Source organism: Actinomycetota bacterium (genome assembly GCA_035640355.1).
In the GTDB taxonomy this organism is placed as follows: domain Bacteria; phylum Actinomycetota; class UBA4738; order UBA4738; family HRBIN12; genus CALGFI01.
In genome coordinates this window covers 1-56,404 of the sequence record DASQWI010000016.1, presented here as the reverse complement: position 1 = coordinate 56,404, position 56,404 = coordinate 1, and the positions used below count along the sequence as shown (strand labels likewise).

Genomic DNA, 56,404 nt, shown 5'->3' with positions numbered 1-56,404 from the left:
GAGGTGGTGTGCCTGCTCGCCGACGGCGGGTGGAAGTACCTCTCGACCCACGCCTGGGCGCCGGAGCTCGAGCGCGCCGAGAAGGGCGTCGCGGAGTCGCTGTGGTGGTGAGCGGGTCGAGCGTCCGAGGCGAGACCGACCCTTCGCCGATCGGCGTGTTCGACTCGGGCGTCGGCGGACTCACCGTGGTTCGGGCGATCGTCGACCTGTTGCCGCGCGAGCCGATCCTGTACCTCGGCGACAACGGAAGGTTCCCGTACGGACCCCGTCCCGTCGAGGAGATTCGCGGCTTCGCGCTGGAGATCGCCGAGCACCTCGTCGCGCGCGGCGTCAAGATGCTCGTCGTCGCGTGCAACTCGATCGAGGTCGCGGCGATCGCCGATCTGGCCCACGCGCACGGCGTCCCCGTCGTTGGCGTGATCGAGCCGGGAACCCGTGCCGCCGCGCGAACGACGCGGAACCGCCGGGTCGGCCTCATCGGCACGGAGGCGACCGTTCGAAGCGGCGCGTATGAACGGGCGATGGACGGGCTCGCCCCCGACGTCGACCTGATCTCTCGGGCATGTCCGGCGTTCGTCGATCACGTCGAGCGGGGAGACACCTCGAGCGACGAGTTGCTCGGCCGCGCTCGGGAGTATCTTGAGCCGCTGCGCGAGGCCGGCGTGGACACGCTGATCCTCGGCTGCACGCACTACCCGATGCTTTCCGGGCTGATCCAGCTGGTGATGGGGGAGGACGTGGTGCTCGTCTCGTCGGCCGAGGAGACCGCGAAGGACGTCTACGCGGCGCTCGTCTCGTCCAACCTGCTCCATCGGGGCGCCGGAGCGCCGCGGCACGAGTTCCTCACGACGGGCGACCCCGAAATGTTCCGTCGCATCTCGCACCACTTTCTCGGTCCGGAGCTGGGCGGCGTGCGTTCGACGGCGATCGGCGTCGTCGAGGTCGTCACGTGAAGCTCATCGTCCTCGGGGCGAGTGGCACCTGGCCCAACCCCGGCTCCGCGACGAGCGGCTATCTCGTGCAGCACGACGGGTTCAACCTGTGGGTCGACGCCGGCACCGGAACGCTGGCGAATCTCCAGCGCCACATCGACCTGGCCGACATCCACGGCATCGTGATCAGCCACGAACATCCCGACCACTTCGTCGACCTCTATCCGTGTTTCTACGCGCGGCACTACGGTGAGATCGGCACACCCGATCTGCCCGTGTTCGTGCCGACGGACTTCACGCAGAAGCTGGCCGACGTGGTGTCGATCGATTCGCAGGTCGTGATGCGCCGCGCCTTCGCGTTCACCGAGGTCGCGCCGGGGGAGTCATTCGAGGTCGGTCCGTTCCGTGTGAAGACCGAACCCATGGCGCACCTGGGGATCCCCGCGCTCGGGTTCCGGATGAGCGCGGACGGCGCCGTTTTCGCGTACACCGGGGACACCGGCCCGACGCATCGGGTCGGGGAGATCGCGCGAGACGCGAATCTCTTCCTCACCGAGGCGACGTGGCAGGACCGCGACGACCTCCTGCCGTTCCACTTGTCGTCGAGGCAGGCCGCGATCCAGGCTCGCGAGGCGGGGGTCGGGCGTCTCGTGCTCACCCACATCTGGCCCACGCTCGACAAGGAGGTCTCGCGGGGACAGGCCGCCGAGGAGTACGGCGGGCCGATCGACCTCGCCACCGAGGGTGCGTCGTTCGAGGTCGCCGAGTGACACGCGTGGCGGCGAGCGTGCGCGCCGACGGCCGCGCACCCGGTGAGCTTCGCGTCATCGGCGTGGAGCTCGGGTTCCAGGACTGGGCGGAAGGCTCGGTACTGTTCTCGCAGGGACGGACGAAGGTGCTCGTCGCGGCCACCGTGGTCGACGAGTCGCCACGGTGGATGCGCGGAACCGGCAAGGGCTGGGTGACCGGCGAGTACGCGATGCTGCCGCGGGCGACGGAGGAGCGCACGCCGCGCGAGGTGTCGAAGGGCAGGCCCAGCGGACGGACGCAGGAGATCCAGCGCCTCATCGGGCGTTCACTCCGGGCGGTGACGGACCTTCGACGGCTGGGAGAGCGCACGATCGTCGTCGACTGCGACGTGCTCGTCGCGGACGCGGGCACTCGGTGCGCATCGATCACCGCCGGCTACATCGCTCTCGCGCTCGCGGTTCGTCGCCTCGAGCAGGAAGGCGTGGCGAAAGCCGGCGTGCTGGTCGACTCCGTCGCGGCCGTAAGCGTCGGAGTCATCGGCGGCTCGCCGGTTCTCGACCTCACCTACGAAGAGGACGCGCATGCCGAGGTCGACTGCAACGTCGTGATGACGGGCTCCGGCACGCTCGTCGAGGTCCAGGGGACCGCGGAGGGCGAACCGTTCTCGCGAGAAGAGCTGAACGCGCTCCTCGACCTCGCGGAGTCGGGGATCTCGCAGCTCACGAAGTTCCAGCGCGACATGGTCGGCTGAATTTCGGAGTGACCTTTCCCGAACGCATCGCCGTCGCATCGAAGAATGCGCACAAGCTCCGCGAGATCGCGCGGATCTGCGCGGACTGGCCGGTCTCGTGGAAGACCGTGGAGACGACGCATGAGCCGTGGCCAGACGTAGCCGAGCCGCACGAGACGTATCTGGATAACGCGCGTGCGAAGGCGCGGGAGATCGCCCGATCGTTCAGCGTGCCTGCGCTCGCCGACGATTCGGGGATCGAGGTCGACGCACTCGGGGGCGCGCCGGGCGTGCGGTCGGCCCGGTTCGCAGGTGAGAAGGCCACCGAGGAGGAGAACCTCGACAAGCTGCTCGAGGCCGTCACCGATGTTCCCGAGGCGGAGCGAACCGCCCGGTACCGGTGCGTCGCAGTCGCCTCCTGGCCGGACGGACGCGAGATGTCCGCGGAAGGCGTGTGTGAGGGGCGACTCCTCTTCGACCGCCGGGGCCGGCGTGGGTTCGGGTACGACCCGGTCTTCGTGCCGAACGGGCACGACAGGACGATGGCCGAGCTCGAGGATGACGAAAAGGACGCGATCAGCCACCGGGGACTCGCGCTCCGGGCTTTGCGAGAGCAGATCGCGACGAGCTATTGAGTCCGAGCGACTAAGCCGTTTCCCGCCCCGACGTCCCACATCGGCGTACGTCCGACGGCGCAAACCGAATCACCCCCCAAAACTGCGGTCTGCCCCGCTCGACGGATGTGCCGTACGCCTCGCACGGCGAGACTCTTGGCCGTCGGGGCCTGGGAAAAAGGGAGACGAGCGGGGATGTCGGACGCGACGGCGAGGGTCGGGCTGCCGGTCGGCCTGCCGGCTCCTCGTACCATCGCGATTCGATTCGCAGCCGCGGCCGTCGCGCTGATCCTCGCCGGAACACTCGCAGGTCCCGCCGCGGAGATCTTCGACGCTCCAACGTTTCCGGCCACCAAGGTCGATCCCGGCGTCGCCGACGCCGTCGCCCAGACTCCCCACGCGACCGTACGCGTCATCGTCAGGGAGACCGTTCCCGCTTCCGCCTCCGCGGAGGCGCTCGTTCGGAGCCTCGGCGGAAGGGTGACGACCCAGCTCCCGATCGTCCAGGGCTTCTCGGCGCGCCTTACCGCAGAAGACGTACCGGCCCTCGCCCGCTCATCCGCCGTCGAGCTCGTGTGGGGCGACGCGACGGTGGAGATGTCGTCCACCACGTCGTACAACACCGAAAGCCCGAACACCGCATGGCGTCACTCCATCCGGCTGACGCACGTCGAGGATTCATACACGGGCGCCGGCGTCACGGTGGCAGTCCTCGACACCGGCGTGAGCCAAGTCCCTGATTTCGGGGACCGCGTTCTGGCGAGGGTCGACCTCACGCCCGAGCAGGACGGTTTCGACCGGTACGGGCACGGAACTCACATGGCTGGCATCATCGGCGGCAACGGCGCGTCCTCAGCCGGCGAATGGAAGGGCGTGGCCCCGCGCGCGAACCTCGTCTCCGTCAAGGTCGCCGGCGCCGACGGGTCCACCGACGTCTCCGTCGTCATTGCCGGGCTGCAGTGGGTCCTGGCGAACAGGTCGACCTACGGCATCCGCGTGCTGAATCTCGCATTTGGAACGGACTCCCGACAGAGCTACCTCCTCGATCCGTTGAACTACGCCGTCGAACAGGTCTGGCTCGGCGGCATCCTGGTCATCACGTCGGCGGGCAACCGAGGCCCGAACGGCGGGACGATCAACAAGCCTGGTGACGACCCGTTCGTGGTCACCGTTGGCGCGGCCGACCTCAACGGAACGTCGGATCGCTTCGACGACGTCGTGGCGCCGTTCTCGAGCTGGGGCGCCACGCCGGATGGGTTCCTCAAGCCGGACCTCGTCGCGCCCGGTATCACGATCGTCGCGCCGCGTGCGGTCGGGAGTGTCGTCGACCAGACCCACCCCGAGGCCGTCGTCGACAATGCGTACATCAAGGGAACGGGGACGTCGCAAGCTGCGGCGATCGTGTCCGGTGTCGCCGCGCTGATGTTCCAGGCGGACCCATCGATGACGCCCGACATTGCCAAGGCGACGCTCCTCGGTTCCGCCACCAAGTCCTCGGCGTACCGCTCCGGCGGGGGCGCGGGCCTCGTCGACGCGGCCGGAGCCGTAATCGGCGCGCGGCAGGGCAAGTTCCGCTGGGTCCCCGAAAACGTCGGACTCGTTCCGTCCACCGGTCTTGGCTCGCTCGAAGCGAGTCGCGGTACGTTCCATGTCTACGCCGATCCGGATGGCGACGGCGTCGGGGACCTCATTCAGGGCGAGGTCGACGTGCTCGGGCAACCGTGGTCCGCGACGTCGTGGTCCGCAACGTCATGGTCCACGACCGCCTGGGCGGCGATCGTGGCGGTCACGCCAGGTTGGAACGCGACCTCTTGGAGCGCCACTTCGTGGAGCGGCACGAGTTGGAGCGCCACGTCGTGGAGCGGCACGAGTTGGAGTGGAACGAGTTGGAGCGGCACCAGTTGGAGTGGGACGAGCTGGAGCGGCACCAGTTGGAGTGGGACGAGTTGGAGCGCCTCGTCGTGGAGCGCCAACGTCTGGAGCTGACGAGGTGAGCGAGAAACCTTCCCTTCCGCTGTCGGCAAGGGTGCTGATCATCGCCACCGCCGGCTCGGCGGTCGGGATCCTCGTTGCGCAACTTCCGACGCTCGAGTCGTGGAGCCGGCAGGACTTCATCGCAGTCATCGCGTTGGCGCTGGCGATCGCGGCAGCCGAACAGTTCTCGATCCCGCTGCGTCACCGGACCGAGACGGTGAACTTCACGCTCACCGATGCCCTATGGGCCGCGGCTCTCCCGCTCGCACGGCCGAGCGTCCTGACCTACTCCGTGGCCGCCGGCGTCCTCATCGGCCACCTCGCGAGGCGTTGGGCGTGGCAGAAGGTCGCGTTCAATGTCGGACAGTTCGTCCTCGGCATCAGCGCGGGCGAGATCGTTTTCGCTTTGTTCGAGCCGGTGGGTCCGCCCTCAGAGCCGGCCACATGGCTGGCGATCGGCGTCTCGATGGCTGCGTACTTCCTTGTCAACGCCAACCTCGTGGTCCTGGTGATCGCGTTCGTTGAGCGCAAGTCGTTCGTGACGATCCTCGCTCCCCCCCTCGCCGTAAACGTCCTGCACTGGGCGGGGAACACCGCGCTGGGCATCCTGGCCGCGATGCTGTGGGTGGCGACCCCCGCCGGCCTGCCGCTCCTGGTGATCCCGATGGTCCTGTCGTACCTCGCGTACCGGCAGTGGATCCGATCGGTGCGCGAACGCAACCACATGCGCGACCTGTACGAGGCGGGTCGTGCGCTGTCGGGCCCGATCGAGACGACGGGCGATTTCCGTCCCTTCCTGCAGCTGCTCGAGCAGATGCTCGAGGCGAGGTCGGTCGAGCTCGTCGTGCTCGATGACGAGCGGATCACGGTGCACACCTCGAACGGCACGCGCTCGCTGAAGCCGGCGCCGTCGGCGAACGGCAGCGGCAACGCGCACCAACCGAAACTCGAAGCGTTCGTTCGGGTGCACATGGGGCTGTCGCCGCAGATCGCGATGATCGGCGGCCAGGACGACGCACGCGGCGTGGTCGCGATCTACCGCGACGAGCCCCTTCGCCCATCCGAGCGCGCGTTGCTAGATGCCCTCGCCACGCAGATCTCCGTCAGGCTCGAGAACCACAAGCTGTTCTTCCAGACGTTCGAGCAAGCGCAATTGGCGGAGATCGTGGCGCACACGTCCGACGGAATCTTCGTCGTTGCGCACGACCGTCGCATCGTGTCGTGGAACCCGGCCATGGAGCGCATCACCGGGTATTCGCGCGCCGAGACCGTCGGCCGGTCGTCCGAGGACGTGTTCGGTTTGCCGGCGCTGTCGGATGGGGCGCTGCGGACGTCGTTCGACCCGAACAGCACGCCGGCAGAGCAACATGACTCGCTCATCACGACCAAGGGCGGGGAGCGCCGGTGGATCCGTCACGCGGGGACGACCGTTCGCGATCGCGACGGCATGACGAGCTCGCGCGTCGTCGTCGTGCACGACGTCACGGCCGAGGTGCAGACCGAGCAGATGAAGAAGGACTTCGTCGCCATGGTCTCGCACGAGCTGCGGACACCGCTCACACCGTTGAAGGGATTCCTGGCGACGCTGCTCGACGGCACGGCCGACGACTCGCCCGAAGCACGCCGAGAGTACTACCGGATCATGATGCGGCAGACCGACCGGCTCGAGCGACTGATCATGGATCTGCTGAACGTCTCGCAGATCGAGTCGGGAACGCTCGTCATGGACATTCAGCCGCTCGACGTCACGCAGCTCGTCTCCGACCAGGTGGCCGAGTTCCGGGATCAGTTCTCTGCCCGAACGATCACGCTGCACAATGGAATGGGTCCGATTCTCATCAAGGGAGATCCGTTCCGCGTGCAGCAGGTGGTGTCGAACCTGTTGTCGAACGCGTTGAAGTACTCGCCCGCGGATCAGCCCGTCGAGGTCAGCGTGCTGGCGATCGGCGAGGAGGGCACGGTTTCGGTGCGGGACCATGGGCCGGGCGTCCTGTTGCCAGACCCGGAGCGTGTGTTCGACCGCTTCTACCGTGCTGAGAACGGCGTCGATCCGAACGCCGGCGGAACCGGCCTCGGCCTGTATATCGCTCGTCAGCTGATCGAGGCGATGGAGGGCCGCCTGTGGCTGGTCTCCCGGCCGACTGAAGGATCGACGTTCTCGTTCAGCCTTCCGCGCGCCGACATGGTGACGGTCATGCCTTCGCCTTCGGAACCCGGCGCGGCGCGGATCGCACGGCAGTAGCTCGCAGGATCGATCGGTCCGTTCGTCGCAAGGACTAGTGGAGCCTCCACCAGTCCACATTCAGTCACATTCTCCTAGTCGCATTCCGTGAAGTCGTTCGGTTCGTCTCCATGAAGTCGTTCGCAGCGATCGTTCGATTGAGTGTCAGTGGCTCGGTGTAGCGTCGCACGCATGTTCGCTCCCATCACACTCGCGCGATGAGCGAGTTGCGGTCCGCTCTCGACGGCTTGTTGGTCGTTGATGACGCCGCGCTGACCGACGATCAACTGGTCGCCGATCTTGACGAAGTCGAGCGCGCCACTCGACAACTCGAAATCATCCCGCGCGCGTCGGCTCGCCGAGCTGCAACGGCGCGAGGTGTGGAGCCGTGACGGCCATCTCTCGCTGGCATCATGGCTCGCCTCCAGACATCGCGTCGCGCCGTCGACGGCCGCTGGTCACGTTCGGATGGCCCGGGCGTTGGAGGCGATGCCGGTTGCTGCGGATGCACTGCCTCGGGCGACGTTTCATCGTCAGCGGTGTCATTGCTGGCGCACGCCCGTGACGCTTCGCCCGAAGCGTTCTCGCGCTCGGAAGCACAGCTCGTCGACGCGGCGAGAACGATGCCTGTCGAGGGACTCAAGGACACGGTGACGCGGTGGCGCCACGACCACGCCGACGAGGCCGAGGACGATCGCCAGGAGCTGTTCCTGACACCCACCCTCCCCGGCCGGGGCAGGCTCTCAGGCGACCTGAACGCCGAGACGACCCAGGTAATGATCACCGCGCTCCGAGCGGTGCAGGACGCGGAGGTTCGCTCCAACGACCGGACCGACACCCGCTCCCCCGCCCGTCGCCGGGCCGACGCCCTGGGCGAGATCTGCCGCCAGTGGCTCGACTCCTCGGGCCGGCCGACGGTGGCCGGGGAGCGTCCCCACGTCATCGTCACCATCGACGCGGGGAGCCTCGGTCGAAGGGAGAACAGTCCGGGCACCGCTCGGTCCGCCGGCGCGCGGCTTGCCGGGCGGCTCACCGACGTCGGCGCCATCTCCGCGGCGGACGCGCTGACGTGGGCGTGCGATGCCCAGGTGACGAGGGTGATCACCGACGCCGACTCGAGACCGCTCGACGTGGGACGGACCACCCGAATCACCCCGCCGTGGATCCGAAAGACGCTGATCGTCAGAGACGGCGGGTGTGCCTTCCCCGACTGCGGCAGACCACCTTCGTGGTGCGACCCGCACCACGTTGTCCACTGGACCAACGGTGGTCCAACCGCGCTGTCGAACCTCGTGCTGCTGTGTCGGCGACACCACGGGCTGATCCACCACAAGCGGTTCTCGGTGCAGATCGTGGACGACCTGCCGAGGTTCTCCCGTTCGGACGGCACGGTGCTCGAGGCCGCGGAACGCGCGCCGCCGTAGCGGTCGAGCTCCGCGTCCATCCAGCAGCCACTTATAGGTGCGCGCTCAGGCGCGGTAGTCGCCGCGCCCGTGAGTACCTCTTCGGTCTTTGCGGTCCTTTTGCGGGAGCCGTGGCTCGAGTGTTGATCGTGCGGGCGGAGGACTTGAATGATCGTGCGGGCGGAGGGACTCGAACCCCCACGCTCTCTCGAGCACCGGCACCTAAAGCCGGCGTGTCTACCGTTCCACCACGCCCGCGCACGACGATGGTACAAGTCCCGACTTGCCGCCACGTGTCATCATCCGCGCGGCGAACGAAGAGAGGGAGCGATGGGCGAAGCCGACCCGGTGGTGCACATCGACGAGACCGGTCGACGCGCCGGTGCGCCGACGTCGGGGATGCGTCGGGAGGAGGCGGTTGCCACCGACAGCACGTGGGGCGGGCTCGTGCACACGGACCCCGGCATGGTCTCTGGATGGCACCATCACGGCGACTACGAGTCCGTGATCTACGTGATGACCGGGCGGTTGCGGATGGAATCGGGACCGGGCGGAACGAACGTGAGTGAGGCCGGTCCCGGTGACTTCCTATTCGTGCCGAGTGGGTCGGTGCATCGGGAGTCCAATCCGTCCGACGTTGGGGGAACGGCCGTCGTCGTTCGTTCCGGACGTGGCGAGCCAGTAGTGAACGTGGAGGGTCCCGCGTAGCGGTGCAATGATGCTCGCGTGCGTGGCCGGTCATCCTCGCTCGTCCTGGCGCTCACGCTTCTATTCGTGGCGTGCTCGTCCGCAGCAACAACGCCGCAGATAGCCGGCTCGCCCGAGCCCGAGCCCGAACACGAAGCCCAAGCCGAGTCCCAGTCAACAGAATCGCCGCAACCGGCCGCCGACCCCGGGCAGAAACCCCAACGGATCCTGCCCGAGCAGGGCGATTTCGTCGCCGTGCCGCGATCGCGATACACGCCGATGTGGGAGATGCCCGGACAAAGTGGGGGCCCGGACTTCTCGTTCGACACACAGAACCCGATGGGTCAGCTCGCGCCGCTGCTGATCGACGGGGCCACCCGCCGCGACGGCGTGGAATGGCTCGAGGTGCTCCTCCCACTCCGGCCGAACGGCACGTCGGCGTGGGTGAAGTCCGACGAAGTGGAGATCCGCGAGCGAGAGCAGCGCATCGAGGTCGACCTCTCGCGTCGCGTGCTCCGTCACTACGAGGGCGACGAGCTCGCCAATTCGTTCCGCGTCGGCGTGGGAACCGAGCAGTACCCGACCGGCGTGGGACGGTTCTACGTCTGGGTGAAGGTCCCCTACGAGAACCCGAACAATCCGTACGGGATCATGGCGCTCGGACTCTCCGGATTCTCACCGGTTCTCTCGGATTGGCCCGGACAGGGCCGGATGGCGGTCCACGGCACGCCGTATGCGAGCAACCGCGGGCAGGCGGTTTCGCACGGGTGCGTACGCGTCTACAACGACGACATGCGTGCACTGCTCGACCTCCCGCTCGGCACGCCGGTCGAGATCAACCGGTAGCTTCGGCACTGAATTAGGAGAAGAGCGATGTCCGAACGGGTTCACGAGATGCGTGTCGTCGTCACGGCCGAGGACTACGACGAAGCGCTCGGCTTCTATCGCGACGTGCTCGGCCTGCGCGAGCACGCGGAGTTCGTGTCGGGCGGCGGCGGGCGGGTCACCATCCTCGACGCAGGCCGCGCGACGCTCGAGCTCGCCGATCCGCTCCAGGCCGACTACATCGACGAGGTCGAGGTCGGTCGTCGCGTCGCCGGACACGTGCGCATCGCGTTCAAGGTCGATGACAGCACAGCACTCACGGCTGAGCTCGCGGCGGCCGGCGCGAAGGTTCTCGCCGAGCCGACTCGAACGCCGTGGAGCTCGCTCAACGCCCGACTCGAGGCTCCGGCCGGGCTGCAGCTGACGCTCTTCAGCGACCTCACTGGCTGAGGCGCCGTCACACCGGAGCGGTTTGTTCCGTCATGAGGGCATGGTGACCAGGAACGACGACGGTTGGCTGACCGAACGGTTCGAGGAGAGCCGACGGCATCTCAGCGCTGTGGCGTACCGCATGCTCGGTTCGGCGAGCGAGGCGGAGGACGCCGTTCAGGAGGCGTGGCTGCGCCTCAGCCGGTCGGGCGCAGCCGAGATCGACAACCTCGGAGGATGGCTGACGACGGTGGTCGCCCGGGTGTGTCTCGACATGTTGCGGTCACGGCGATCGCGACTCGAGGTATCGCTCGACGAGCAGGTCGGGGAGCGTCATGACGTCGAGTCGTCGAACCCCGAGGATGACGTCCTGATGGCCGATTCGGTAGGACTCGCCATGCTCGTGGTTCTCGATACGCTCTCGCCGCCGGAGCGCGTCGCGTTCGTCCTGCACGACATGTTCGCGGTGCCGTTCGAGGAGATCGCAACGATCGTCGGTCGTTCACCGGACGCGGCACGACAGCTGGCGAGCCGCGCGCGTCGCCGCGTTCGTGCGGCCCCGGCGACCGGTGCGGCGTCGGAGATCGATGCCGCGCCGGCGATCGATGCGGCGACCCGCGTCCGTCAGCGGGAAGTGGTGACTGCATTCCTCGCTGCCGCTCGCGGCGGAGACTTCGACGCGCTGCTCGCGGTGCTCGATCCAGACGTCGTCCTTCGGGCGGACGAAGCTGCTGCGGCGATCGGCTCGCCCACCCTGGTCCGCGGCGCGCGCTCGGTGGCCGAGACGTTCGTCGGGCGAGCGCGAGCGGCGCGACCGATGCTCGTCGATGGCCTCGCCGGTCTGGTGTGGTCCTCCGAGGGGAGGCCGCGCGTGGTGTTCGAATGCACGGTGTCGGCCGGGGCGATCGTGGAGATCTCGATGATCGCCGATCCCGACCGACTCGCCGAGCTACAGCTCGCGCCCCTCGACTGAAGACGTCGATGCCTTTCGCGCTTCGAGGGCGCGGTCGAACCCGTCGTCGTCGCGGTGCACCCTGATCGCCTCGAACCCCGGTGCGCGCAGCCGCGCTGACACAGGATCCGCCTGGGTTCCGCCGAGCTCGAGCAGCACGCTCCCGCCCGGCCGGACCAATCGAGCGGCCGCTTCGGCCGCACGCCCGAGCATCGCCGTCCCGCCGTCTCCACCATCGAGGGCACGGCGAGGTTCGTGCGCCAGCACGTCGCGGGGCAGCAGGTGCAGTGCTTCCGTGGGCACGTACGGCACGACGGCGGTCATGACGTCGACGCGACCGTGCAGCGAGTGGGGGAGCGGTTCGTCGAGATCGCCGAGCCGTGCGTCGACGCCGTTCTCGCGAGCACATGCGACGGCGACAGGGTCGATGTCGGTACCCACGACGTTCCCGCCCGGATGCGCAGCCATCACCACCACGGCGACGGCACCGCTGCCCGTGCACAGGTCGACGCAGTTGCCGTCGTCCGGCAACAACGCCGACGCGCGGATCGCCAGGGTCTCGGTGTGCGGCCGCGGCACGAACACGCCGGGGCGCACGCGGATCCGCGCCCCGCAGAACCGGACCGATCCCGTGATCCACGCGAGCGGTTCCCCACCGAGTCGCCGCCTCACGAGCTCGTCGAGCGGGCCGACGCCTTCCCCCGCGGCCGCGATGAGCACGTCGGCCTCCGCATCCGGCGAGACGAAGCCTCCCCGCGAAAGCGAGTCGACGACGCGAGCCCGCGAAAGCTCGCGATCGGCCATCTTCCCGTCGGCGATCGTCACCGTGGCGCATTATCGGTCAACGCCACGCGGATGCTGGGGTCCGTCGCACGCACATCGCGTACCGTGGCGTTCCACACACATCACGTACCGTGGGGTCCATGAGCGACGGAATCCAATCCAGAACGCGCGGTTGAAAGGAACGACATGCCCACGGACCTGAACGCGAGCGCCTCCGTCGAGATCGAGGCGCCCGCTGTCGAGGTTTGGCAAGCGCTGACGACGCCGAGCATCATCAAGCAGTGGTTCTTCGGCGTCGACACGCAGAGCGATTGGACCGAGGGAAGCGACATCGTCCATACGGGCGAGTGGCAGGGCAAGCCTTACGTGGACAAGGGAACGATCGTCCGGATCGAACCGGATCGGCTCCTCGTCCACACGCACTGGAGCGATCTCTCGGGATTACCGGATCGGCCCGAGCACTATCAGGAGGTGACGTGGGCGCTGGCCGAACGTGACGGAAGGACCGAGCTCACCGTCTCCGAAACGAACCTCCCGTCCGAGGAGACGAAGGCCGTTTCCGAGACGAGCTGGACGACGGTCCTGGGGAGCCTCAAGAAGTTGCTCGAGGGCTGACCCGACGGGAAGGGGGACCGGGCATGGCGCTGGAGTCACATCCGGGCGGCGAAGGCATCAGCTTGCACCGATCCGCCACCACCTCCCCATAATCCGTGGGCCTCGTGCTGAACGGGCCTCGTGTCGTGCTCCGCCCGGGTCGGACCGACGACGTCGACGTGCTGCTGTCCATCCTTCGTGAGCCCGAGGTGGCGCGGCGATGGGGACGGGTCGAGCGCACGGAAATCGAAGACCAGTTCGTCGGCGACGCGAAGGTCTTCGTCATCGAGGTCGACGGCGACGCGGTCGGAGTGATCCAGTACGGCGAAGAGGACGATCCGATGTATCGCCACGCGAGCATCGACATCTTCCTGACGACGACTCGACATAACCAGGGCATCGGCTCCGAGGCGATCCGCGTTCTCGCCAAGCACCTGATCGCCAATCGGGGCCATCATCGGCTGACGATCGATCCGGCGGCGGATAACAACGCGGCGATCCGCGCGTACGAGAAGGTCGGGTTCAGCAAGGTCGGCGTCATGCGCTCGTACGAGCGTGGCCCCGACGGCACGTGGCACGACGGCATGCTCATGGAGATGCTCGCGGACGAGCTCGTCGAACGGTGACGCAAGAGCTCCCCGCGCGCGAATACTACGCTTCGACCGTGCAACCGGTGACCGACGCGTTCCTGCTGAACATGGCCGAGGTCTCGGCGACGCTCATCGGCTTGTTCTTCGTCGGCATCTTCTTCTACATCGAGTCGGGCCTTCGCCGGCTCGAACACGTACGTGCCATAGTTGAGCCGTACCTTCGAGCCGGGACGCGGATCACGCTGATCGTGTTCGCGATCCCGCTCGGCCTGTCACTCTCGCTTGTCGCTCTCGATCTCGTATGGAGCAGGATCCTGTTCGCGATCCTGTGCGTGACGCTGATCGCGGCGAACGTCGACTCGCTCGTCCGGGTCGGCGGAGTCAGCCGCGCGTCACGCTCTCCGGGATTCCTGGTGATGGAACTCGTCACGACCGCGCTGGCAGCGTTCCTCATCGTGGCGCCGTGGGCCGTCGGCGGTCTCCACCCGACACGCGAGGACCTCGCGTGGGCGATCCTTCTGTCGTTCGCCGCCGGGTTCCTTAGCATCTTCGAGACCGTGATGTCGGTCTTCGACATATCGCGAATCGAGGAAGCCGAACGGCGCGATTCCCTTGCCGACGCAGAACGTGATCGGCTATCACGCCGGCCCGGCGCGTAACGGGGATTGGACCGCCGAAGGACATCAGTTCAGTATCGACGCGGCACCGTCCGCAGAACGCACTCGAACGGAGGCTCACGAATGACCGAACAGGCCAAGCCCGGACCAGATCGGGAGCGTCCGAGGGCGCCCGCGCCACCGCCGCCGCCGGCGTGGCGGAACTGGCTGCTGGTGGCCGGACTCCTCGTGTCGATCCTCATCTTGTTCTTGCCCAGCATGGGTGAACCGACATCGACGGAGCTCAGCTACTCGAACTTCCTCTCGCGCGTTCGCAACGGCGACGTGAACACGGCGGTGATCGACGCGGACGGCGCGGTCAACGGCACGCTGTCGGGCGGCGGAAACTACGAGACCCAGATCCCCACCGCGATCCAGGACCAACGGCTCGCGGAGGAGCTGGAGGCCAACGACGTGGAGATCACCGCGGAGGCGACGCCCGGAACGACGCTCCTCGGCGTTATCTTCAGCTTTCTTCCGTTCCTGTTGCTGATCGGCGTGTACCTGTACATCGGCCGGCGCGCGCAGCGGCAGATCGCGGGCGGCGTCGGCGGCATCCTCGGCTCCCGAGCGAAGGTGTACGACGCCGAGGCGCCGTCGACGAGGTTCAGCGACGTCGCGGGCTACGAGGGCGCCAAGCAGGAGATCAGCGAGGTCGTCGACTTCCTGAAGCAGCCGGACCGGTACGCGAAAGCCGGCGCGATGGGTCCGCGCGGCGTCCTCATGGTCGGACCACCCGGCACGGGGAAAACGCTCCTCGCGCGCGCCGTTGCCGGCGAGGCGGGCGTGCCGTTCTTCGCCATCACCGGTTCGGGCTTCGTCGAGCTGTTCGTCGGCGTCGGCGCCTCCCGCGTGCGTGACCTGTTTGCCGACGCGAAGAAGCGTGCCCCGGCGATCATCTTCATCGACGAGATCGACGCAATCGGACAGCGACGCGGCGCCGGGTTCGCCACGAACGACGAGCGCGAGCAGACCCTCAATCAGCTCCTCGCGGAGATGGACGGCTTCGACCGCTCGACGGGCATCGTGGTGCTCGCGGCGACGAACCGGCCGGAGATCCTCGACCCCGCGCTGCTTCGTCCCGGCCGCTTCGATCGAAACGTCGAGATCCCGCTCCCCAACCAGAAGGAGCGAGCCGCGATCCTAGCGGTGCACTCTCGGGGGAAGCCCATCGGGAACGACGTCGACCTCGACGCCGTGGCCCGGGCCACGCCGGGCTTCTCGGGCGCGGACCTGGCGAATCTGGTGAACGAGGCGGCGATCTTCACCGTGCGAGGCGGACGCGATCGGATCTCGGAGAACGACTTCTCCGAGGCGCGCGATCGCATCCTGCTCGGGCGACGAGAGGCGTCGAACGCGCTGCTTCCCGAGGAGAAACGTTCGGTCGCCGTTCACGAGGCGGGACACGCGGTCGTCGCGGCGCTCTCGAAGAACGCCGATCCGGTGGCCAAGGTGACCATCCTTCCGGCGGGACGTGCCCTCGGCGTGACCGAACAGCTTCCGGAGAACGAGCGGCGGATCTACCCCGAAAGCTATCTGCACGATTCGCTGGCGATCAGGCTCGGCGGGCGGGCCGCCGAACAGCTCGCCCTCGGCGAGATCTCGAGCGGCGCCGCGAACGATCTGGCGGGCGCCACGCAGCTCGCGATACGGATGGTGCGTGAGTTCGGGATGAGCCCGCGTCTCGGACCGATCGGTTACTCGGACGACGGCCCGCAGTACCTGGGGCCGCAACAGATCTCCTCCCGCGGGTACGCCGAGGAGACGCAGCGGCTGATCGACGCGGAGGTCGAGCGCCTGTTGAAGGAGGCGGATGAGCGGGCGACAGAGCTGCTGCGGTCGCGCCGCACGGCGCTCGACGAAGTCGTCGGCCTGCTGCTCGAGCGGGAGACGATCGACGGCGAGGACATCATGGCCATCGTCGGGGGCACCGCGTCGCGCCCCAAGACCGTCGTCGTTCCGGAGGAGGCACCCAGCAGAACCTGACGGAATTCCCCCTCCGACGAGGCGGTTTTCCTGTTCGTGGAGAGGGGAGTTTCGTCCGCGACGCCTGACGTTCGGCCGTCCGTCACCCCGACGCGAGATGATGCCGGGGTGACGACATCCGCCGCGCCACCGATGTGCGCCGTCTGCGGGGACCCGCTCTCCGAGCGCGCCCGGTTCTGCGCCAATTGCGGCGCGCCGGTCGAGACATCGCTCGGGACGGACGAGCGGAAGATGGTCACGGTCGTGTTCGCCGACCTGGTGGACTCGACCGGTCTGGCCCAGCGCCTGGATCCCGAGCGCGCCCGCGAGGTGCTCGGACGCTTCTTCGACGTGGCCAGCGAGGAGCTGCTTGCGCTCCGGGGCAGGCCCGAGAAGTTCATCGGCGACGCCGTGATGGCAGTGTTCGGGCTCCCGACCGTGCACGAGGACGATGCTCTTCGCGCCGTTCGCGCCGGCCTGGCCATCCGGGGCCGGATGGGAAGGCTCTCCGAGTCGCTCGAGCTGCCCCAGCCGATCGACGTTCACATCGGGATCGCATCCGGCGAGGTGGCCATGGGGATCGGGCCCGCCGGGCAGCTCCTGGTGACCGGACCGGTCGTGAATGCCGCCGCGCGCCTGCAGGACGCCGCCGATCCGGGGGAGGTTCTGGTCGGCGAGACGACGTTCGCGCTTACCGATCCCGCGGTCAGCTACGGGCCTCGCCGGGAGATCGCGGCCCAGGGATTCGCCAGCGACCTGATCGGGTTCCCGGTCGAAGGGATCTCGATGAGGTCGCGACGCCGAACGATCCCCTTCGTTGGCAGAGGGAGCGAGCTCACGATCGTCCGCGAGACCCTGTCGCGCGTTACGAGCTCCGGCCGTCCGTCGCTGGTGACGGTGGTCGGCGAGCCCGGCATCGGCAAGACCCGCCTCGCCGACGAGATCCTCGCCGGTCTCGCCGACGACGTGACCGTCGCGCGCGGCCTGGACCGCGCGTTCTCCGACACGGCCACGTTCGCGCCTGCGGCGGCGATCATTGGTGATCTGGCCGGCATCGACGAGAGCGATTCGCCCGACGTGATCCGTGTGAAGCTGCGCGAGCTCGTCGGATCGTCACTCGAGGGAGCAGACGCGGACTCGACCGTCGAGAGACTGTCGTTGCTCTTCGGGACGGCCGAGCGTCAACAGGCGGCGTTTGGTCAGGCGGTGCAGGGGGGCACGATCGCGTTGCTTCATGCGCTCGCGCGGGACCGGACGTACGTGCTCGCTTTCGAGGACGCGCACACCTACAAGCCGGCGATGCTCGATCTGATCGAGCGACTGGCGACGACGCCCAACGACGGCAGGCGCCGCGTGATGATCCTTGCCCTCGCGCGACCGGAGCTGCTCGACAAGCGATCGACCTGGGGAGCGAGCCTCGTGAACGCCGTCACCATCCGGCTCGATCCGCTCACGATGGAGGAGTCGATCGACCTCGTTCAGCAGGCGGCGGGTGGTCGCATCGAGGACGACGAGGCGAGCCAGATCGCCGAGCGCGCCGACGGCAATCCGTTCTTCATCGTCGAGACGACGGGCATGCTGCTGCCCGATGCGACGGGGCTGCCGTCGCATCGAGGGGCCATCCCGCCGACGGTGCACGCGGCCGTCTCGGCGCGCCTCGACGCGCTGCCACCGAGGCTCCGCGATCTCGCGCGACGCGCGTCGGCGTTCTTCGTCTCGTTCGACCTGGAAGAGCTGCTCGTCGTGGATCCCGGCGCTACCCGGGAGGAGATCGCCGCGCTCGAGGAGGCGGAGATCCTCGTTCACGAGGAAGGCAAACGCGCCTCCGAGCGCTGGCGGGTTCGGCACACCACCGTGAAGGACGTGGCCTACGCGAGCCTTCCCAAACGGGAGCGTGTTCGTCTGCACGAGGCAATCGCCGACCGGTTGCTTTCGACCGGTCACCCGTCGTGGGCCGCCGACCATCTCGAGCTCGCCGCGGTCGCCTCGCTTGATCTGTATCCCGACGACCGGACCACGCCTGAGCGGGCGGCAGACGCGCTGGTCTCCGCCGGCGATCGCGCCAGGCGGCGGATGGAGAGCCGTTCGGCGCTCGACTACTACGGGCGCGCGCTCGGGCTGAGCGGACCGGAGGAACGATGGGGCGTGCGCGAGGCCCGTGCCCTGGCTGGGATGGGGGAGGCCCACTACTGGCTCGGCGAGTACCGCGCTTCCACCGACAAGTGCCGGCGTGCGGTCGAGCTCGGTACGGAGCTCGACGATCCGTTCACGCTCGCGCTCGCGCTGCGGTTCCTGGGCGACATCGCCATCAACGTCGAGGCGGATTTCGATCAGGCGGAGGAGCTCCTGGATCGCTCGCTCCAGGCTGCCGAGCGGATGGGAGAACCCTGGGCGATCGCCCGCACGTTGCTGTTCGCGGGCTGGGTCCCGTGGAACCGGAAGGATTTCGACGAGGCCGAGGCGATCTGGCTCCGGGCGCTCGACGTCGCGGATCCCGATGACGGGTGGTCGCGCGTTCGGGCGTTGAACTCGCTGTCGATCGGTCGTGATAGCCGAGGCGATCTCGACGAGGCTCTCAAGCTGAGCATGGACGCGATGACGCTCGCGGAGCAGATCGGCGACCAGTTCAGCATCGGGATCACGTGCGTTCAGCGCGGTCGGGTGCTGGAAGACCTGGGCAGGTTCCGGGACGCGCTCCCGTGCATCGAGCGCGGGATCACGATCTTCGAGGAGTTCGGTGCGCGGTGGGAGCTCGCGGACGCCATCGCCGAGCGCGGCGACGTCCGCCGCGAGCTCGGTGATCTCGATGGCGCCGAGGATGACCTCATGAAGGCCGTGCGGATCACCGAGGAGCTCGGAGACCGTCAGCTCGGCGGGTGGCTGTGGCGTTCGCTGGCCAAGGTGTCCGATCGCCGCGGCAACGAGCACGAGGCCGCCGAACGGCGGCGACGGTCACGCGAGGCGCAGACGTTTCTCGAGCGCTCGCTCGAGGGCGTCGCCACGTCGCAAACCTGATCGGTTAGCCGCCGAGGCGCTTCTCGAACCAGTGGTGCGCGTAGGCCTCCTCGTTGAACGGAGGTACCTCGACGTAGCCCGACGAGCGGTAGAGGGCGATGGCCTCGGTGAGCGACTCGTTCGTCTCGAGCCGGACGATGCGACTGGCGTGGCGTGCCGCTTCGCGCTCGAGCTCCCAGAGGAGCCGACGTCCGACGCCGAGTCCGCGGACGGACGGAGCGACCCACATGCGTTTGAGCTCGGTCGGCGCTCCGTCGTGGAATTTCAGAGCGCCGCATCCAATGGGTTCGGTTCGGAGGGTGGCGACGAGCAGCAGACCTCTCGGCGTTCGCAGCTCGTCGTCGTCCGCGGAGATGCTCGCCGCGGGGTCGAAGCCCACGTCGAACCGGCGGTCGAGCTCCGCGAAGTACTCGCGCATGCAGTACCGGGCTTCGGGATCGGCGGGGTCGGTGGGGCGGATGTCGATCATCGCCGCCGTCAGGAGGCGTTCGACGTCCCCCATCGCTGCCACGAGTCGTTCCCGCTGCACCGCGTTGAGCGGAGCGAGGAACGATTCCGCGAGCGCGTCGCTCCGTTCGTCGAGGACGGCTCGCTCGGCGAGGCCCGCTTCCGTGAGTCGAACGGTCCTTATGCGGCGGTCGTGCTCATTCGGTTCGCCGGTGGCGAGACCGGCCTGCTCGAGAGACCGAAGCAGGCGGCTCAGGTAGCCGGAGTCGAGGTCCAGACGCGACCGAAGGGCTCGCACGTCGCAGCCATCCGGCCCAATCTCCCAGAGCACCCGGGCCTCTCCGAGCGGACGGTCGCGCGAGAGAAAGTGGTCGTCGAGCGCTCCGACGCGTTCGGTCACCAGGCGGTTGAACCGCCGAACCTGTCCAACTGCCACGCCATCCATCCTCTGACCTTAGTCAGAGGATGGACATCGCGCAAGTCGGATCAGTTCCCCGTCGCCACCTTCCACAGGTAGCCGTCGGGGTCCGCGAAGTAGCCGAAGTACCCCCACTGCGTGGCGCCGGCCTCCTTGACTATGTCACCGCCGGCCGCGATGGCTTTCTTCATGACTTCGTCCACGGCGTCCTTCGAGTCGACGATGTAGTGGAACGAGACGCCGCGGAACCCGGAACCCTCCGGCGACACGCCGGCGTCTTGCGCCGCGGCTTCGCGCGGGTAGAGCGCGAGCGAGGACGATCCCGCGCCGAGGTTCAGCGCCACGAAGTGCGGATAGTCCTGCGCGATCTCGCAGCCGAGTCCTTCGGCGTAGAACTTCTTGGATCGGTCGAGGCTCTCGACCCCGATCATGACGGTAGTGAGCTGTACGGCCATAGCCCTCTCCTTTCACCCTTTTCAGCCGACGTCGCCTCTATGACGGATGGCGCCACAAGGACGTGACGATGACACGTTGTCCCGGTACATCTCAGGGGGACATCACGGGATCTCCTCGGCCTCGGAATACCAGACCAGCTAGGGCGGTCTCTTCGTACGTAACCACGACCTCACGTGACGAGGTGCGCCAGCGTTGATGCGGACAGAACTCAATGGCTGAGCGAACGGAGATGCGCCGGCGCGCGTTGATCGAGACCGCCGCCGGGACGCGACACGAGGCGTTCGGGCTGCAGGAGTGGGGTCTGCTCGCCGCCGCGGCGACGATCTGGGGCTCGTCGTTCCTGCTGATCGAGATCGGCCTCGATCATTTCGGTCCGGGAGTGATCGCGTGGGCTCGTGTGGCCGTGGGCGCCGTGGCGCTCGCCGTGCTGCCGAAGGCTCGGCGGCCCGTCGACCGCACCGACCTCCCGAGGATCGCCCTCCTCGGCGTGCTGTGGATGGGCGCTCCGCTGCTGCTGTTCCCGATCGGGCAGCAATGGATCGACTCGTCGCTCGCCGGGATGATCAACGGAGCGGTCCCGATCTTCGCCGCGATCACCGCGGCGTTCCTCCTTCGAAAGCCTCCGGGTCGTCGACAGCTCGCGGGCGTTGCGATCGGCTTTGCCGGCGTGCTGGCCGTGCTGTGGCCGACCGCGCGCGACGCCGAGGTCACCGCGCTCGGCGCGGCGCTCGTTCTCCTCGCGGTCATGTGCTACGGCGTGGCGCTGAACATCGCGGTGCCGCTGCAACAGCGGAACGGAGCGCTTCCCGTGTTGCTTCGCGCTCAGCTCGTCGCGCTCGTGGTGCTCGCCCCGGCCGCGCTCTACTCGTTGCCCGACTCGGAGTTCGCATGGTCGAGCGCGGTGGCGATCGGCGCGCTCGGCTTCTTCGGAACGGGATGGGCGTTCGTGGCGATGGCCACCCTCGTGGGTCGGGTGGGGGCGACGCGAGGATCCGTCGCCACATACCTCATCCCCGTCGTGGCGATCGCGCTGGGCGTCGTCTTCCTTGACGAGGTGATCGAACTCATCTCGCTCGTCGGAACGGCCCTGGTTCTCGCCGGCGCGTACCTCACGAGCCGAGCCGAAGCTGGTGCGCACGACCCCCGGGAGTGACGGGAGGCGAGGGCATGGCGAAGACCAAGCGACCGGGGAAGGCTCCGACCGCGGTGTCATCGCGGCGCCGTCGATGGCCGCGCCGTATCGGGGGCGTGGCGCTCGTCGTCGTGACCCTCGTGCTCGGTATGTGGGTCTGGGCCTGGGCATCTGTCGACAGGTCCACGATGGCGCGAGCGATGTGGTGGATGGAGGCGGACATCGACGATCAGTACCGGTTCCCCGCGCGGACGATCCCGGCCGGTGAGGATCCCAGCCCGTTGGCCGAAGGTCCCGAGGTCGATGGTCTCGAGCCGCCCGCTGACTCGACATCCCGCGACTTCGACGGTTTCCTTCGCCGAACCGGTACGCGCGCGTTCCTGATCCTGCACGAGGACCGATTGGTGTACGAACGCTACTTCGACGGCGCCGATCGACAGAGTCGGCACACCTCGTTCTCGGTGGCCAAGTCGTTCCTGTCCACGCTGGTCGGCATCGCCATCGACGAAGGGCTCATTGGTGACGTGACCGATCCCGTGACCGAGTACGTTCCCGAGCTCGCGGAACGAGATCGCAGGTTCGAGTCGATCAGGCTTCGAGATCTCCTGGCGATGTCGTCGGGACTTCGTTACGTGGAGCAGGATCTCCCGGTGCCGTGGGGCGACGACATCAACACGTATTACGGCGTCGACCTTCGAGCGCTCGCTCTGGAGGACACGGAGATCCTCGGTCCGCCCGGGGAGGAGTGGCTGTACAACAACTACAACACGTTGCTCCTGGGGATGGTGATCGAGCGCGCCACCGGCATGTCCGTTTCCGAGTACATGAGCACCAGGTTGTGGATCCCCCTGGGAGCGGAGTACGACGCGACGTGGAGCCTGGATTCGGACGCGTCGGGCTTCGAGAAGATGGAGAGTGGTCTCAACGCGACCGCGGTCGACTACGCGCGGTTCGGCCGGTTGTTCCTCCACGAGGGTGAGTCGAACGGCACTCGTGTCGTCTCGAAGGACTGGGTGCGCGAGGCGACGGCGGCCGACGTGACGACCGACCCGGCGGGGCACTACCAGTACTTCTGGTGGATCGACATGCAGCGGCTCGATAGGTTCTACGCGCTCGGCAACTTCGGTCAATACGTGTACGTCGCACCCGACGCCGATGCCGTCATCGTTCGCCTCGGACGCGACTGGGGAGTGGAGAACGACACGTGGATCGCCACGCTCCGAGACATCGCGGACCAGCTGGCGGCCGACGCGTCGTGATCAGTCGGGGAGCAGTGGCACCGACATTCCACTGTCTCTGCCGAGGAGCACAGCGCGGGTGATCGCTCCCGAACCGAACCGCTCGCGAACGCCGTCGAGCGCCGTATCGATCGGGTGGGCGAGCGCACGGTCGAACGGCAGCGCGAGCTGGATCGCGTCGTCACGGTCGAGGTTGCCGAGCGTCACGCCGATCAGGGTGATCCCCTGGTCTCTGATCATCGGCATGGCTCCGGCGAGGAGTTCTCTCGCGGTGACGAGGATCGCTCGAGTCTCGGCGGTCGCCTCCGGCAGCGTGTGCGATCGCGTCGCGCGAGAGAAGTCGTCGAACCGCAGCCGGAGAACGATCGTCCTGCACACCCGGTGCGCCGTTCGAAGCCTTCGTCCGAGTCGATCGACGATCGCGACGAGATCGGCATCAAGCAACTCCGGCGACCTTCGCCTGCGCCCGAGCGCGCGCTGCGACCCCATCGAGTGACGGCGACGTCCCACCTGCACGGGCCGAGGGTCGCGGTTGTGCGCCAGCGCGTGCAGGTGGCGTCCGGCCGCCCTCCCGAGCATCCGGACCAGTGACGCCTCGCCCAGTCGTGCTACCTGCTCCACGATCGTGATGCCCTTGTCGTTGAGCTTCGACGCGGTGACCGGCCCGACGCCCCACAGCGCGTCGACCGGGAGCGGGTGAAGGAACTCGAGCTCGGCTTTCGGCGGCACGACGAGGAGGCCGTCGGGCTTGGCGACGGCGCTGGCCACCTTGGCGAGGAACTTCGTCCTGGCCACGCCAACGGTGATCGGTAAGCCCACCTTCTCCCTGACATCCTCACGCAGGCGTATCGCGATCTCCGTGGGCGTGCCCGAAATCCACCGCAGGCCGCCGACGTCGAGGAAGGCCTCGTCGATGGAGATGCCCTCGACGAACGGCGTGGTGTCGTAGAACACCTCGAACAGGGCCTTGCTCGCGTCGCTGTAGGCGTCCATCCGGGGGCGAACGACCACCGCGTGGGGGCAGAGGTGGCGGGCGAGCGCTTCGCCCATCGGCGTGCGGATGCCGTAGGCCTTGGCCTCGTAGCTGGCTGCGAGCACCACGCCGCCGCCGACGATGACCGGCCGTCCGCGCAGACGCGGGTCGTCCCGCTGCTCCACCGATGCATAAAAGGAATCGACGTCAGCGTGCAGGATCGTCGCGTCGCCGGGCACGAACGTATGTTCGCATGCCGTGAAGACGTCATGGCTCACACGAGCGGCGGCAGATGACTCTCGGTCGAGCGGAGGTCACAGGTGGGCGAGCAGGCGCTCCAGCGGTCGCGGAACTCGGGGTAGATCCAGAGCCTCGACGAGCAATGGCGCGATGCGGATCTTCCGCCGCTGAACGTGCCGATGAATCGTCGAAGCTGATCCTCGATGGCGCGTCCTCGCCAGGCGGGCTGCCTCTGGAACGTGCAAAAACGATCCCCGCTCGCCCTATGAGTAGAGGATCCCTTCCACCAAGGCGGTCCCGAGGGAGCGGATCAGCTCGTCCTCGAGGTCTGCGACGCAGACGTAGAAGCCGAGTCGTTCCATGTCATGGCTCGTGAGATTGGAACCGAGACCAGCACGCTCGAGGCCCCCCGTCGGAACTGGTCTTCCTCCGTCGTGGCGCGCCGATCGCCCGTTCCTAAGGTTGCTCAGGGACGCGAGGAGGGCTCGTCTCGCGCTAGATCTCGGCTCTCGTGACCGTCACCGCCCGGGACCTGCCCGTTATCCGCGAGCGCTTTTCGTTCGCCTTCTCCGAGATACGCGGCGGCCTGCAGGGTGAAGAGCTCCGCGTAGAGCCCGTCGTGGCGCATCAGCTCCTCGTGCGTGCCGTTCTCGGCGACCCTGCCCGCCTCGAGGACGTAGATCCGGTCGGCCGGCCGAACCGACGAGAACCGATGCGAGATCAATAGAACGGTCCGGCCCGAGAGGAATGAACGGATCCGGCGGAAGAGCTCATGCTCGGCGCGAGGATCGAGCGCGGCAGTGGGCTCGTCGAGGATGACGAACGGGGCGTCGCGGAACAGCGCCCGGGCCAGTGCCACGCGCTGCCATTCGCCGACCGAGAGGTCGGTCCCACCGATGAACTCGGGACCGAGGATCGTTTCGTACCCCTTCGGAAGCGTTGCCAGCCGACCGTCTGCGCCGGCCTGCTCGGCGGCTTCGCGGATCGCCTCCAGGTCGTGCACCGCATCTGGCCGACCCAGGCCCACGTTCTCCCGTGCTGTCAGGTGGAATCGACCGAAGTCCTGGAAGATCACGGCGACCTGACGGCGGAGCTCGTCCGGATCGATCGTCGCCGTGTCGACGCCGTCCCATCTGATCGTGCCGTGCGAAGGGCGGTACAGACCGGCGATCAGCTTGGCCAGGGTGGTCTTTCCCGATCCGTTCTCGCCGACGAGCGCCACGACCTCCCCGGAGTCGATCGACAGGGAGACGTCCGTTAACGCCGGCGTGGAACCGCTGGGGTAGGTGAACGTGACGTCTTCGACGTCGATCCGCCGCAGCCCGTCCGGCCCTCGTCCCGTCGGTCGCGCCGCTTCGGCAGCGGGGATGAGCTCCAGGAAGGTCCGGTAGTCGTCGAGATACAGCGACGCCTCCGACAGCGTTCCCGCGGAGTACCCGGCCTCGGTCAGCCTCGCGCCGACGATCGCCACGCCCGCCAGAGCGATCCCCGCCTGCGACAGCGACACACCCCCGCTGAGGGTGAGCCAGGCGACGAGCAGCAGGGTGAGCACGACGATGGCACCGATGGCGAGATTCGCCAAGAACGAGAAGCGGAGGTGCCGCCGGGCCAACTGTCGCAGCTCGTGGATCCGCTCGTCGTAGAGGAGCTCGTATCTGGATCGCAGGTAGGGCGCGAGGCCGAACGCGCGGACCTCCTTCGCCGCGTCGCGTCCGGTGAGGATCTTCGCCAGATGGTTGCGCTCCCGGTCGCGCGGCGTGATCCGCCAGAAGAACCGGAAGAAGCTCTCGCCCCGACGCGAGGCGACCAGCCACGCCGGGAGGAACACGATGGCGATCATCGGTACCAAGAGCGGCTCGATCGCGATCAGCGCGATCGTCACGCCGATCACACCAATCGCCGCCCTCGCCAGGCCGGACACGCCGAAGACCAGGTTCATCGGTTGATTGCGAGCACTCCTTGCCCGCTCCAGGCGGTTGTGGAAATCCGGATCGTCGAAGACGATCAGGTCGACCTTGGTGGCCACGTCGAGGAGTCGTTCCTCGACGTAGCGCGCCACGACCTCGCCCAGGAGCTCTTGGCGCTCGCGCTGGATCGCGGACGCGATGAACAGCGCCGTGGCGACCGCCCCGACCGCCAGGGCCCACGGAACGATCGACATCACCGACGCGTCCCGGCGTGCAGCGGCGAGCAGCGCCTGGAGGGCCTGCTGTCCGATCACGAGTTGCGCGACGATCCCCACCCCACCGACGAGCTGAAGCGCCGTGGAGAGCAGAAAGTCGCTGCGGCTCGCATCGAGCAGCATCCGGATGCCCTCACGGACGAGGCTCGGCACGCGGCCGACCTGGATCTTCTTGTCGGGATCGGGCTGAAGGTCGAAGAGCGTCGGGGCGGAGGAAGCTTCGTCGGTCATGCCATCACTATCCCGCACGATCCAAGTGGGTTCCTACCCGCGCGGCCCGGGCGCCGTCGCGCCGCGACGGGCGGTCAGTCTTGGAGGAGCGAGGAGGGCAACCGTTGATGGCGTTCGCTCGCCGCTTCGGTCCAGCGCGTCGCAGCCGCGCCGTTCAATCGTCGTGGCACCGTCGTGATGGTGTAGCGATCGGGCGTGATCGACCGCAGCTCCTCGGGGAGGACGGGGAACGATACGGTCGCCTCGGCCCGCGCGCGCGGCGAATAGGGAGCCACGATCGTCGCACCGGGGCCGTTGCGAGATGGATCGAGCATGACGCGTCCCTTGCGATTCACCTTGCGGAACTCGGAGGTCACCAGGTCGGGTCGCCGTCCGGCGACGATCGTGGTGAGCCCGGTGGCAGCGTGCCGGAGCTGCTCGGGCGACGTGTGCCGCACGACGGGGACGACGACGTGAAGTCCCTTGCCGCCGGTCGTCTTCACCAGGGCGGTCAGGCTGAAGTCGCCGAGGACCTCGAGGACCAAGAACGCTACCTCCACGGCGGCGTCGAACGCGTCGTCGGGCGGATCGATGTCGACGACGAACAGGTCGGGTCGCTCCAGCCGGTCTCGCCGGACCGGCGCCGGATGGAATTCCAGCGCGGCCTGGTTGCCCAGCCACGCCAGCGTGGCCGCGTCGTTGCACACGGTGTAGGCGACGTCGCGCTTGGCGCTGGGTGCCGGGATGGTGACGGTTTTGATCCACGACGGTGCATAGGCCGGCGTCTGCTTCTGGAAGTGGCGCTGTCCGTCGACGCCGTCCGGCGCTCGGATCACCGTGAGGGGTCGCTCTCGTAGCCACGGGAGCATGTGCTCGGCCACGGCGTCGAGATAGTCGACGAACGCCTGCTTGGTGATGTCGAGCGTGGGCCAGAGCAGTTTGTCGGGTCGAGTGATCTCCACCTTTCGAGTCATGCGGCCATCACGCTCGCTCGCGGACGACCTGATCCGGCCGCTTGTCGTCTCGGAGACCGAGATAGCGCGGATGTCGCAGCTTGCCGTCGGGGGTCCACTCGCTAAAGCCGACCTGGGCGACCAGCTTTGGCTTGACCCAGTGCACGCCCTTCAAGGTCAGTCCTTTCGTTTCGGCGACCGACGGAGTCGCCTGTTCGAGCGGGGCAAGACGCTTCGTGAGCATGGCGAGCTCGCGCTCGCCGAAACCGGTCCCCACCTTCCCGCCGAACCGTAGCTGGCCGTCCTCGAAGTAGCCGACCAGCAGCGCGCCGAGTCCGGAGCGCGATCCGTGGGGCTCGGTCCAGCCGACGACGACGAACTCCTGCTCGTTCACGCACTTGAACTTCAACCAGTCGTTGGAGCGCGCATGCGTGTAGGGCGACGCGGCGCGCTTGGCGATGAGGCCCTCCCATCCCTTCGCGCAGGCTGCGCGGAACGCGACCTCTCCGTCCTCGTCGAGGTGCTGCGAGTAGCGGATCGGGTCCTCGAAAGTGATCACCTCGTGCAGGACCGATTTCCGTGCGACGAGGGGCAGCGCCGATAGGTCGTATCCATCGAACCAGATCAGGTCGAACAGGTAGAAGTACACGGGCACGGCCGCCACGAGCGCCGCGCTCGGTCTCGAGTTCTGCATGCGCTCTTGCAAGCGCGTGAACGATGTGACTTCTCCTTCGAAGGCCACGATCTCGCCGTCCGCGATGAGCGGCGCGCCGTTGTGCCGCAGGATCGCGCCCATCAGATCGGGGTAGTGCGACGTCCGGTCCTTCTCGTTCCTCGTGATCAGCCGAACCGTCGACCGCCGCCTCCACAGGAGCGAGCGCTGACCGTCGAGCTTGGGTTCGAACACCCACGCGGGACTGGAGAACGCCTGCTTGGCCAGGGTGGCGAGCATCAGCGGCGTGAAGCTCGGCATGGCCGCTCGACGGAGTAGGCGCCGATCAGATGCATCGAGTTGCGCGAGTGCCGGGTGCATCTCGGTCTGAACGTATCCGACGGAGCTAGGAACAGGTTGCCCGTGAGCTTGCCTTTACGATGCGCTCGTGCCGAGGGCCTACTCCGCCGCCGAGCTTGCCGACGAAGCGGCATGTCCGGAGGAGCGCATCCATTGGTTGGCCGGGCTTCGGCTGATCACCCCGGACGAGCGCGGCCGGTTCACGTTCGGCGCGGTGCTCGTGGTCAAGATGGTGTCGGCTCTGCTCGGGTCCGGCGTGCCGGCCGAGTCGATCGAGCGCGCCGCGAACGAAGGATTCCTCAAGTTCCAGCGCACGGATGAGTACCTTCCATACGAGCCCGGGCCCAGATCCGGGCGGACGTTCGCGGAGTTCCAGGCGAGCGCGGGTCCGAGGGCCGAGCTGCTTCCCGCGGTCTACGAGGTGCTCGGCCTTCCCAAGCCCGATCCCGGAGCGCCGATCCACGAAAACGAGGAGGAGCTGTTCGAACGCTTCCTTGATGCATGGTCAATGACGCCGGACGAGGACGCCTTGCTCCGGGCGGCAAGGTTGATGGCACAAGGGGTTCGTGCCGTGCTGCTCGGCTGGGTGGATCTTTGGGACGAGCAGCTCGCGAAGCCGGCGCGCGAAAGATTGTTCCGCGGTGAGCTGGAGGAGTTTCCCGACGACGTCCGCGTCGGACTCACGAAGGCAACGAACCTCGCGCCGGAGATGTTCACGTGGCTGAGCGCTCGGTACCTCGAGCACCGGAGCGTGAACGGGATCGTCGAGGGGTTCGAGCGGTTCCTTGCCACCAAGGGGTTGGCGCCGATACCTGCGCCGCCGAGCCCGCCGGCGATCGTATTCGTGGACCTTTCGAGCTTCACGCGCTTTACGCGCGAGCGCGGCGACGAGTCGGCGGTCGTCGCGGCGACGTCCCTCCAGCGGCTCGCTGACGCCACCGCCACGCGTCACGGCGGGCGACTCGTGAAGCTCCTCGGTGACGGCGCGATGTTGCAACTGCCTCATCCGACCACCGGCGTCGAAGCGGCGCTCGATCTCGTCGGAACCATGAACGGCGAAGGAGTGCTCTCGTCACACGCCGGCGTCCACGCCGGGCCTGTCATCGAACGCGATCTCGACGTCTTCGGGCAGACCGTCAACCTGGCTTCGCGGATCGCGGATGCCGCTGCCCCAGGCGAAGTCCTTGTGAGCGATGTCGTCGCCGAGTCAGCCGGCCACGCGTCATTCGCGTTCGAACGGATCGATGACGCAGACCTGAAAGGCGTTCCGGGTCCGGTCGCTCTCTATCGGGTCATTCGATGAGCATCGAGCAGCTCGACGCAGCTATCGCCGGCGATAGGCCACTCCGCGCGACGGGCACGATCCTGCTCGGCGAGCTGCCGGGTGGTCACTCGATCGACGTGCCGTTCACGGTGCTCCGTGGGCGTGAGCGCGACCCGGTCGTGTGGATGATGGCCGCCCGCGACGGCGACGAGGTGCATGCGACGCTGCTCGCCATGGATCTCCAACGTCGACTCTCGCCCGAGATGATCAACGGCTGCCTCATCGTGTTGCCGATCGGGAACGTGCCCGGGTTCGGCGTGCTGAGCCGCGAGCACCCGCTCGCCCCGACCTATCTCGAGCGGGAGATGGACGAGCGGTTCTTCGAGATCATGTCCGCCCGCGGTGGCTCGTTCATCGATCTGCATTCCGCGGGCGTCCCGTCCGACACGGTCGATTGGACGCTTCGGGTCGACGGAGACGAGACGGCCGCGCAGATGGCGAGCGCGTACGGCTCTCCATTCGTGTACGTGCACCGCATCGGATCGGGCGAAGGACTCGACGCGAGCCTGCTCGACGACGCGCTGTTCGTTCGCCTGTCGCGCGCCGGGTTGCCGTCGATCCTGATCGAGGCGGGCGGAGGACTCCCACCTTCGCCGGAAACCGTTCGGCGAGCGGCTTCGGGGGTCGAGTACGTCCTGCGCGCACTCGGTTCTCTTCCCGGAGACGTTGCCCCAACGTCCGGCCAGGAGGAGTTACGCGGATTTCGGATCGTCGCGCCCGCGCGAGGTGGGATTCTCGAGGACGCGACGACGCTCGGCGAGAGAGTTGAGGCCGGTCACGTTCTGGGACGAGTCGTCGACCCGTACGGCGGCCTCGTTGAGGAGATCGTTGCGCCGGTGGGCGGAGTCGTCCTCACGGTGCCGGTGAACCCCGCGATCGGCACCGGCACATGGGCATTCGAGATCGGCTGGTAGCGACCGAGGCCCGGCCTGGCTACGTCTGCTCGCGTCGTTGAATCCAACAAAGGCAGAACGGATGCCCGGCAGGATCCGCGTATACCTGGAAGTTATCGGGCGAGTCTGCGTCCTCAGCAGCCGGCTTGAGCACCTTTGCACCCAGCGAGACGACATGATCGTGGGCTTCCGCGAAGTCGTCGACCCACAGGTCGAGGTGGATCTGTTGCTCGGGTGTGCCCTCCGGCCAGTCGGGCGGGATGTGGTTTGGCGCCAGCTGAACCCCGACCCGCGGTTCACCGTCGACCATCACCATGTGCCAGTCATCCTCGGCATCAACGGTGCCGTCGAGCACCCCGGCCCAGAAGGTGCTCTCTGCCGCGAGGTCTGACGCGTCGAACACGACGACCTGACGATTGATGCGCATCGCGATACCCCTTCTAGTGGAGCCCGGCTTAGTCGCATGTTCCTCAGGCGGTTCCTGGATCGTACTTCGTGACGAGTGTGCAGGGACGCGTCGTGTGCATCGGCAACCGTATGAGCCACCCAACGCGTACGCCTGGCGAGCCCGCTTCGAAGGTCAATGACCGCCGCACCGCTTCTCGAGCGCATCGAATCTTGCCTCGATCGCGCCGGGTAGCTCCGCCGCAATTCGCTCTGAGCCGCGTTCGACGATGCCCGTTAGAACGAGTATGGCCTCTTGAGCCGCGTCTTCCTGCGAAAGCCAAGAGGGCCGCAAGCAGATTCCAGTGAGCACGGCCACCGCCGCATGGGCGCGAGTGAGCTCCGAGATTACGCCCTGATCACCTTCCTGCGCTCGCGAGGCTAGGGCAGTCACGTCGCCGTCAAAGTTCACGGCATCCACCACAGTCTCCATTACGAACTGCAGCGCGGGTTGATCCATGCGCGGGATGCTACGACCGCCATGCTGCTATCCGCCCTGACTTCCGCCGCCGCCCATCGTGCCTGCCCTGGTCAAGCCTCACGATCCGCGGATAACGTTCCGTGCGTCGTACCTCAGGCGAGGCCACGCTCGTCCAGCAGTGGACGGGAAACGTCACTCGTGCAGCGGGAGACCTTCCTGACGCGGAAGTTGATCGCATCCGAGTTCATGACGCTCGACGGCGTCATGGAGGCGCCGGGGCAGGAACAGCACCCCGACGGCAAGAACGCTTGGGCGCTCCAGCACGCAACCGAGGACATGCAGCGGTTCAAGGTGGAGGAGGTCTTCGCCGTCGACGCGATTCTGCTTGGGCGCGTGACCTATCAGATCTGGGCGGCGTTCTGGCCGTCGGCTCCTCGTGACTATGGCTTGGCCGACAGGATCAACAGCCTTCCGAAATACGTCGTCTCGAATAGTCTCAAGGAGCTCGCGTGGGAGAACTCGACGCTCCTGAGCGGAGACGTCGCAGAGGAAGTCAGAAAGCTCAAGGACCAGCCGGGTGGGGACATTCTGATCTCCGGCAGTGCCGACTTGGTCGATACGTTGACGGACCACGGCTTGATCGACGAGTACCGGATCGCGGTCTACCCGGTTCTCCTGGGTAGCGGCAAGCGCCTGTTCCGTTCCAAGGCGCCAATCACCTATATGCGGCTCCGCGAAACTCGCGCGTTCGCGTCGGGCATCGTCCTGCTGTCGTACGAACCGGCCGGGGACGAACCCACCAGCCCATACGTCGACGCGTTCGCGTGGACGAAGGAGCAGATCCGATCGCTCGACGCAGCCGAGAACGTGGATCGTGTGCTCGCCACTGTTCTGTTCACAGACATCGTCGACTCGACGCGCCGGGCGGCTGCCGTGGGGGACCGCGACTGGCGCAAGATACTCGACCGACACGACCAGGCGGCGAGGAACGAGGTCGAGCGGTTCCATGGCAATCTCGTCAAGACGACGGGCGACGGCATCCTCGCCACATTCGATGCGCCGACGCGGGCCCTCCGATGCGCCTTCGCGCTCATGGACACGGTCTCGGAGCTCGGACTCCGTTTACGCGCCGCCATCCATACGGGTGAGATCGAGATCCTCGATGGCGACGTCGCTGGGATCGGCGTGCACATCGCCTCACGCGTTTTGGACGAGGCGACCGACGATCAGATTGTCGTGACGCGGACGGTTCGGGAGCTCGCCACAGGTACGGACCTGCGATTCGAACCGGTCGGCTCGACCGGCCTCAAAGGCGTACCCGGCGAGTGGGAGCTGTTCAGAGCGTCGACCGGTTGAGCGACGAGCAGAGCGCCTAAGCGCACTCTCGACGATGAACCCGCGCGAACTCCTGGAGTCGGATCTGACACGTCGAGCAAAGTTCGTCGGGACGGACCGTTGCTTGTCCACCGACGAACGCGCGGAGATACACACGCGCGAGGTGTTGAGTGCATCGCGGACACAGACTCGGGTGAGAGACGTAGCGGGTCGTGAGTCGACGGTACGAAGCTGATCGTCGCGAGTCAATCGCCCAACCTGGCCACGGCCAAACGGTCGACACCCGACCAATGCGCTCGTACATCGATTTGGAGGACCGACGCTGTCACACGGAGGTGCTTCGTCTCCACGTGCACCGAAACGCGCGCCGGCCTCGAGCAGTTCGCCTCTCGCTCGTTCACGTTCAATCGCTGAAGAACTCCTGTACCGCTTCGGCGATGACCGCCGGGTCGACGTCGTGCGTCTGCCCCTCGAGCACTCGGATGTGGCCGTCGGGGATGGCCGCAGCGAGCGCCTCGGCGGTCTGGCGCATCCAGGGGATCGCGGTTCCGGCGATCACGAGCGTGGGCGCCTTGACCAGCGCCGCCCGCTCCGTCGACAGCGAGTAGTCGCCCATGATCCGCGCGTCGTACGCGAGGGTGTGGGCGATCGCCTCTTGTCCCGCCCAGAACGGAGCGGTGCGCGCCTGGGCCACGAACTCCGGGGGCATTCCCACGACCTTCGCCATGAAGAACTCGACCGCATCACCCCGCCGGCCCTCGGCGACCATGCGTTCGTACTGCTCCACCTGATCTCCGGGAGGACGCGGGAAGCCCTCCGGGATGAACGGCGGCTCCCACAGCGCCAGCTTGTCGATCGGCAGTCCCGATGCCGCGGCCTCGAGCGCGAGCGCCGCACCAGATGATGTGCCGTAGACGAACGCCGAACCTCCCGCCGCGGCGATGACGGCGTCGAGATCCTCGATCTCGCGCTCGATCGCGTAGGGCAGCGTGTCGCCGCTGTCACCTCGGCCGCGCCGGTCGTAGTTGAACGTCGTGAACCGAGTGGCCAGGTGTCCCGCGACCGGGGCGTTCGCCATCCGGTCGGTGGACCCGCCCGAAACCAGAATCACCGGGGACCCCTCGCCGAGGCGATCGAACCCGATCGTGGTTCCGTCCTTCGAACGGACGTTCTCCATGACCCCTCCTTCCAGCCTCTCTACTTCACCTTCCCCAACTCCCCTTGATGAGACACGGCGGGGGCGGAAACTCATCGGTCCCGGGAAGGAGGTTTCGGCTCAGGGCGGCAGGAAAAAGGCCCGCCCGGGCAACGGACGCTAGTCGTCCAGGCTTCCCATGGACAGGTTGACGGTCGTCCCCGTCATCCCGCTCGCGTTGTCGGAAGCCAAGAAGACGGCCGTGTTCGCCAGCTCCGGGAGCGTCGAAAGCCGGCGTGTGTGGGTCTTGCTCGCGGCCAACTCCGTGAACGCCTCGTAAGTCATCTCCGATGCCTTGGCGCGAGGCTCGTACGCCTCCTTTAGCGCATTTGTCTCCGGGATGCCCTGCGGTCGCAGTCCGACCACGCGGATGCCGTGCGACGCGAGCTCGGCGGACAGCTGTCGAGTGAGCGCCTCTTTGGCGGCCATCGCCGGACCGAAGCCTCCCGCCGTTGGGTACCCAGTCCGCGACTGGAGGGTAGTGAGAGTCATGATCACCCCCGATCGGGTTGCGATCATCTGCCGGGCGGCCGCACGTGCAGTCAGGAAGTACGACGCCGTGAACATGGTGATCGGCAATGAGAACCGCTCGACGTCGATCTCGACGAGAGGCATACCGATGAGGTTCGTACTCGGGATCCCGACCGCGTTGAACGAGATGTCGACACGACCAGCCTTGTCGACCACGGACTGGAGGTGCTCGTCCACGGCCTGCTCGTCGAGTGCGTCGACCTCCGCCGACTCGGCGGATCCGCCCGCTGCGACGATTTCCTTGGCGACGATCTCGACGGGTTCCAGGGTTCGCCCCGTGAGGTAGAGCCTGGCTCCCTCGCGCGCGAAGGCACGTGCGATGGCACCACCGACCGCACCTCCCGCACCGTAGATCACCGCAACCTTGTCTTTCAGCATCATCTTGGGTTTCTTTCTGTAGAGCCGTCGACGATGCAGACACCAAGACCTGTGGCAAGTTGGCGCACGCGACCGCCCAGTTCGTCCCTCGGCCGGTGTCTATCCAAGAGTGGATGAGGAGCGAACGAGGCGTGAGGGTAGGGTGCGAACGTGACGACCGATCTCATCGGAATGGCGAAGGCGGGGAACGCCGACGCATTTCAGGAGCTGGTCGAGCCGTACCGGCGCCAGCTGCTCGTGCACTGCTACCGGATGCTCGGATCATTCCAGGACGCCGAGGACGCCCTCCAGGACACACTCTTCGCCGCGTGGCAGGCCCTCCAAGGCTTCGGCGGACGCGCTTCCATCCGCACGTGGCTGTATCGCATCGCCACCAATCGATCGCTCAACGCACGTCGCTCGGCGAGCCGACGCCCGGCCACGGAGTGGCAGTTGCCGCAGCTTGACCCGCCCGAACCGACCCGGCTGGGCGAGATCGCATGGCTCGAGCCGTTCCCAGACGCCCTCCTGGAGGGAGCGATCGACGCGCCGCTCGGTCCCGAAGCCCGCTACGAGCAGGCCGAATCGATCTCCCTGGCGTTCGTGACCGCTCTTCAAGTCTTGCCGCCTCGCCAGGTCGCCGTGCTGATCCTGCGCGACGTCCTCGGGTTCCACGCCAACGAGGTAGCGGACATGCTGGACTCGACCGTCGAATCGGTGAACAGCGCCCTCAAACGGGCGCGCCGCGGCCTGGAGCGCCGACGGGCGCGGCCCACCGACCGCGAACCGCCTCCTGCGCCCGGCTCATCCTCCGAGGAGGCGATCGTCGCGAAGTTCGTCGGCGCGTGGGAGTCCGCCGACGTGGACTCGCTCGTGGCCGTTCTAACGGACGACGTCTTCATCTCGATGCCACCGATGCCCTTCGAATACGAGGGTCGAGACATCGGTGGGCGCTTCCTGGACAGCCTCTTCAAGACGGGCCGAAGGCACGACCTCGTGCCGACGCGCGCGAACGGCCAGCCGGCGTTCGGTTCCTACCTGCGCAGCGCAACCGGCGTCCGCCACGGGGTTGGCCTGTACGTCCTGACCCTCAGCGGCGAGCGGATCGGCGCCATGACTCGATTCGACAACAGTGTGCTCCCGGCCTTCGGGCTCCCGCGGTCGCTCCCGGGCCGATAAGCACGGCGATCGCCGTGGCCCGAAACAAGGATCAGGGAAGACTGCTCAAATCTCGCGGCCGTTCATCGGGCTCCCACGGACGCCAGCGCGGCCGCCACCGCGGAACGGCTCGCCGATACGTCTCGTACTGGGATCCGTAGCGGTGAAGAAGGATGGGCTCCTCGTACCAGTAGACGAAGGCCGCCGTCGTGCCAAGGAAAAGGGCGGCGTACGCGAGCAGCTCAAGTCGGCCGAGAAGCAGCGCCTGTCCGACGATCGTTGCCGCCACCGCCAGGTACATCGGGTTCCGGACGTATCGATAGAGCCCGCCGACGACGAGTCGCTCCGTGGGCGCGATCGGCGCGGGTGTTCCTCGACCCTCGGTAACGAACCGGGCGAAGGCTCCAATCAGTACCGCCGCCCCGACGACTATCAGCACGAGTCCTACAAGACGGATCACGGGGTGCAGGGGTGGCTCGCGACCGCGCCAGCCCGTAAGGAGCCAGGGGACGACGCCGGCGGCAGTGCCGGGGACGAGGACGAGGAAGATCGCCGTTCCTACTGCGGCCGCGTTCCTTCGCACTTACGGAATCGTAGGCGGGGTGGCGACGCGGTTCGGTGGCCGCTATCCGGGCAGGTGTTTCTCGGCCCAGCGGGTGATCTGTTCCAGAGCCGGCAGTAGGGCACGACCTGCGTCAGTCAGCGCGTAAGTGACCGATACCGGAGGTCCTTCCATGACTGTGCGCGACACGAGACCGGCGTCGGCGAGCTCGCCCAACCGGTCCGAAAGCACCGAATCGCTGATCCCGTCGACGGCTCTGGCGAGGGCTCGGAACCCCGCGGGCCCACCCCTCAGGGTCCCGAGCACGACACCGGTCCAGCGCTTGCCGAGCAGGTCGAACGCGCGCACGAGAGCCGCGTCGGCGCTCTCGCATTCGTCGTGCGTACGACTCGTGGCCTGGGTCGAAGTCTTCACACTCCCGAGGGTAGCACGACACTAGTTCTCATAGAGTTACTAGCGGAATACGAGCGCGATGCGGCGGGTTGACGATGGCGATGGCGTAACCGATCCCGGAAAGGGGATGAGGACCGTGGCCCAGCCTGACGTGGCGACATCGCGCGAGGCCGTCCTGGTCGAGGAAGCTCACATTCGACCGATGATGGGGTTCGAGATCCTGGAGCCAGTTCCGTCCAGGAGCGTGCCCTACGAGGCGACCGACCCGTTCATCCTCGTGCACGAGGCGCGGTTCAAGCTCTCGGAGCTGAAGGACGTCGACACGAAGCACCCGCACCGAGGGTTCGACAACCTCTGGTACATCCTCGAGGGCTCGGCCAGCACCGGTCACAGCACGGGTCCCGGTGGAGCGATCGAACGCGTTCGACTGCCCAAGGGGGGCCTGCTCGCGCTCCGGACCGGCCGGGGTGCGTGGCACGCCGAGGCCATCGGAGCGGAGGAGCGGGACGAGGGCCTAGGGGAGAGCGAGTGGAGGAGCGTGCTCTTCTGGGTGAACCTGGCTCGAAAGGACAAGCAGGCCGAGCCGAGCGCTCAGGTGTTGTTGCCCGATCAGATTCCCGTTCGGAACGTGGGGGATGCGACGGTTCGGGTCCTGGTCGGCGAGGGCTCGCCCATCGAGCTCGGAACGCCGGCCATCGTCTTCGACGTCGAGCTGATGGAGGGCGGCGCTGCGACGATTCCCGTCCCGCGCGGGTTCCAGGGTTTCGCATACCTGCTCGATGGAGAGGCGGACTTCGGGCTCGATGGTCCGCACGCGAGGCCACCGCAGCTCGTTTTGCTAGGGCCCGGCGACGAGCTCACCGTAACGGACGCGTCACCCGGCACCCGATTCCTTTTGATGGCGGGGAAGCCGTACGGCGAGGCGCCGGTATTCAACGGGCCGTACGTGGATTGACGAACGAAGAGCCGCGCTCGTCTATCGAGCTCGACGGTAGGTGATCCGCAGGTCGTCTTCCCAGTGGACGTCGTCGGTGCGGAGCTGCCAGGTGCCGAGGATCGTGTCGCCGCCGTCGGCGAAGGTGCCGGTGAACCGTTGCGAGAACCCAGGCGCGTCTCGCCACAGCCGCAACGCCTGATCGTCCGCGCTCGCTTGGTAGATGCGAAACACGCCACGCGAGTCGAAGTAATGCATGCTCAACGGCGATTCCGACCCGGTTGGCTCAACCGATCCGGTCTCGTCGTCGACGCGATCCTGTTCGGTGAAACCGATGATGGAGATCGAGTCGGGGAAGTCGGAGTGCTCGTTGCGAGCGCGCTGGATCAGGAAGCGTTCGCCTTCGAGCCATTCGATGTCGGCGGTGCCGTGGACGACGACGCCCGGAAGGGAAGGATGCGTGGCCTCGGTGGTCCAGGAGCCCACGAACCGACCGAACGATTCCAACGCCCGATCGCCGGTCATGTTGTTCTCAGCCGGACTCGTCCTCGAGGCTCCGCTCCAGCTCGCGGAGTACCTTCGCCTCGATCATGCGAGAGATCTGCTCTTTGATGGACCGCGGTTCCGTTTCGCCGCTCGCGTCGAGCTCGATTCCGTCGCCGGATCCCGGGACGCCTTCGATGACGAGCCCGTGCAGGGGTTCGGGTCGTTCGATGTCCTTCAGCCGCCGTTCGCCGAGCGGATGAACCGTGACGCGATCGGGCAGGTCTGGTCCGATGAGCGCGCGGGTCGTTTCCGAAAGCAAGACCTGCCCGCCGCGGCCCACCGCCGCAATCCTGGCGGCGCGCACGACGTCCATTCCCGTGTACCCCTCGTCGCCCACGGCGGGCTCACCCGTGTGCAGGCCCATCCGAACGCGGACCTCTCCTTCTTCGGGCCACGCGTGACCGGCCAGCGCTCGTTGCGCCGATACCGCCGCCGCGACGGCGTCGCGGGCTCGGGCGAACGCGTAGAAGAACGCGTCACCTTGGGTGTCGATCTCGCGGCCGTCCCTAGCCGAGAATGCTTCGCGCACGATCCGACGATGCTGCGCGAGAACGGTCGCAAACGTGCCCTCCCCGAGACGCTTCAGCAGATCGGTGCTTCCCTCGACGTCGCTGAACAGGAACGTCACGGTGCCGGAGTAGAGGTTCACCGCTCAAGGATAGGTCAGCGGGAGGAGTCGAATGAGAGAGGAGGAGCGCCATGGCTGAGCAAGCCGTCGTGCAGCATCTGAACCCAGAGGGCCTGCACAAGAACCCGGCGTGGTCGAACGTCGTCACTGTTTCGGGCCGGGCCAAGACGATCTACGTCGGCGGACAGAACGCGGTGAATGCGTCGGGCGAGATCGTGGGGAAAGGGGACCTCGCCGCGCAGACCGAGCAAGTGTTCAGGAATCTGGAAACGGCGCTCGCGGCCGCCGGCGCTCGCTTGGAGCACGTCATCAAGTGGAACCTCTACGTGCTCGCGGGACAGCCTCTCCAGCCGGGATTCGAAGTGTTCCGGCAAGTGTGGGGGCAGCGAGACAACCCGCCCGTCATCACCGCGGCGATGGTGGCGAGTCTCGCTCACCCCGACTTCCTGCTGGAACTGGATGCGGTGGCCGTTCTTCCGGAGACAGAGACCGCGTGAGTCCTCGTTCGGTGACGCTCGGCGACGTTGCGCGGATCGCATCCGGCTTGCCGGAGGTTACGCCAGGGGAGCGGCACGGCAATCGTACGTGGAGTGTCGCCGGGAAGGCGTTCGCCTGGGAGCGGCCGTTCAGCAAGGCCGACATCCGACGCTTCGGCGAGGAGCCCGTACCCGATGGACCCATCCTCGCGGTTCGCGTGGACGATCTCGTCGAGAAGGAGGCGGTGCTCGCGGCGAAGTCGGGTGGACCCGAGGGGTTCTTCACGGTTCCCCATTTCGATGGGTATCCGGCGATCCTGATCCAACTGAGGAAGGTCTCCAGGTCAGCGTTGCGGGAAGCGCTCATCGACGGCTGGCTGGCCTGCGCACCACCGAAGTTGGCGGACGACTTCATCGCTCGGGCGCGAGCTCGACGCCGCTGACCGCGCGGGCTCTCTTCACTAGTCGAGCTCGATCCGTTCCTCCTCGACGAGCTTGCGCGCCCACGAGCGCACGAAGTCGATTGACCGGTAGTTCAGGATGCGATCGCGTTCGATGCCGGCGCGAGCGGCGGTTGCCATTCCGAACGGAAGGAACTCCAGCTCGAGTTCGTTGTGCGCGTCGCTTCCGATGGAGAACCACCGCACGCCCTCCTCGCGGGCGAGCGTCGCGAGCGCGACGTTCAAGTCCTGGCGCCACACCGTTGCGTCCAACTCGATGGCTTTGCCCAGGCGTGCGGCCTCGGCGAAGACTCGGTGCCAGTCCGCGACGAGCCCAACGCGTCTGCCGTACATCCTCGCTTTCGGGTGCGCGAGCACGTGCAGGCGTGGCTGTCGCAGGGCGGCCATGTATCGCTCTGTCTCGTCGACGGTCGAGCGGAGCTTCGAGTGGAACGCGCCGAGGACGAGATCCAGCGTCGACAACGACTCGTCATCCATGTCCATCGTCCCGTCGGGGAATACGTCCACTTCCATCGAGCGGAGGATCCCGAAGTCGTCTCCCGCGTCCGCGAACGCTCTATCGAGCTCGTCGATCGCACGGCCCTGAGCCGCAAGTCGGTCCGCCGTCATGCCGTTGGCGATCTGCAACGACTGGGAATGGTCGGTGATGGCGACGAAGGACCGCCCGAGTCTCTGTGCGGCCACGACCATCCCATCGAGCGGCACCGCTCCGTCGCTGTAGGTCGTGTGCATCTGAAGGTCGGCACAGGGGAGCGACTCCCACGCCGGGTCCAGGTCCAAGGTGGACCGAACCTCCGCGTAGGTGAGGAACCCTCGCCGCGCCTCTTCAACGTCCGGGATGGGCGGCGGACTCGCGAGCCAGGTCTCGATCTGCGCCGCGATCCACGGTCCGACGGACCGAAGCTCGGTCAGGGGTCGGCCGGCGGCGGCCACGTCGTGGACCTCCTCCGCCCAGAAGCGCGAGGCCCGCGAGGCGCGTTCCAGCGCCCGCCTGCGGTGGTCGCCCTCGTTTCGGCTCGCCCGCCAGAGCAGCTCCCCGACGTCCGCATTGGTAAGCACGTGGCTCTACGCCGCGCCCGGGATCGCGAACAGTCTCCAACGAACGTCGGGGAGCGGAGCTGCCCATCCCCGCTCGTCGAGCTTGGAGACGTTGTGGTTCGTGCTCATCACGACGGAGCGTAGGTCGACGCCTCGGTGGCGTCATCGGCGCCGCGCAGTCTTGCGGGCTACCTAGGGCGAGGTAGCTCAGGACGGAGGCGCCTCCGCGGCGAGATGATGCGACGGTGCCGAACCGTGGATGTGACTGATCCGTGGAAGCAGGGACGAGCGCGGCTGGCGACGATCGGATGGCTCGGTCTCTCGCGCTGATCGGCGCACCTTCGGGCGCCGGCGCATGCGGTGTGGGCCAAGAACAGGCGCCGGGGGCACTCCGAGCGGCCGGGCTGATCGAGGCGCTCGACGAGGCGGGCGTCGAGGTGACCGATCTCGGCGACGGGCCGGTGATCCCGTGGCGACCGGACCGGGACAACCCCCTTGCCCAGAACGTCGACGCCGTGATGGAGACGGTCCAGACGACGGCGGGACGGGTGGCGGATGCGTTCTCGGATCGCACCCGAGTTGCGCTCGTGCTGGGCGGCGATTGCACGGTCGGGATCGGGACGGTCGCGGGCGTGCGACGGGCCTTCGGGCGCGTCGGAGTTCTGTATTTCGATCTCCACTCCGATCTGAACACACCGGCGAGCGGTCGTGACGGCGCCCTCGACTGGATGGGGCTCGCGCACATGCTGGCGATCGATGGAACCGATCCGCGGTTGGCGCGGGCGGCCGGACCGACGCCGTTGCTTGACCCGGGCGACATCGTCCTGTTCGGTCACGATCGATCCCAGGCGACCCGGTTCGAACAGAGCGAGATCGAGCGGCTGGGGCTCAGCCGCGTATCGGTCGAAGAGGTTCGGGGCGATCCCGAGGGTGCGGCGCAACGAGCGCTCGGACTCATCTCGGAACGGTCGGAGCGCTTCGTCATCCACCTCGACGTGGACGTGGTCGACTTCACGGACGCGCCGCTCTCCGAGATCTCCTCGCGTAACGTGGGGTTGAAGCTCGATGTCATGTTCCGCGCCTTGAGTGTGCTGGCGTCCGGACCGGGGCTGGTCGCGATCACGCTCGCCGAGTTGAACCCCCACAACGCGACCGCCGATGACGGACTGCTCGAGCGATTCACCGCGTCGTTCGCGGTGGCGATCTCTGGCTCGGCACAGTCAGCCGAGGCCACCGCGGCAGGATGAGCGACGCGCGGACGCTCGTGCGATCAGATACGAGTGGCGAGGCGAGGTCACCAACTCCGAGATGAACGCGCTGCACGCCGAGGCGTTCGAGACGCGTGTCTACCAAGACACGATGGTCGCGTCCGCTGCTCGGCATCGTGGGATCGGGACCAAGCTCGTGCGCTCGCTGTCGAAGAGGCTCGGCGGGCGGGGTGCGAATGGATGCACGTCGACTTCGAGGACCAACTCCGGGCCTTCTACTTCGACGCTTGGGGGTTCACCTCGACGAAGGGCGGGTGATCGAGCTTTGAGTCGCCCGGGGGCATGATGCGCGGCCTTCTCATCGGGCTCGGCATCGCGGTTGGAATCTGGCTGATCGGGATCATCGTTCTGATCGCACTAGGGCGGCGATCGCAGGCGCGCGAGCTCGCTACGTTGATCCCGAACCTGCTCGCGCTCTTCCGCGATCTGTTGCGCGATCCGAGGGTGCCCAGAAGCGCCAAGATCTGGCTCGGCGTCGCCGTGGTTTGGATCGCTTCACCCATCGATCTCATTCCGGAGTTCATCCCGATCGCAGGACCGCTCGACGATGCGATCGTGGCGGCGCTCGTGCTCCGTCATCTGGTCAAGCTGACGCCTCCCGCCGTGGTCGCCGAGCACTGGCGCGGTGACCCGAGGACGCTCCGGGCGATCGTGGGAGGCAAGAAAGACGACGACGCTCTGGGAGGTCTCCGAGCGTGAGCCGGCATCGCGTTCGATGTGGCACGGCGTCGGGTCACCTGAGGACGGATCACCTCTCGGTTTGCCAGTGGTCCGGTGGGGGAAGGGCTGAAGGATGGCCTACGTGATCGCGGAACCGTGCATCGACATCAAGGACAAGGCCTGCGTGGACGAGTGCCCGGTCGACTGCATCTACGAGGGGCCCCGGATGCTGTACATCCAGCCCGAGGAATGCGTGGACTGCGATGCCTGTGTGCCGGTATGCCCAGTGACTGCGATCTTCACCGAGGACGACGTGCCCGCTGACTGGAAGCAGTTCAACGGGGTCAACGCCGAGTGGTTCTCGGAAGCCGTTACGGGACTCGGCTCGCCTGGTGGCGCCGCACAGGTCGGCCCGCAGGACAAGGACCATCCAATCGTGGCAGGCTGGGGCGAGGCCGTCTAAACGATTTTGTCCGCGGTGCGCCCCCGCACCTCGCCCGATGCCATTCCGCATCTTCAACGATGCCGGGCGTGCGCGGACACGACAGATCGGGGCCGGGCGGTCACACGACCTCTCCGACCCCGATCGGCCGATCAGTCACGCGTCTCTGAGTGAACTAAACCTCAGTCAGACGCTTGGCAAGGGTGCGTGCCGTTCGCTCGTCCCGGAAGATGCCTACCCCGTAGACGGGGCCCTCCAAGACGGTCTTCGGGAGCGGTGGCATGCTCGTGCTCTGGCTCTGCACGAGGAAGACCGAGTGACCCTTGTACGGCAGCTGGTCGACGATCTCGCCCTTGCCGAACTCCTGTTGAATCGTCTGCTTGTCGTCCGCTTCTACAACGACCCATGGAGTGCCTCTCACGATGCGCCTCCTTTCCATTCGGCTTCCACGATCACGTTCTCGAACGAGGCTTAGACCTCCCTGAAATAAGACTGAGAACTCGTTCAGCAACGTCGCTACCTGGGCTTTCAACCGCGCTGCCGTGGTCACGGCGAGGGCCGGTAGCATGACTTGACCGAACGGCCTGGGGAGGCATTCAGGCTGTAGCGGGGCGGGAGCGCGATGCCCGTGAACGTGCTGGTCGTTCAAGACGAAGCCCAGACCGCCTCCCTCATCAAGCGGGGGCTCGAGGCTGAAGGGTTCGCCGTCAGGATCGCCGACGACGGCGCCGACGGTCTGAGGCTCGTCAGGTCGTACGAATTCGACCTGGTCATTCTCGATCTCCTTCTGCCGTCCGTCAGCGGAGAAGAGGTCCTGGCCCGAATGCGCCAAGGGAGCGCCAACGTTCCGATCATCGTCCTCACTGCCAAGGACGCCGTCTCGGACCGGGTGGCCAATCTCGACGCGGGAGCCGACGACTACATCACGAAGCCGTTCAGCTTCGAAGAGCTACTCGCTCGGGTTCGGGCCCGTCTGCGCACCTCGGATCAAGCGGAATCGTCGACGGTTTCTCACGGAGCCGTCACCCTCGACCTGCGGACGAGAGAGGCGCGGATCGACGGACGATCGGTAGAGCTGACCTCTCGGGAGTTTGCTCTACTCGAGACGTTCATGCGTCACCGGGGTGAGGTCTTGTCGCAGCCTCAGCTCCTGGATCAAGTGTGGGGATACGATCACGAACCGAGATCGAACGTGGTCGAGGTCTACGTGGCATACCTCCGCAAGAAACTGCGTAACGACATCGTGGAGACGGTTCGTGGCATGGGGTACCGATTCCGAGGCTGACGCACCTTTCGTACATCGCAGCAGGTCGAAAAGTGGCCGGTGCTCCTTCGATCGCGGAAGAGATCAGAGCCGGAGTCGGTGTCAAAGGATCAGCCGGTACTCCATCAAGGATCAGGTAACGCAGTCCTGTCAGCATCAACCTTGGACACGGCACTGCCGTCCTCCCAATACGCGTGGTCGTGACGCGGTCCCGTGCGGGACGCAGGGGCCGGAAGGCCGGTTGCGCGAGATCGACGCCCCGTCATAGCTTGGGCATACGAACAGATGCCCCAAATCGGTACTTCCCCCGCGGCCTATGTGCAACGACGACCGAAGACGAGGGGCAAGCCACATGATCGTGGCCGCTCCGACGAGCCGCTGTGCGGCGTCGGGACAGGGCGGCTCCCGCTACGCGCGCGGGTGTGGGAGGTGATGTCAATCGCATCCGGAAGTGTCCGCCGGAGGCGTCTTTCCCGGCTACTTGCTTTATCGGGATCACATAAGGAGGTCTGATGACGATACGACCATCCGTGCGGCGGAAGTCGAGTCGGCTGGCTCTCGTATCAGCGCTGGTTCTCTCGGCCGGATTGTTGCCGACCAGGGCGCTCGGCGCAGCGGGGCCACCGCCCGGCGGCCATTCGCAGGACGACTTCGCGGCCGACGACTTCTACGACCACCATCATCACGAGCAGCATGGGCCGAGCACCGGCCACCTTCCGGGATCCGTCGACCAGGTCGAGCTCGTTGGCAAGCTCAAACTCACGAACCAGGTCGGAGACGTCTCGGACGTCTCGGCGATGGCGACGACCTCCGACGGCACCTGGTACGCCTACCTCGGTAACTGGGGCGGGTTCGACGCACGGAATCAGACGCCTGCATGCAACTCCGGGGGCGTCCACGTCGTCGACATCAGCAACCCGGCAAGCCCCGTGAAGGTCGGGTTCCTCAACGCCGGCGGGACCGGCTACCAGACCGAGGGCATCCAGGCGCTGCACATCGACACGGACGACTACACGGGAGACATCCTCGTTGTGAGCAACGAGTGGTGCCTGGCCAGGTCCAACCCGAAGCTCAACCCGGGCGGCATCACGATCTACGACATCAACGATCCGACGAACCCCATGATCCTGGTGGATGACTTCGGCGACTTCGACGTTCACGGAAATCGGGCCAACGAGTCCCACAGCGTGATCGCGTGGGACGCTGGCAACGGCGACGCGTTCGCGGCGGCCATCGACAACGAAGAGGTCGAGGACGTCGACCTGTTCGAGATCACCGACCCGAGGAACCCCGTGCTCGTCGCCGAGACGGAGCTCCCCGGCGTCACGGTGAATGCACACGGGCAGCTGAAGACGTCGCACGACTTCGACATCCTGCAGTTCCCGGACGGCTCCTGGCACCTGATGGTGTCGGACTGGGACGCGGGCTGGATCGACGTCGACGTCACCGACCCATCGAACCCGACGATCGTCGGCGACTTCGACTACGCCGCCTGCGATCAGGTCATCCAGGCCGAGCTCGGGAAGTGCCTCGAGCCGGAGGGCAACGCCCACCAAGGTGAGTGGAACAGCGACGGCAGCGTGTTCATCGGCACCGACGAGGACTTCGACCCGTTCCGCACGACGCCGCTTACGCGCGTGACCGGGGATGCGAACTTCCCGGCCCCGGAGGAGTACACCACCGCCGCCGTTGGCGGCGCTCCGGTCACGACCCTTCCGGATAAGCGGCTCAATGGACCGGTGGCGTACGGCGGTTACGGGTGCCCCGGAACGTCGGCGCCTATCCCGAACGCGGACTCGACGATCCCGCCCGGCTCGCTCGATCCGGGCGAGGAGCAGATCATCGTGCTCCAACGAGGACCATCGGGTGACCCGAACGCGCCCGAAGCAGCGTGCTTCCCCGGCGAGAAGGCGGACAACGCCACCGATCAGGGATGGGATGCCGTGATCCTGACTGGCCGGCATCTCGCCGGCGGCGCCGCGAACGACGATCCGCCGAACTGCGGGTTCGGGGCGTTCCCGTCCGACGAGCAGATCCCGGCCGTGTGCACCACGCACACGGCGATGCACGAGTTGTTCGCCAGGACTCCCGACTTCACCCTTCCGTACCCGCTGGGAGATCCGGCCGATCTCGAGCCGGACATCGGCGAGGTCGGGTTCGAGGTTGACATCACGGCCATCTTCGATGGCTGGGGCTACGTCCGGGTCCTCGACACGAACCCGGCCAGCACTCCGACGGAGATCGCCCAGATCACGATCGCGGAGACCGCGGACGAAGACTTTGCCACGGGCTTCGGAGACCTGACGGTGCACGAGGTGGAAGTTCCTCGGGGCGACCCGAACGAGGGCGGCCCGGCTCCGGACGACGACCTGGTCGCGTACTTCTCGTGGTACGCGGGCGGGTTCCGTGTATTCGACATCTCGGATCCGAGCAACCCGGCGGAGCTCGCTCACTACATCGACGCCAAGGGGAACAACTTCTGGGGCGTCGCGCTGGCGGAGGACGAGAACGGCGACCGAATCATCCTCGCGAGCGACCGGGACTTCGGCCTGTTCATCTTCCGGTACACGGGTTCGCTGCCTTCGTGAGCATCGCGGCGACCACGATGTGAGGGCGGAGCGGCGCCTCGGGCCCATCCGACCCGAGGCGCCGCCTCCGCGCGTTGCGGGCGGCCGCGGGTGTTGGCGCTGACATTTCGTTAACTGGCGATCGTCGCGGTCGAAAGTGTTTGTCCGGTAAACACTTCGGCGTCCGCATCGCTCTGTATCCGAGTGGAGGTGTATCGGCATAGGGCACGGACGATGAGGTTGGGCGAACTATCGATGGGGACAATCGTCAAGTACGCGGAGGTCGCGGCGCTCCTCGGCGGCGCCACGGCGATCCAAGAAGTCGGTGTAGCCCGGAGAGCGACGGCGTCCTCATCCGGAGCTTCGACAAGGACGTCTTCGACACGCGAGTCGCTCAGGAGATCGACTGGATGACGGTGTCAAGCGTCAGCCGGAGACACCGTCAACGATCAGCCGGAGTCGGTGTCAAGGATCAGCCGGAACTCCGTCAAGGATCAGGTGATGCCGTTCCGTCCAGCATCACCCGGAGCACGACATCTGGTGGTGGGCCCCCGGGGACTCGAACCCCGAACCTGCGGATTAAGAGTCCGTTGCTCTGCCAAATTGAGCTAGAGGCCCGGCCGCCGAGTCTAGCAATCGCGATTTCAGTGGGGTGACCGAGGGGACTCGAACCCCCAGCCTCCAGGACCACAACCTGGCGCTCTAACCACTTGAGCTACGGCCACCACGTAGAACCGATTCTAGCAACGGCCCTCCGAGGGTCTTTCCGGCGGTTGACGTGGGGACGGGCGGGGACGAGAATTGAATGGCCGTTCAACTGGGAAACGGAGCACATCGTGGCCCTTCGAGAGACCGTCGACATCGACCTCGAGCTCGTCGCCCGCCTCATCGAGCAAGAGGAGGCGGCCCTCGAACCGAAGCATCGCGCGTCGCTCGAGTACCGGGCGGTCGCCGAGCGCACCGTCGCCGGCGGCGTCGCCTCATCGTGGCAGGACGCACGTCCCCACGCGGTGTTCATCGATCGCGGCCAGGGCAACCGCATCTGGGACATCGACGGCAACGAGTACATCGACTACCACCTCGGGTACGGCGCGATGGTGGCGGGGCACGCCCACCCGAAGATCGTCGAGGCGATCGAACGGCAGGCGCGCCGCGGAACGCACTTCGCGCAGCCGACCAAGGGCATCGACGTGGTGGGAGAGAACCTCGCGGATCGGTTCGGCCTTCCGCTATGGCGGTTCTGCAACTCCGGGACGGAAGCGACGCTGGAGGCCGCCCGGCTGATGCGCGCGGTGAGCGGGCGCGACATGATCATCAAGATCGAAGGCTCGTACCACGGGCATCACGACGCGCTCATGTTCTCCGTGGTGCCTGACCCGGACCTCATCGGCGACCGTGATCATCCCGTCACTGTGCCGCAGGCGATAGGGATCCCCGACGCGTTCGCGGAGCTCGTCCGGGTCGTTCCGTTCAACGACCTGCAAGCGGTGGATCGCGCGCTCGACGAGCTCGACGGTCGTGTCGCCGGGATGATCGTCGAGCCGGCCATGATGAACTGCGGCGTAATCATGCCCGAGCCCGGGTACCTTCAGGGCCTGAGGGACCTGCTCCATGCGCGCGGCGCGTTCCTCGCGTACGACGAGGTGAAGACCGGCGCAGCGCTCGCCTACGGCGGCGCTGTGGAGGCGTTCGGAGTCACGCCGGACATCGTGTGCCTCGCCAAGGCGATCGGTGGGGGAGTGCCGTGCGGCGCGGTCGGAGCGACGCGCGAGCTGTTCGACCCGGTCGTCAAGGGCGAGTACGACATGGCGGGGACGTTCAACGGGAATCCACTGACGATGGCGGCCTCGCGCGCCTGCCTCACCGAGGTGTTGACCAAGGACGCGTACGACCAGCTGAACCGTGTCCACCGCGCTCTCGCCGAGGGCTGCGGCGCCGCCATCGAGCGCACCCGGCTTCCCGCGTACGTGACCGGGATGGGCGCAAAGGGCTCGGTCATCTACAGCGCGACGCCGGTGCGCGAATACCGCGACAGCATCCCGATCGACGAGCGCATCACGTACCTCGCGTGGCTGTTCCAGCAGAACCGCGGCGTCTTCAAGTCGCCGTGGTCGAAGCAGGAGACGTGGACGACGTCCGTGTTCCACACCGAGGATGACGCCCGCCGGTACGTCGAGAACTTCGAGGAGTTCGCCGCCGCGATCACCGGCTGACGCCGGCTCTTAGCCGAAGGCCTATGCTCCGCCCGTCGAGGGAGGTCTGCATGGGCGAGGTCGATCCGGCGAGAGTCGAGCACCTGATCGAGCAGGAGTCGGCGGCTCTGGCACAACGGCTGCCTCGGTCGATCGAGTTCTTCAAGCGCGCGAGCCAGTCGCTGGCAGGTGGTGTCGCATGCAGCTGGCATGCCCTCGATCCCCATACCATCTACGGCGTTCGCGGAGACGGCTCGCGCCTGTGGGACCTGGACGGGAACGAGTACGTCGATCTTCATTGCGGCTACGGCGTGATGGTCGTGGGCCACGCGCACCCGAAGGTCGTCGAGGCCGTTCGGGATCGTGTCGCGCTCGGCACGCATTTCGCGTTGCCCGTCGAGGACACCGTCGTGGTCGCCGAGCTTCTGGCTGAGCGGTTCGGCCTTCCGCTTTGGCGGTTCAAGACGACCGGGTCCGAAGCGACGATGGACGCGTGCCGGATCATGCGCGCAGCGACCGGCCGAGATCTGATCATCAAGGTCGAGGGTTCGTACCACGGCAGCTCCGACGGCCTCGCGTTCTCGTACTGGGTGGACGTCGAGGAGGCCGGTCCGCCCGATCGGCCTCGGACGCTTCCGAACACCGCCGGCGTCGCCCCCGTGTACGGCCAGGCGCTTCGGATCGTGCCTTTCAATGACCTGTCGGCGGTCGAACGCGTCCTGGCAGACGAGGGCGACCGCGTGGCGGGCATGATCCTCGAGCCGATCCTGATGAACGCGGGCGTCATCCCGCCGGCGGACGGTTATCTGGCAGGGCTTCGAGAGCTCCTCCACCGCCACGGCGCGTTCCTTGCGTTCGACGAGGTGAAGACGGGCGCGACGATCGCGTTCGGTGGCGCCGCCGAGTGGTCGGGCGTCACGCCCGACGTCGTAGCGTTGGCCAAGGCGATCGGCGGCGGGCTTCCCGTGTCGGCGATCGGCGGGACCGAGGAGGTCATGCGCGTCGTCGCCGACGGGACCATGGAGCAAGAGGGGACGTTCAACGGCAACCCGCTCGGCATGGCCGCCGCGCGCGTCGTGCTTGGCGAGATCCTCACGCGCGACGTGTACGAGCGGTTCGACGCGCTCGAGGCCACGCTCGCCGGCGGCATCCGCGAGTCGATCGCGACGCACGAGCTGCCGGCGACGGTCGCATCGGTTCGCTCCCGCGGTTCGGTGCAGTTCCGCCGCGACCCGGTCCGAGACTTCCGCGAGCACGCCGAGACGAACCTTCGCCTCCAGCACCTCTCGTGGCTATTCCAGTTGAACGGCGGCGTGTGGGTTCCGGCCGGCGACCCGTGGACGTTCTCGATCGCGCACACCGAGCAGGACCTCGAGCGCGCCGTCGAGAACTTCGAGCGCTTCGCGTCAGCCGCCGTGGCCTAACCGCGCCTGACGGGGTGCGGTTCTGATCGACTGGGTGGTGGACACGGAGCTCGACCGCTACGGCGGCGCCCGATCCGCGGTCTCGAGCACCGTGCCATCCGCCCGATAGAACCTCGGCAGTCCGTCCAAGATTTCCACCGAGAACCGCTTGTGATGGATCAGCCGGTGATGTCGCCGACACAGCAGCACGAGGTTCGACAGTGCGGTCGGACCACCGTTGGTCCAGTGGACAACGTGGTGCGGATCGCACCACGAGGGTGGTCTCCCGCAGTCGGGGAAGGCACACATCCACCGTCCCTGACGAGGAGCGCCTTTCGGATCCACGGCGGGGTGATCCGGGTGGTCCGTCCCACGTCGAGCGGTCTCGAGCCGGCGTCGGTGATCACCCGAGTGACCTGGGCGTCACACGTCCACATCAGCGCGTCCGCTGCGGAGATCGGTCCGACGTCGGTGAGCCGCCCGCCAAGCCGCGCTCCGGCGGACCGAGCGGTGCCAGGCGCGTTCTCGCTTCGACCCAAGCTCTCCACGTCGATGGTGACGATGACGTGAGGGCGCTCCCCGGCCACCGTCGGTCGGCCCGAGGAGTCGAGCCACTGGCGGCAGATCTCGCCCAAGGCGTCGGCCCGGCGACGGGCGGGGGATCGCGTATCGGTCCGGTCGCTCGAGCGAACCTCCGCGTCCTGCACCGCCCGGAGCGCGGTGATCAGGACCTGGGTGGTCTCGGCATTCAGATCGCCTGAGAGCCTGCCCCGGCCAACGAGCGTCGGTGAGAGATACAGCTCCTGTCGATCGTCGTCGGCGTCGTCGGCGTGGTCGTGCCGCCACCGCGCCACGACGTCTTTCAGGTGGTCGACGGAGAGCGTTCGAGCGGCGTCGACCAACGACCCCTCGGACCGCGCGAACTGCTCGGGCGCTTCCTCCCGAGCAGACGCGAGGAGCGTGATCGCCGACGATGAGACGTCGCCAGTGGCAAGCGCGTCCGCGGCGACCGGCATCGCCTCCAATGCACGAGCCATTCGAACGTGACTGGCGGCCGTCGAGGGTGCGACGCGATGTCTCGTGGCCAGCCACGACGCCAACGAGAAATGGCCGTCACGGCTCCAGACCTGTCGCCGCTCGAGCTCGCCGAGCCGGCGCGCGCGGATTGTCTCGAGTTGTCGAGTTGCGCGTTCGACTTCGTCAAGATCGGCGACCAGTTGATCATCGGATAGTGCGGCGTCATCAACGACCAACAAGCCGTCGAGAGCCGAGCGAAGCTCGCTCATTGAACGTGTAAACCCAAACCGAACATGCGTGCGACGCTACACCGAGCCACTGACACTCAATCGAACGAGATGGGCGTTGCTGGAAGACGCGAGATCAATCGACTTGGGTCATCCATGACGTCCATGACGTCCATGACGTCCATGACGTCCATCCCTCGCTCCCTGGTCCGCGTTGTCGAGCTCATGTCAACTCTCCGCCCGTGGTGGGCGTTGTGCGGCGGATGGGCCGTGGACGCGTGGATCGGCGAGCAGACACGCGATCACGTGGACATCGACATCGTCACGTTCGCCGAGGATCAGGGCACGGTGTTCGAGCGGCTATCCGCCTGGAACCTGATTGCGCGCGACGCGCTCGTCGATCAGGAGACCACCGGCCTCTGGGACGCCGGCGTCTCGTCCTGCCGGCGCACGCGCACGCGCACTCCGACGGCGATGCGGAGCTCGAGGTGCTCATCTACGACGATCGCACGACGACTGGGTCCTCAGCGCCGAACCGCCGATCGTCGTGCCGATTTAGAGCGCCACCGCGCTATCGGCGTAGGGGATTCCGACGGTCGTTCGCGACATCGTCCTGTTCTACGGAGGCGCCGCCTACTTCGATGACGCGGAGATGACCAAACGTCGCTCGCAGACGATGTCGACTTCGAGACGCTCCGCGACTGGCTCGCTCGCGACGTGCGCGCGTGGCTACGAGACTCGATCTCGAGCCTGTATCCCAACCAGCCGTGGCCGGAACGGCTGTCGGACCAGGACCAGAACCCGGACCAGGACTCGGACCACGACTCGGACCAGAACCAGGACTACCCCTAGGCCGCACTCCGGATATCGCGATCGACGCCCTCGTCCGTCCGACCCAGCCGGCGAAGTTTGAACCCCAGCCACACGAAGACGATCCCGAAGACGATCGCGTACGTCCCGATCAGCCACGAGATCGCAACCGCTCCGGCGTCAGGCCAGACGAGGATGACGATGCCGGCGATGATCGACAGCAGCCCGGAGATCCCGAGCAGCCACTCGGTGTCGATGACCCGACGCAGTCTGATCGCCGCCATGATCTCGACGACGCCGCTGACGATGGCCCATATCCCGATCAGGACGACGAGGGCAAGGGCGGTCAGATCGGGTAGCACCAGCGCGAGAACGCCCGCAACGAGCGCAACGACACCTTCGAGCGCGTGCGCCGCGCGGTGCCAGCCGTCGACATTCCGATGGCCGATCGCGCTCGCGAACGACCCAACCGAGTCGGCGATCGCGTAGATCCCGAACACGATGGCCAGCGCCGTGATCGTGACGTCGGGATAGACGATGGCGATGATCCCGAACACGATCGCCGCCACGCCGCGAAGAAGGAACAGCCACCAATTCCGGGCGAACATCGAGATCACACCGCCCGGCTCCTCGTGTGTCATCTGACCCACGACGAACACCTCCCCCCGTCCTCAGGGCATCCTTCCCCAGCGCGCTTCGGCCTTGCAAACTGGGCGCGTCTCTGACTCACGGTCAATCTCGGCGCTCGGCTCGGCGTTACCGCCGTCGCTAGACTCGGCCGACCGCGATGACCAAAGGCATCCTGGAGCGCCTGACCGAAGGACCGGTCCTCGGGGACGGCGGCTACCTGCTCGAGCTCGAGAAGCGCGGGTACGTCCAGGCGGGCCCGTTCACGCCCGAGGTCGTGATCGAGCACCCCGACGCCCTCGCCGAACTCCATCGTGAGTTCCTTCGCGCCGGCGTCGACGTTCTTCAGACGATGACCTTCTACGCGAGCGACGACAAGCTCGCGACGGTCGGTATGAAGGACAAGGTGGACGAGATCAATCGAAACGCGGTGCAGATCGCGCGCAAGGTCGCTTCCGAGGGCGACGCGCTGGTGGCCGGCAACCTGAGCCTCACGTGGGCGTACCTTCCGGAGGATCCATCGAGCGTCGATCACGTTCGGGCACTCTTCGACCGGCAGCTGCAGGATCAACTCGACGCCGGACCGCCCGACTTCTGGATCGGCGAGACATTCTCGTACCTGGGCGAGGCGCTCCTGTTCGTCGAGCGCGCCAAGGCGACCGGCCTTCCCACGATGGTGACGATGAGCTTCGAGCAGGTCGAACCTCGCAGCTACGAGGGGGATACGCCCGCCGAGTGCGCCCGACGGCTCGCCGGCGCCGGCGCCGACGTCGTCGGCGTCAATTGTCTGAACGGTCCCGAGCAGCAACTGCCGATCGCCATCGAGATGCGTGGCGCCGTCGACGGGTACATAGCGACGCAGCCGGTCGCGTACCGAACCACCGCCGAAGAGCCCGACTTCACGGCGAGCCCACGATTCCCGTATGCCCTGGACCCCCTGCAGCTATCGCGACAGGAGATGGCGGACTACGCGAGGAAGGCGAAGGACGCAGGGATCGACTACATCGGTTCGTGCTGTGGTTCGGTCCAGGCGCACGCACGCGCGATGGCCAAGGCTATCGGCAAGCTACCCTCCGACGAACGCGATTGGAAGAGCGAGACCGGTCGCGCGATGAGCGCGTACGAGTACCGCGGCCACACCGAGACCGAGACGTAACCGCGTGACGCCGCGTGGGCGTACGCCGTGAACGAACGCAGGGACTTCGACGTCGCGGTCGTCGGATTGGGCGGGATCGGTTCTGCCGCCGCGTACTGGGCCTCGCTTCGCGCCGGCGCCGGCGTCCTCGGTCTCGAGCGATTCGAGCTCGGGCACGAGCGCGGCGCGTCGCAGGATCACTCGCGAATCATCCGGCTCTCGTACCACGCGCCGGAGTACGTGCGGTTCGCTCAGGACGCCTACGCCGCGTGGGCAGAGGTCGAGGCGGATTCAGGTCAGCGCCTGGTGATCCGAACGGGTGGGATCGATCTCTATCCCGAAGGCTCGTACGCGTGGGGCGACGACTACGTCCGGTCCCTCGAGGAGGTAGGCGGGATCGAGTACGAGTGGCTCGACGCCGCCGAGACGATGCGGCGGTGGTCCGCGTGGCGTCTGTCCGACGACGTGCGCGTGATGTTCCAGCCCGATGCCGGGATCGTCGCCGCGGCGAAGGCGAACGACGCGCACCGGCGTCTCGCCCAATCAAGAGGCGCGACGCTCGTCGAGAACGCTCGTGTCACGGACGTCAGGGAGAACGGCGGCGGGTACGAGCTCGAAACCCAGGTCGGCACGTTTCGGGCCGAGCGACTGATCCTGGCCATGGATGCGTGGATGAACGAGCTGCTCGAGCGGCTCTGGCACCCCATCAACATCACAGTGACGCAGGAGCAGGTCAGCTACTACGGGCCGTCGGACCCCCACGCGTTCGAGCCGGAGCGGTTCCCCATCTGGATCTGGATGGGAACGCCCTCCTTCTATGGCGTCGGGACGTTCGGCGAGAACGGACCGAAGATCGGTGAGGACGTCGGTGGGGCAGAGGTCACGGGCGATGAACGCTCGTTCGAGCCGGACCCCCAATACCAATCGAGGCTGGATGCCTTCATGCGCGAGCGGCTGCCGTCCGGGTTCGGCCCCTACCTTCGCCGAGCGACCTGCTTGTACACGATGACGCCGGACCGCGACTTCGTGATCGACCTCGTGCCCGGGCACGACCACGTCGCGATCGGGCAGGGGGCGGCGCACGCGTTCAAGTTCGCGAGCGTGTTCGGACGGTCGCTCGTCGAGCTCGCTTTCGACGGCAGGGCGCACAGCGATATCGGCGCCTGGACGGTCGACCGGGGCATCCTCACCACAGAGGACCCGCCGCTCAGCTTCCGCGTCTGACCGACCTCGGTTCGCGAACGATCGAGAATCCGTTGTCTCTCCGGTCAATACCCGCTTCGATCGGTCCGATGAACCACTCATGGACGACCCGGTCGATCCGGCACGCCCTCGCCGTCGCGGATGGCGCGACTGGATCCGACGCACCCGTCGTCGCACGTCGCGGGCGACGGTCATGGTCGCGATTGCCGCCGTCGGAGCGGCGGCGCTGGCGAACTTCGCCGTCGCGGGCCACCGTCGCCATGGCGTGATCAAGGCGTGCTACGACCGTCGGACTGGCGTCGTTTCGTTGATCGGGGAACGCCGGCTCCGAGGGACATGCCCCCGAGGAACGATCGCATTCACGTTCGGCGTGGAAGGACCACGCGGAGCCACGGGCGCCCTCGGCCCCGCCGGCCCGACGGGACCAGCCGGCCTTGCCGGTGCGATAGGACCGATGGGACCGGCCGGCGCGGAAGGCGCCACCGGCGCGGACGGCGCCACCGGCCCTGCGG

The 56,404-nt window shown here is 67.1% G+C and carries 59 protein-coding genes and 3 tRNA genes (1 of these 62 cut by a window edge); 39 read left to right on the top strand and 23 right to left on the bottom strand.

What is annotated here, in order from left to right:
* The 8 genes from VFA08_08480 to VFA08_08445 all read left to right on the top strand — a co-directional run.
* A protein-coding gene (locus VFA08_08480; protein ID HYZ13624.1) for a cysteine synthase family protein crosses the window boundary here: on the top strand, positions 1–111 show its final stretch. It extends 822 nt beyond the left edge of the window; the window shows 111 of its 933 coding nt (coding positions 823–933); its start codon lies beyond the left edge, outside the window; it ends in the stop codon at positions 109–111.
* Positions 108–953, top strand: a complete 846-nt coding sequence (gene murI / locus VFA08_08475) for a glutamate racemase (GenBank protein ID HYZ13623.1) — start codon at positions 108–110, stop codon at positions 951–953. The genes VFA08_08480 and murI overlap by 4 nt, the downstream gene beginning before the upstream one ends.
* Positions 950–1,702 (top strand): MBL fold metallo-hydrolase, encoded by a 753-nt coding sequence (locus tag VFA08_08470; GenBank protein HYZ13622.1) that lies wholly within the window; start codon positions 950–952, stop codon positions 1,700–1,702. Before murI ends, VFA08_08470 begins: the two co-directional genes overlap by 4 nt.
* Positions 1,699–2,433, top strand: a complete 735-nt coding sequence (gene rph, locus VFA08_08465) for a ribonuclease PH (protein HYZ13621.1) — start codon at positions 1,699–1,701, stop codon at positions 2,431–2,433. The genes VFA08_08470 and rph overlap by 4 nt, the downstream gene beginning before the upstream one ends.
* An 8-nt stretch (positions 2,434–2,441) precedes the next feature.
* A complete protein-coding gene (rdgB, locus tag VFA08_08460; GenBank protein HYZ13620.1) occupies positions 2,442–3,047 on the top strand; it encodes an RdgB/HAM1 family non-canonical purine NTP pyrophosphatase in 606 nt (201 codons plus the stop codon).
* A gap of 174 nt (positions 3,048–3,221) precedes the next feature.
* Positions 3,222–5,012, top strand: a complete 1,791-nt coding sequence (locus tag VFA08_08455; GenBank protein ID HYZ13619.1) for a S8 family peptidase — start codon at positions 3,222–3,224, stop codon at positions 5,010–5,012.
* Between the two features lie 4 nt (positions 5,013–5,016).
* Positions 5,017–7,242 carry an ATP-binding protein gene (locus tag VFA08_08450; protein HYZ13618.1) on the top strand — a complete coding sequence of 742 codons (2,226 nt, stop codon included), beginning with the start codon at positions 5,017–5,019 and terminating at the stop codon, positions 7,240–7,242.
* A 392-nt stretch (positions 7,243–7,634) separates the two neighbouring features.
* Complete coding sequence (locus tag VFA08_08445; protein HYZ13617.1) at positions 7,635–8,645, top strand: DUF222 domain-containing protein; 1,011 nt, start codon at positions 7,635–7,637, stop codon at positions 8,643–8,645.
* Between the two features lie 154 nt (positions 8,646–8,799).
* Here the strand turns inward: VFA08_08445 and VFA08_08440 are convergent.
* Positions 8,800–8,882: transfer RNA gene (locus VFA08_08440), tRNA-Leu, on the bottom strand.
* A gap of 72 nt (positions 8,883–8,954) precedes the next feature.
* Here VFA08_08440 and VFA08_08435 point away from each other — a divergent pair.
* Genes VFA08_08435 through VFA08_08420 form a run of 4 tightly spaced genes read left to right on the top strand, consistent with a single transcriptional unit; the run spans position 8,955 to position 11,538 of the window.
* Positions 8,955–9,332: a cupin domain-containing protein gene (locus VFA08_08435; GenBank protein HYZ13616.1), complete on the top strand. Its 378-nt coding sequence runs from the start codon at positions 8,955–8,957 to the stop codon at positions 9,330–9,332.
* 18 nt (positions 9,333–9,350) lie between these two features.
* Positions 9,351–10,157 carry a L,D-transpeptidase gene (locus VFA08_08430; protein HYZ13615.1) on the top strand — a complete coding sequence of 269 codons (807 nt, stop codon included), beginning with the start codon at positions 9,351–9,353 and terminating at the stop codon, positions 10,155–10,157.
* A 27-nt stretch (positions 10,158–10,184) separates the two neighbouring features.
* Positions 10,185–10,586 carry a VOC family protein gene (locus tag VFA08_08425; GenBank protein HYZ13614.1) on the top strand — a complete coding sequence of 134 codons (402 nt, stop codon included), beginning with the start codon at positions 10,185–10,187 and terminating at the stop codon, positions 10,584–10,586.
* 43 nt (positions 10,587–10,629) lie between these two features.
* Positions 10,630–11,538, top strand: a complete 909-nt coding sequence (locus VFA08_08420) for a sigma-70 family RNA polymerase sigma factor (protein HYZ13613.1) — start codon at positions 10,630–10,632, stop codon at positions 11,536–11,538.
* On the opposite strand, the gene VFA08_08415 is transcribed toward VFA08_08420, so the two are convergent.
* Positions 11,515–12,342, bottom strand: a complete 828-nt coding sequence (locus VFA08_08415) for a HemK/PrmC family methyltransferase (protein HYZ13612.1) — start codon at positions 12,340–12,342, stop codon at positions 11,515–11,517. The two genes, VFA08_08420 and VFA08_08415, sit on opposite strands and share 24 nt — an antisense overlap.
* 144 nt (positions 12,343–12,486) lie before the next feature.
* Here VFA08_08415 and VFA08_08410 point away from each other — a divergent pair, with 144 nt between their 5' ends.
* From VFA08_08410 to VFA08_08390, 5 genes are all read left to right on the top strand, one after another.
* Positions 12,487–12,915, top strand: coding sequence for an SRPBCC domain-containing protein (locus VFA08_08410; protein ID HYZ13611.1), 429 nt, complete (start codon positions 12,487–12,489; stop codon positions 12,913–12,915).
* A 125-nt stretch (positions 12,916–13,040) separates the two neighbouring features.
* Positions 13,041–13,520: a GNAT family protein gene (locus tag VFA08_08405; GenBank protein HYZ13610.1), complete on the top strand. Its 480-nt coding sequence runs from the start codon at positions 13,041–13,043 to the stop codon at positions 13,518–13,520.
* 38 nt (positions 13,521–13,558) lie between these two features.
* Positions 13,559–14,143, top strand: a complete 585-nt coding sequence (locus VFA08_08400) for a hypothetical protein (protein HYZ13609.1) — start codon at positions 13,559–13,561, stop codon at positions 14,141–14,143.
* An 81-nt stretch (positions 14,144–14,224) separates the two neighbouring features.
* Positions 14,225–16,126, top strand: a complete 1,902-nt coding sequence (gene ftsH / locus VFA08_08395) for an ATP-dependent zinc metalloprotease FtsH (GenBank protein HYZ13608.1) — start codon at positions 14,225–14,227, stop codon at positions 16,124–16,126.
* Positions 16,127–16,234: 108 nt separating this feature from the next.
* Positions 16,235–19,120 (top strand): adenylate/guanylate cyclase domain-containing protein, encoded by a 2,886-nt coding sequence (locus tag VFA08_08390; protein HYZ13607.1) that lies wholly within the window; start codon positions 16,235–16,237, stop codon positions 19,118–19,120.
* Between the two features lie 4 nt (positions 19,121–19,124).
* On the opposite strand, the gene VFA08_08385 is transcribed toward VFA08_08390, so the two are convergent.
* Positions 19,125–20,012, bottom strand: a complete 888-nt coding sequence (locus VFA08_08385; GenBank protein HYZ13606.1) for a helix-turn-helix domain-containing GNAT family N-acetyltransferase — start codon at positions 20,010–20,012, stop codon at positions 19,125–19,127.
* A gap of 41 nt (positions 20,013–20,053) precedes the next feature.
* Entirely contained in the window at positions 20,054–20,440 is a 387-nt protein-coding gene (locus VFA08_08380; protein ID HYZ13605.1) for a VOC family protein, read from the bottom strand.
* A gap of 212 nt (positions 20,441–20,652) precedes the next feature.
* On the opposite strand from VFA08_08380, the gene VFA08_08375 reads away from it, so the two are divergent.
* Both VFA08_08375 and VFA08_08370 read left to right on the top strand, forming a co-directional pair.
* Entirely contained in the window at positions 20,653–21,594 is a 942-nt protein-coding gene (locus VFA08_08375; GenBank protein ID HYZ13604.1) for a DMT family transporter, read from the top strand.
* A gap of 14 nt (positions 21,595–21,608) precedes the next feature.
* Positions 21,609–22,832, top strand: coding sequence for a serine hydrolase (locus tag VFA08_08370; protein ID HYZ13603.1), 1,224 nt, complete (start codon positions 21,609–21,611; stop codon positions 22,830–22,832).
* Here the strand turns inward: VFA08_08370 and dinB are convergent, their stop codons facing one another.
* The 4 genes from dinB to ligD (VFA08_08350) form a co-directional block, all read right to left on the bottom strand.
* Entirely contained in the window at positions 22,833–24,023 is a 1,191-nt protein-coding gene (gene dinB / locus VFA08_08365) for a DNA polymerase IV (protein HYZ13602.1), read from the bottom strand.
* A 467-nt stretch (positions 24,024–24,490) separates the two neighbouring features.
* Positions 24,491–26,437 carry an ABC transporter ATP-binding protein gene (locus tag VFA08_08360; GenBank protein HYZ13601.1) on the bottom strand — a complete coding sequence of 649 codons (1,947 nt, stop codon included), beginning with the start codon at positions 26,435–26,437 and terminating at the stop codon, positions 24,491–24,493.
* A 74-nt stretch (positions 26,438–26,511) separates the two neighbouring features.
* Positions 26,512–27,390, bottom strand: a complete 879-nt coding sequence (gene ligD / locus VFA08_08355) for a non-homologous end-joining DNA ligase (protein HYZ13600.1) — start codon at positions 27,388–27,390, stop codon at positions 26,512–26,514.
* Between the two features lie 7 nt (positions 27,391–27,397).
* A complete protein-coding gene (gene ligD, locus VFA08_08350) occupies positions 27,398–28,402 on the bottom strand; it encodes a non-homologous end-joining DNA ligase (protein ID HYZ13599.1) in 1,005 nt (334 codons plus the stop codon).
* Positions 28,403–28,469: 67 nt separating this feature from the next.
* Between ligD (VFA08_08350) and VFA08_08345 the strand changes: the two genes are divergently transcribed.
* On the top strand, positions 28,470–29,684 hold the full coding sequence (locus VFA08_08345; GenBank protein ID HYZ13598.1) for an adenylate/guanylate cyclase domain-containing protein: 1,215 nt from the start codon (positions 28,470–28,472) through the stop codon (positions 29,682–29,684).
* Positions 29,681–30,619, top strand: coding sequence for a succinylglutamate desuccinylase/aspartoacylase family protein (locus VFA08_08340; protein HYZ13597.1), 939 nt, complete (start codon positions 29,681–29,683; stop codon positions 30,617–30,619). The genes VFA08_08345 and VFA08_08340 overlap by 4 nt, the downstream gene beginning before the upstream one ends.
* Positions 30,620–30,638: 19 nt before the next feature.
* Here the strand turns inward: VFA08_08340 and VFA08_08335 are convergent, their stop codons facing one another.
* Both VFA08_08335 and VFA08_08330 read right to left on the bottom strand, forming a co-directional pair.
* Positions 30,639–31,025: a VOC family protein gene (locus tag VFA08_08335; protein HYZ13596.1), complete on the bottom strand. Its 387-nt coding sequence runs from the start codon at positions 31,023–31,025 to the stop codon at positions 30,639–30,641.
* A 153-nt stretch (positions 31,026–31,178) separates the two neighbouring features.
* Complete coding sequence (locus tag VFA08_08330) at positions 31,179–31,502, bottom strand: hypothetical protein (GenBank protein ID HYZ13595.1); 324 nt, start codon at positions 31,500–31,502, stop codon at positions 31,179–31,181.
* 159 nt (positions 31,503–31,661) lie between these two features.
* Here VFA08_08330 and VFA08_08325 point away from each other — a divergent pair, with 159 nt between their 5' ends.
* Complete coding sequence (locus VFA08_08325) at positions 31,662–32,819, top strand: dihydrofolate reductase family protein (GenBank protein ID HYZ13594.1); 1,158 nt, start codon at positions 31,662–31,664, stop codon at positions 32,817–32,819.
* A gap of 382 nt (positions 32,820–33,201) precedes the next feature.
* Here VFA08_08325 and VFA08_08320 read toward each other — a convergent pair whose 3' ends face one another.
* Positions 33,202–33,975, bottom strand: coding sequence for an alpha/beta hydrolase (locus VFA08_08320; GenBank protein HYZ13593.1), 774 nt, complete (start codon positions 33,973–33,975; stop codon positions 33,202–33,204).
* A gap of 138 nt (positions 33,976–34,113) precedes the next feature.
* The gene (locus tag VFA08_08315; protein ID HYZ13592.1) at positions 34,114–34,905 is read right to left on the bottom strand and encodes an SDR family oxidoreductase; all 792 of its coding nucleotides are present in this window, start codon (positions 34,903–34,905) and stop codon (positions 34,114–34,116) included.
* 168 nt (positions 34,906–35,073) lie between these two features.
* On the opposite strand from VFA08_08315, the gene VFA08_08310 reads away from it, so the two are divergent.
* A complete protein-coding gene (locus VFA08_08310; GenBank protein ID HYZ13591.1) occupies positions 35,074–36,060 on the top strand; it encodes a sigma-70 family RNA polymerase sigma factor in 987 nt (328 codons plus the stop codon).
* Between the two features lie 31 nt (positions 36,061–36,091).
* Here the strand turns inward: VFA08_08310 and VFA08_08305 are convergent, their stop codons facing one another.
* Entirely contained in the window at positions 36,092–36,622 is a 531-nt protein-coding gene (locus VFA08_08305; GenBank protein HYZ13590.1) for an isoprenylcysteine carboxylmethyltransferase family protein, read from the bottom strand.
* 42 nt (positions 36,623–36,664) lie between these two features.
* Entirely contained in the window at positions 36,665–37,015 is a 351-nt protein-coding gene (locus VFA08_08300) for a helix-turn-helix domain-containing protein (protein HYZ13589.1), read from the bottom strand.
* 115 nt (positions 37,016–37,130) lie between these two features.
* Here VFA08_08300 and VFA08_08295 point away from each other — a divergent pair, with 115 nt between their 5' ends.
* Entirely contained in the window at positions 37,131–37,949 is an 819-nt protein-coding gene (locus tag VFA08_08295) for a pirin-like C-terminal cupin domain-containing protein (protein HYZ13588.1), read from the top strand.
* 21 nt (positions 37,950–37,970) lie between these two features.
* Here VFA08_08295 and VFA08_08290 read toward each other — a convergent pair whose 3' ends face one another.
* Positions 37,971–38,453 (bottom strand): hypothetical protein, encoded by a 483-nt coding sequence (locus VFA08_08290; GenBank protein HYZ13587.1) that lies wholly within the window; start codon positions 38,451–38,453, stop codon positions 37,971–37,973.
* Between the two features lie 7 nt (positions 38,454–38,460).
* A complete protein-coding gene (locus tag VFA08_08285) occupies positions 38,461–39,123 on the bottom strand; it encodes an adenylate/guanylate cyclase domain-containing protein (GenBank protein HYZ13586.1) in 663 nt (220 codons plus the stop codon).
* 50 nt (positions 39,124–39,173) lie between these two features.
* Here VFA08_08285 and VFA08_08280 point away from each other — a divergent pair, with 50 nt between their 5' ends.
* Positions 39,174–39,599 (top strand): RidA family protein, encoded by a 426-nt coding sequence (locus tag VFA08_08280; GenBank protein HYZ13585.1) that lies wholly within the window; start codon positions 39,174–39,176, stop codon positions 39,597–39,599.
* Positions 39,596–40,021, top strand: coding sequence for a hypothetical protein (locus VFA08_08275; GenBank protein HYZ13584.1), 426 nt, complete (start codon positions 39,596–39,598; stop codon positions 40,019–40,021). Before VFA08_08280 ends, VFA08_08275 begins: the two co-directional genes overlap by 4 nt.
* 18 nt (positions 40,022–40,039) lie before the next feature.
* Here the strand turns inward: VFA08_08275 and VFA08_08270 are convergent, their stop codons facing one another.
* Entirely contained in the window at positions 40,040–41,098 is a 1,059-nt protein-coding gene (locus tag VFA08_08270) for a hypothetical protein (GenBank protein ID HYZ13583.1), read from the bottom strand.
* Between the two features lie 287 nt (positions 41,099–41,385).
* Between VFA08_08270 and VFA08_08265 the strand changes: the two genes are divergently transcribed.
* The 3 genes from VFA08_08265 to fdxA all read left to right on the top strand — a co-directional run bounded on the left by VFA08_08265 (position 41,386) and on the right by fdxA (position 43,468).
* Positions 41,386–42,324 carry an arginase family protein gene (locus VFA08_08265; protein HYZ13582.1) on the top strand — a complete coding sequence of 313 codons (939 nt, stop codon included), beginning with the start codon at positions 41,386–41,388 and terminating at the stop codon, positions 42,322–42,324.
* Between the two features lie 303 nt (positions 42,325–42,627).
* Positions 42,628–43,044: a DUF1232 domain-containing protein gene (locus VFA08_08260; GenBank protein HYZ13581.1), complete on the top strand. Its 417-nt coding sequence runs from the start codon at positions 42,628–42,630 to the stop codon at positions 43,042–43,044.
* 94 nt (positions 43,045–43,138) lie between these two features.
* Complete coding sequence (gene fdxA / locus VFA08_08255) at positions 43,139–43,468, top strand: ferredoxin (protein HYZ13580.1); 330 nt, start codon at positions 43,139–43,141, stop codon at positions 43,466–43,468.
* Between the two features lie 154 nt (positions 43,469–43,622).
* On the opposite strand, the gene VFA08_08250 is transcribed toward fdxA, so the two are convergent.
* Complete coding sequence (locus tag VFA08_08250) at positions 43,623–43,868, bottom strand: hypothetical protein (protein ID HYZ13579.1); 246 nt, start codon at positions 43,866–43,868, stop codon at positions 43,623–43,625.
* A gap of 207 nt (positions 43,869–44,075) precedes the next feature.
* On the opposite strand from VFA08_08250, the gene VFA08_08245 reads away from it, so the two are divergent.
* Both VFA08_08245 and VFA08_08240 read left to right on the top strand, forming a co-directional pair.
* Positions 44,076–44,732 carry a response regulator transcription factor gene (locus tag VFA08_08245; GenBank protein ID HYZ13578.1) on the top strand — a complete coding sequence of 219 codons (657 nt, stop codon included), beginning with the start codon at positions 44,076–44,078 and terminating at the stop codon, positions 44,730–44,732.
* Between the two features lie 491 nt (positions 44,733–45,223).
* On the top strand, positions 45,224–47,299 hold the full coding sequence (locus VFA08_08240; GenBank protein ID HYZ13577.1) for a hypothetical protein: 2,076 nt from the start codon (positions 45,224–45,226) through the stop codon (positions 47,297–47,299).
* 520 nt (positions 47,300–47,819) lie between these two features.
* Here VFA08_08240 and VFA08_08235 read toward each other — a convergent pair.
* Together VFA08_08235 and VFA08_08230 are read right to left on the bottom strand one after the other, a co-directional pair.
* Positions 47,820–47,896: transfer RNA gene (locus VFA08_08235), tRNA-Lys, on the bottom strand.
* 30 nt (positions 47,897–47,926) lie between these two features.
* A tRNA-His gene (locus tag VFA08_08230) sits at positions 47,927–48,003 on the bottom strand.
* A gap of 111 nt (positions 48,004–48,114) precedes the next feature.
* On the opposite strand from VFA08_08230, the gene VFA08_08225 reads away from it, so the two are divergent.
* Together VFA08_08225 and VFA08_08220 are read left to right on the top strand one after the other, a co-directional pair.
* A complete protein-coding gene (locus VFA08_08225; protein ID HYZ13576.1) occupies positions 48,115–49,491 on the top strand; it encodes an aspartate aminotransferase family protein in 1,377 nt (458 codons plus the stop codon).
* Positions 49,492–49,541: 50 nt separating this feature from the next.
* Positions 49,542–50,894, top strand: a complete 1,353-nt coding sequence (locus VFA08_08220; GenBank protein HYZ13575.1) for an aspartate aminotransferase family protein — start codon at positions 49,542–49,544, stop codon at positions 50,892–50,894.
* Between the two features lie 158 nt (positions 50,895–51,052).
* Here the strand turns inward: VFA08_08220 and VFA08_08215 are convergent, their stop codons facing one another.
* A complete protein-coding gene (locus tag VFA08_08215; protein ID HYZ13574.1) occupies positions 51,053–52,039 on the bottom strand; it encodes a DUF222 domain-containing protein in 987 nt (328 codons plus the stop codon).
* Here VFA08_08215 and VFA08_08210 point away from each other — a divergent pair.
* Positions 51,980–52,105 carry a hypothetical protein gene (locus VFA08_08210; protein HYZ13573.1) on the top strand — a complete coding sequence of 42 codons (126 nt, stop codon included), beginning with the start codon at positions 51,980–51,982 and terminating at the stop codon, positions 52,103–52,105. The two genes, VFA08_08215 and VFA08_08210, sit on opposite strands and share 60 nt — an antisense overlap.
* A gap of 110 nt (positions 52,106–52,215) precedes the next feature.
* Here VFA08_08210 and VFA08_08205 read toward each other — a convergent pair whose 3' ends face one another.
* Positions 52,216–52,344, bottom strand: coding sequence for a hypothetical protein (locus VFA08_08205; GenBank protein HYZ13572.1), 129 nt, complete (start codon positions 52,342–52,344; stop codon positions 52,216–52,218).
* Here VFA08_08205 and VFA08_08200 point away from each other — a divergent pair.
* Positions 52,283–52,762: a hypothetical protein gene (locus VFA08_08200; GenBank protein HYZ13571.1), complete on the top strand. Its 480-nt coding sequence runs from the start codon at positions 52,283–52,285 to the stop codon at positions 52,760–52,762. The genes VFA08_08205 and VFA08_08200 overlap by 62 nt on opposite strands.
* 72 nt (positions 52,763–52,834) lie before the next feature.
* Complete coding sequence (locus VFA08_08195) at positions 52,835–52,969, top strand: hypothetical protein (GenBank protein HYZ13570.1); 135 nt, start codon at positions 52,835–52,837, stop codon at positions 52,967–52,969.
* On the opposite strand, the gene VFA08_08190 is transcribed toward VFA08_08195, so the two are convergent.
* Positions 52,966–53,568: an HdeD family acid-resistance protein gene (locus VFA08_08190; protein HYZ13569.1), complete on the bottom strand. Its 603-nt coding sequence runs from the start codon at positions 53,566–53,568 to the stop codon at positions 52,966–52,968. The genes VFA08_08195 and VFA08_08190 overlap by 4 nt on opposite strands.
* Before the next feature lie 146 nt (positions 53,569–53,714).
* Here VFA08_08190 and VFA08_08185 point away from each other — a divergent pair, with 146 nt between their 5' ends.
* The 3 genes from VFA08_08185 to VFA08_08175 form a co-directional block, all read left to right on the top strand.
* Complete coding sequence (locus VFA08_08185; protein ID HYZ13568.1) at positions 53,715–54,710, top strand: homocysteine S-methyltransferase family protein; 996 nt, start codon at positions 53,715–53,717, stop codon at positions 54,708–54,710.
* 27 nt (positions 54,711–54,737) lie between these two features.
* Complete coding sequence (solA, locus tag VFA08_08180; protein ID HYZ13567.1) at positions 54,738–55,913, top strand: N-methyl-L-tryptophan oxidase; 1,176 nt, start codon at positions 54,738–54,740, stop codon at positions 55,911–55,913.
* Positions 55,914–55,992: 79 nt separating this feature from the next.
* The coding region (locus VFA08_08175; GenBank protein ID HYZ13566.1) for a hypothetical protein at positions 55,993–56,404 on the top strand (412 nt) is incomplete at its 3' end.

Excerpts from the sequence above, each read along its gene's own strand:
- VFA08_08455 (HYZ13619.1), top strand. The coding sequence starts at position 3,222 with ATGTCGGACGCGACGGCGAGGGTCGGGCTGCCGGTCGGCCTGCCGGCT.
- VFA08_08445 (HYZ13617.1), top strand. The coding sequence starts at position 7,635 with ATGGCTCGCCTCCAGACATCGCGTCGCGCCGTCGACGGCCGCTGGTCA.
- VFA08_08435 (HYZ13616.1), top strand. The coding sequence starts at position 8,955 with ATGGGCGAAGCCGACCCGGTGGTGCACATCGACGAGACCGGTCGACGC.
- VFA08_08425 (HYZ13614.1), top strand. The coding sequence starts at position 10,185 with ATGTCCGAACGGGTTCACGAGATGCGTGTCGTCGTCACGGCCGAGGAC.
- VFA08_08410 (HYZ13611.1), top strand. The coding sequence starts at position 12,487 with ATGCCCACGGACCTGAACGCGAGCGCCTCCGTCGAGATCGAGGCGCCC.
- ftsH (HYZ13608.1), top strand. The coding sequence starts at position 14,225 with ATGACCGAACAGGCCAAGCCCGGACCAGATCGGGAGCGTCCGAGGGCG.
- VFA08_08385 (HYZ13606.1), bottom strand. The coding sequence starts at position 20,012 with ATGGATGGCGTGGCAGTTGGACAGGTTCGGCGGTTCAACCGCCTGGTG.
- VFA08_08380 (HYZ13605.1), bottom strand. The coding sequence starts at position 20,440 with ATGGCCGTACAGCTCACTACCGTCATGATCGGGGTCGAGAGCCTCGAC.
- VFA08_08375 (HYZ13604.1), top strand. The coding sequence starts at position 20,653 with ATGGCTGAGCGAACGGAGATGCGCCGGCGCGCGTTGATCGAGACCGCC.
- VFA08_08370 (HYZ13603.1), top strand. The coding sequence starts at position 21,609 with ATGGCGAAGACCAAGCGACCGGGGAAGGCTCCGACCGCGGTGTCATCG.
- VFA08_08360 (HYZ13601.1), bottom strand. The coding sequence starts at position 26,437 with ATGACCGACGAAGCTTCCTCCGCCCCGACGCTCTTCGACCTTCAGCCC.
- ligD (HYZ13600.1), bottom strand. The coding sequence starts at position 27,390 with ATGACTCGAAAGGTGGAGATCACTCGACCCGACAAACTGCTCTGGCCC.
- ligD (HYZ13599.1), bottom strand. The coding sequence starts at position 28,402 with ATGCACCCGGCACTCGCGCAACTCGATGCATCTGATCGGCGCCTACTC.
- VFA08_08340 (HYZ13597.1), top strand. The coding sequence starts at position 29,681 with ATGAGCATCGAGCAGCTCGACGCAGCTATCGCCGGCGATAGGCCACTC.
- VFA08_08335 (HYZ13596.1), bottom strand. The coding sequence starts at position 31,025 with ATGCGCATCAATCGTCAGGTCGTCGTGTTCGACGCGTCAGACCTCGCG.
- VFA08_08330 (HYZ13595.1), bottom strand. The coding sequence starts at position 31,502 with ATGGATCAACCCGCGCTGCAGTTCGTAATGGAGACTGTGGTGGATGCC.
- VFA08_08320 (HYZ13593.1), bottom strand. The coding sequence starts at position 33,975 with ATGGAGAACGTCCGTTCGAAGGACGGAACCACGATCGGGTTCGATCGC.
- VFA08_08315 (HYZ13592.1), bottom strand. The coding sequence starts at position 34,905 with ATGATGCTGAAAGACAAGGTTGCGGTGATCTACGGTGCGGGAGGTGCG.
- VFA08_08310 (HYZ13591.1), top strand. The coding sequence starts at position 35,074 with ATGGCGAAGGCGGGGAACGCCGACGCATTTCAGGAGCTGGTCGAGCCG.
- VFA08_08290 (HYZ13587.1), bottom strand. The coding sequence starts at position 38,453 with ATGACCGGCGATCGGGCGTTGGAATCGTTCGGTCGGTTCGTGGGCTCC.
- VFA08_08280 (HYZ13585.1), top strand. The coding sequence starts at position 39,174 with ATGGCTGAGCAAGCCGTCGTGCAGCATCTGAACCCAGAGGGCCTGCAC.
- VFA08_08265 (HYZ13582.1), top strand. The coding sequence starts at position 41,386 with ATGGCTCGGTCTCTCGCGCTGATCGGCGCACCTTCGGGCGCCGGCGCA.
- VFA08_08260 (HYZ13581.1), top strand. The coding sequence starts at position 42,628 with ATGATGCGCGGCCTTCTCATCGGGCTCGGCATCGCGGTTGGAATCTGG.
- fdxA (HYZ13580.1), top strand. The coding sequence starts at position 43,139 with ATGGCCTACGTGATCGCGGAACCGTGCATCGACATCAAGGACAAGGCC.
- VFA08_08240 (HYZ13577.1), top strand. The coding sequence starts at position 45,224 with ATGACGATACGACCATCCGTGCGGCGGAAGTCGAGTCGGCTGGCTCTC.
- VFA08_08220 (HYZ13575.1), top strand. The coding sequence starts at position 49,542 with ATGGGCGAGGTCGATCCGGCGAGAGTCGAGCACCTGATCGAGCAGGAG.
- VFA08_08210 (HYZ13573.1), top strand. The coding sequence starts at position 51,980 with ATGGCCGTCACGGCTCCAGACCTGTCGCCGCTCGAGCTCGCCGAGCCG.
- VFA08_08200 (HYZ13571.1), top strand. The coding sequence starts at position 52,283 with ATGACGTCCATGACGTCCATGACGTCCATCCCTCGCTCCCTGGTCCGC.
- VFA08_08205 (HYZ13572.1), bottom strand. The coding sequence starts at position 52,344 with ATGAGCTCGACAACGCGGACCAGGGAGCGAGGGATGGACGTCATGGAC.
- VFA08_08190 (HYZ13569.1), bottom strand. The coding sequence starts at position 53,568 with ATGACACACGAGGAGCCGGGCGGTGTGATCTCGATGTTCGCCCGGAAT.
- VFA08_08185 (HYZ13568.1), top strand. The coding sequence starts at position 53,715 with ATGACCAAAGGCATCCTGGAGCGCCTGACCGAAGGACCGGTCCTCGGG.